This is a genomic window from Rhodococcus sp. P4_E4 (genome assembly GCF_056401575.1).
Genome location: NZ_JBFUJB010000019.1, coordinates 230,686 through 288,356 on the forward strand (window position 1 = coordinate 230,686; position 57,671 = coordinate 288,356).

At 63.6% G+C, this 57,671-nt stretch carries 40 protein-coding genes and 1 pseudogene (2 of these 41 only partly in view); 20 read left to right on the top strand and 21 right to left on the bottom strand.

Annotation, left to right across the window (positions count from 1 at the left end):
* Window positions 1-139, bottom strand: partial view of a hypothetical protein gene (locus AC1DVN_RS21310; RefSeq protein ID WP_020907745.1) — the 5' end (the start) only. It extends 353 nt beyond the left edge of the window; the window shows 139 of its 492 coding nt (coding positions 1-139); the start codon lies at window positions 137-139; the stop codon falls past the left edge of the window.
* Window positions 140-216: 77 nt separating this feature from the next.
* Between AC1DVN_RS21310 and AC1DVN_RS21315 the strand changes: the two genes are divergently transcribed.
* Together AC1DVN_RS21315 and AC1DVN_RS21320 are read left to right on the top strand one after the other, a co-directional pair.
* Window positions 217-558 carry a metallopeptidase family protein gene (locus AC1DVN_RS21315; protein ID WP_003944783.1) on the top strand — a complete coding sequence of 114 codons (342 nt, stop codon included), beginning with the start codon at window positions 217-219 and terminating at the stop codon, window positions 556-558.
* A 106-nt stretch (window positions 559-664) separates the two neighbouring features.
* The gene (locus tag AC1DVN_RS21320; RefSeq protein ID WP_020907744.1) at window positions 665-1,273 is read left to right on the top strand and encodes a hypothetical protein; all 609 of its coding nucleotides are present in this window, start codon (window positions 665-667) and stop codon (window positions 1,271-1,273) included.
* A 17-nt stretch (window positions 1,274-1,290) separates the two neighbouring features.
* On the opposite strand, the gene AC1DVN_RS21325 is transcribed toward AC1DVN_RS21320, so the two are convergent.
* The 8 genes from AC1DVN_RS21325 to AC1DVN_RS21360 all read right to left on the bottom strand — a co-directional run bounded on the left by AC1DVN_RS21325 (window position 1,291) and on the right by AC1DVN_RS21360 (window position 10,002).
* The gene (locus AC1DVN_RS21325) at window positions 1,291-2,343 is read right to left on the bottom strand and encodes a ferrochelatase (protein ID WP_060938556.1); all 1,053 of its coding nucleotides are present in this window, start codon (window positions 2,341-2,343) and stop codon (window positions 1,291-1,293) included.
* Between the two features lie 84 nt (window positions 2,344-2,427).
* Window positions 2,428-3,225 (bottom strand): NADH-dependent enoyl-ACP reductase InhA, encoded by a 798-nt coding sequence (gene inhA, locus AC1DVN_RS21330; RefSeq protein WP_003944803.1) that lies wholly within the window; start codon window positions 3,223-3,225, stop codon window positions 2,428-2,430.
* A gap of 54 nt (window positions 3,226-3,279) precedes the next feature.
* Window positions 3,280-4,029 (bottom strand): 3-oxoacyl-ACP reductase FabG1, encoded by a 750-nt coding sequence (gene fabG1, locus AC1DVN_RS21335; protein ID WP_007727875.1) that lies wholly within the window; start codon window positions 4,027-4,029, stop codon window positions 3,280-3,282.
* A gap of 70 nt (window positions 4,030-4,099) precedes the next feature.
* The gene (locus AC1DVN_RS21340; protein ID WP_019748426.1) at window positions 4,100-5,080 is read right to left on the bottom strand and encodes a VWA domain-containing protein; all 981 of its coding nucleotides are present in this window, start codon (window positions 5,078-5,080) and stop codon (window positions 4,100-4,102) included.
* Window positions 5,077-6,069 carry a DUF58 domain-containing protein gene (locus AC1DVN_RS21345; RefSeq protein WP_003944991.1) on the bottom strand — a complete coding sequence of 331 codons (993 nt, stop codon included), beginning with the start codon at window positions 6,067-6,069 and terminating at the stop codon, window positions 5,077-5,079. Before AC1DVN_RS21345 ends, AC1DVN_RS21340 begins: the two co-directional genes overlap by 4 nt.
* Window positions 6,066-7,262: an AAA family ATPase gene (locus AC1DVN_RS21350; RefSeq protein WP_019748425.1), complete on the bottom strand. Its 1,197-nt coding sequence runs from the start codon at window positions 7,260-7,262 to the stop codon at window positions 6,066-6,068. The genes AC1DVN_RS21345 and AC1DVN_RS21350 overlap by 4 nt, the downstream gene beginning before the upstream one ends.
* Before the next feature lie 150 nt (window positions 7,263-7,412).
* Complete coding sequence (locus AC1DVN_RS21355; protein WP_029255350.1) at window positions 7,413-8,960, bottom strand: NlpC/P60 family protein; 1,548 nt, start codon at window positions 8,958-8,960, stop codon at window positions 7,413-7,415.
* A 451-nt stretch (window positions 8,961-9,411) separates the two neighbouring features.
* Window positions 9,412-10,002 carry an Rv1476 family membrane protein gene (locus AC1DVN_RS21360; RefSeq protein ID WP_308370582.1) on the bottom strand — a complete coding sequence of 197 codons (591 nt, stop codon included), beginning with the start codon at window positions 10,000-10,002 and terminating at the stop codon, window positions 9,412-9,414.
* A 456-nt stretch (window positions 10,003-10,458) separates the two neighbouring features.
* Here AC1DVN_RS21360 and acnA point away from each other — a divergent pair, with 456 nt between their 5' ends.
* Together acnA and AC1DVN_RS21370 are read left to right on the top strand one after the other, a co-directional pair.
* Window positions 10,459-13,260 (top strand): aconitate hydratase AcnA, encoded by a 2,802-nt coding sequence (acnA, locus tag AC1DVN_RS21365; protein WP_019748421.1) that lies wholly within the window; start codon window positions 10,459-10,461, stop codon window positions 13,258-13,260.
* A gap of 49 nt (window positions 13,261-13,309) precedes the next feature.
* Window positions 13,310-13,777: pseudogene (locus AC1DVN_RS21370) on the top strand (TetR/AcrR family transcriptional regulator); the annotation flags it as partial.
* A gap of 60 nt (window positions 13,778-13,837) precedes the next feature.
* Here the strand turns inward: AC1DVN_RS21370 and AC1DVN_RS21375 are convergent.
* Entirely contained in the window at window positions 13,838-15,469 is a 1,632-nt protein-coding gene (locus AC1DVN_RS21375) for an ABC-F family ATP-binding cassette domain-containing protein (RefSeq protein ID WP_020907739.1), read from the bottom strand.
* Window positions 15,470-15,598: 129 nt separating this feature from the next.
* Here AC1DVN_RS21375 and AC1DVN_RS21380 point away from each other — a divergent pair, with 129 nt between their 5' ends.
* Both AC1DVN_RS21380 and AC1DVN_RS21385 read left to right on the top strand, forming a co-directional pair.
* On the top strand, window positions 15,599-16,384 hold the full coding sequence (locus AC1DVN_RS21380; RefSeq protein ID WP_477994200.1) for an SDR family oxidoreductase: 786 nt from the start codon (window positions 15,599-15,601) through the stop codon (window positions 16,382-16,384).
* Window positions 16,385-16,394: 10 nt separating this feature from the next.
* Window positions 16,395-17,525, top strand: a complete 1,131-nt coding sequence (locus AC1DVN_RS21385; protein WP_477994201.1) for a lycopene cyclase family protein — start codon at window positions 16,395-16,397, stop codon at window positions 17,523-17,525.
* Between the two features lie 32 nt (window positions 17,526-17,557).
* Here AC1DVN_RS21385 and AC1DVN_RS21390 read toward each other — a convergent pair whose 3' ends face one another.
* The gene (locus AC1DVN_RS21390) at window positions 17,558-18,529 is read right to left on the bottom strand and encodes an alpha/beta hydrolase (RefSeq protein ID WP_019748416.1); all 972 of its coding nucleotides are present in this window, start codon (window positions 18,527-18,529) and stop codon (window positions 17,558-17,560) included.
* Between the two features lie 149 nt (window positions 18,530-18,678).
* Here AC1DVN_RS21390 and ku point away from each other — a divergent pair, with 149 nt between their 5' ends.
* Window positions 18,679-19,518, top strand: a complete 840-nt coding sequence (gene ku, locus AC1DVN_RS21395; protein WP_172932851.1) for a non-homologous end joining protein Ku — start codon at window positions 18,679-18,681, stop codon at window positions 19,516-19,518.
* 2 nt (window positions 19,519-19,520) lie between these two features.
* Here the strand turns inward: ku and AC1DVN_RS21400 are convergent, their stop codons facing one another.
* The 8 genes from AC1DVN_RS21400 to AC1DVN_RS21435 form a co-directional block, all read right to left on the bottom strand.
* The gene (locus tag AC1DVN_RS21400; RefSeq protein ID WP_477994202.1) at window positions 19,521-33,836 is read right to left on the bottom strand and encodes an amino acid adenylation domain-containing protein; all 14,316 of its coding nucleotides are present in this window, start codon (window positions 33,834-33,836) and stop codon (window positions 19,521-19,523) included.
* 340 nt (window positions 33,837-34,176) lie between these two features.
* Complete coding sequence (locus tag AC1DVN_RS21405; protein WP_003944963.1) at window positions 34,177-34,599, bottom strand: metal-sulfur cluster assembly factor; 423 nt, start codon at window positions 34,597-34,599, stop codon at window positions 34,177-34,179.
* The gene (gene sufU / locus AC1DVN_RS21410; protein ID WP_003944894.1) at window positions 34,596-35,099 is read right to left on the bottom strand and encodes a Fe-S cluster assembly sulfur transfer protein SufU; all 504 of its coding nucleotides are present in this window, start codon (window positions 35,097-35,099) and stop codon (window positions 34,596-34,598) included. Before sufU ends, AC1DVN_RS21405 begins: the two co-directional genes overlap by 4 nt.
* Window positions 35,100-35,102: 3 nt before the next feature.
* Window positions 35,103-36,368 carry a cysteine desulfurase gene (locus AC1DVN_RS21415; protein WP_477994203.1) on the bottom strand — a complete coding sequence of 422 codons (1,266 nt, stop codon included), beginning with the start codon at window positions 36,366-36,368 and terminating at the stop codon, window positions 35,103-35,105.
* A gap of 5 nt (window positions 36,369-36,373) precedes the next feature.
* Entirely contained in the window at window positions 36,374-37,180 is an 807-nt protein-coding gene (gene sufC, locus AC1DVN_RS21420; RefSeq protein ID WP_003944795.1) for a Fe-S cluster assembly ATPase SufC, read from the bottom strand.
* Between the two features lie 61 nt (window positions 37,181-37,241).
* Window positions 37,242-38,462, bottom strand: a complete 1,221-nt coding sequence (gene sufD, locus AC1DVN_RS21425; protein ID WP_020907733.1) for a Fe-S cluster assembly protein SufD — start codon at window positions 38,460-38,462, stop codon at window positions 37,242-37,244.
* Entirely contained in the window at window positions 38,462-39,922 is a 1,461-nt protein-coding gene (gene sufB, locus AC1DVN_RS21430) for a Fe-S cluster assembly protein SufB (RefSeq protein WP_003944799.1), read from the bottom strand. Before sufB ends, sufD begins: the two co-directional genes overlap by 1 nt.
* Before the next feature lie 155 nt (window positions 39,923-40,077).
* Entirely contained in the window at window positions 40,078-40,824 is a 747-nt protein-coding gene (locus AC1DVN_RS21435; RefSeq protein WP_269455348.1) for a helix-turn-helix transcriptional regulator, read from the bottom strand.
* A gap of 130 nt (window positions 40,825-40,954) precedes the next feature.
* Between AC1DVN_RS21435 and mptB the strand changes: the two genes are divergently transcribed.
* The 5 genes from mptB (at window position 40,955) to AC1DVN_RS21460 (ending at window position 47,051) form a co-directional block, all read left to right on the top strand.
* On the top strand, window positions 40,955-42,709 hold the full coding sequence (mptB, locus tag AC1DVN_RS21440; RefSeq protein ID WP_082148452.1) for a polyprenol phosphomannose-dependent alpha 1,6 mannosyltransferase MptB: 1,755 nt from the start codon (window positions 40,955-40,957) through the stop codon (window positions 42,707-42,709).
* On the top strand, window positions 42,706-43,647 hold the full coding sequence (locus AC1DVN_RS21445; RefSeq protein WP_205907919.1) for an ABC transporter ATP-binding protein: 942 nt from the start codon (window positions 42,706-42,708) through the stop codon (window positions 43,645-43,647). Before mptB ends, AC1DVN_RS21445 begins: the two co-directional genes overlap by 4 nt.
* Before the next feature lie 14 nt (window positions 43,648-43,661).
* Complete coding sequence (locus tag AC1DVN_RS21450) at window positions 43,662-44,498, top strand: ABC transporter permease (protein ID WP_370333988.1); 837 nt, start codon at window positions 43,662-43,664, stop codon at window positions 44,496-44,498.
* Between the two features lie 47 nt (window positions 44,499-44,545).
* Entirely contained in the window at window positions 44,546-45,940 is a 1,395-nt protein-coding gene (locus AC1DVN_RS21455) for a hypothetical protein (RefSeq protein ID WP_223257842.1), read from the top strand.
* 136 nt (window positions 45,941-46,076) lie between these two features.
* On the top strand, window positions 46,077-47,051 hold the full coding sequence (locus AC1DVN_RS21460) for a COX15/CtaA family protein (protein WP_269577220.1): 975 nt from the start codon (window positions 46,077-46,079) through the stop codon (window positions 47,049-47,051).
* A 63-nt stretch (window positions 47,052-47,114) separates the two neighbouring features.
* Here AC1DVN_RS21460 and AC1DVN_RS21465 read toward each other — a convergent pair whose 3' ends face one another.
* On the bottom strand, window positions 47,115-47,477 hold the full coding sequence (locus tag AC1DVN_RS21465) for a hypothetical protein (RefSeq protein ID WP_477846628.1): 363 nt from the start codon (window positions 47,475-47,477) through the stop codon (window positions 47,115-47,117).
* Between the two features lie 83 nt (window positions 47,478-47,560).
* On the opposite strand from AC1DVN_RS21465, the gene AC1DVN_RS21470 reads away from it, so the two are divergent.
* Window positions 47,561-48,526 (top strand): quinone oxidoreductase family protein, encoded by a 966-nt coding sequence (locus AC1DVN_RS21470; protein WP_141487292.1) that lies wholly within the window; start codon window positions 47,561-47,563, stop codon window positions 48,524-48,526.
* 34 nt (window positions 48,527-48,560) lie between these two features.
* Here AC1DVN_RS21470 and AC1DVN_RS21475 read toward each other — a convergent pair whose 3' ends face one another.
* Window positions 48,561-49,496, bottom strand: coding sequence for a heme o synthase (locus tag AC1DVN_RS21475; protein ID WP_477994204.1), 936 nt, complete (start codon window positions 49,494-49,496; stop codon window positions 48,561-48,563).
* 201 nt (window positions 49,497-49,697) lie between these two features.
* Here AC1DVN_RS21475 and tkt point away from each other — a divergent pair, with 201 nt between their 5' ends.
* The 7 genes from tkt to AC1DVN_RS21510 form a co-directional block, all read left to right on the top strand.
* Window positions 49,698-51,800 carry a transketolase gene (gene tkt, locus AC1DVN_RS21480; RefSeq protein ID WP_047888340.1) on the top strand — a complete coding sequence of 701 codons (2,103 nt, stop codon included), beginning with the start codon at window positions 49,698-49,700 and terminating at the stop codon, window positions 51,798-51,800.
* Between the two features lie 5 nt (window positions 51,801-51,805).
* A complete protein-coding gene (gene tal / locus AC1DVN_RS21485) occupies window positions 51,806-52,930 on the top strand; it encodes a transaldolase (protein WP_477846629.1) in 1,125 nt (374 codons plus the stop codon).
* 4 nt (window positions 52,931-52,934) lie between these two features.
* Window positions 52,935-54,479, top strand: coding sequence for a glucose-6-phosphate dehydrogenase (gene zwf / locus AC1DVN_RS21490; RefSeq protein ID WP_020907722.1), 1,545 nt, complete (start codon window positions 52,935-52,937; stop codon window positions 54,477-54,479).
* Window positions 54,479-55,387: a glucose-6-phosphate dehydrogenase assembly protein OpcA gene (gene opcA / locus AC1DVN_RS21495; protein ID WP_019748400.1), complete on the top strand. Its 909-nt coding sequence runs from the start codon at window positions 54,479-54,481 to the stop codon at window positions 55,385-55,387. Before zwf ends, opcA begins: the two co-directional genes overlap by 1 nt.
* Window positions 55,380-56,117 carry a 6-phosphogluconolactonase gene (pgl, locus tag AC1DVN_RS21500; RefSeq protein WP_477994205.1) on the top strand — a complete coding sequence of 246 codons (738 nt, stop codon included), beginning with the start codon at window positions 55,380-55,382 and terminating at the stop codon, window positions 56,115-56,117. Before opcA ends, pgl begins: the two co-directional genes overlap by 8 nt.
* A 326-nt stretch (window positions 56,118-56,443) precedes the next feature.
* Entirely contained in the window at window positions 56,444-57,364 is a 921-nt protein-coding gene (locus tag AC1DVN_RS21505) for an SDR family oxidoreductase (RefSeq protein WP_019748398.1), read from the top strand.
* A gap of 26 nt (window positions 57,365-57,390) precedes the next feature.
* Window positions 57,391-57,671 carry the 5' portion of an iron chaperone gene (locus AC1DVN_RS21510; RefSeq protein ID WP_477994206.1) on the top strand. Its footprint extends 64 nt past the window's final position, so 281 of the gene's 345 nt are visible here — the first part of the coding sequence; it begins with the start codon at window positions 57,391-57,393; the stop codon falls past the right edge of the window.

Below are 57,671 nucleotides of genomic sequence, written 5' to 3' on the forward strand. Positions count from 1 at the left end.
AGGTGAGCGTCAGCAACTGCAGTCCACGCCGGTCCTCGACCCTTCCGCCCAAGCTCTCTTCGATCGCCTGCTCTTGCGAGACTGTCAGCATCTGAACGATGAATGTGAATTCGTAACGGTGATAGAGGTCTTCGGCCACGCAATGAACATAGCCGTAAGCTGCACTGTTTCCACATGGACACACCCGGATCCCGCCCTCGCACGCACAATGGGCAGATGATCGACGTGGACGACAGTCAGTTCGAGGACATGGTCAAGCGGGCGCTCGACAGTCTGCCCCCGAAGTTGGGAGCGGAGATGGCCAACGTCGCGGTGACCGTACAACTCGAAGGTGGACGACCGGGGCTGCTCGGGTTGTATCAGGGCATCCCACTGACCAAGAGAACCACCACGTACGCCGGCGTCCTCCCCGACCGCATCACGATCTACCGCAGGGCCATCTGTGCGATCTGCAGCACCGAAGACGAGGTGATCGAGCAAGTTCGCCGAACCGTGATCCACGAAATCGGCCACCACTTCGGGATCGGAGATCCCCGGTTGCGTGAACTCGGATGGTGACAACCAACTCATCTACAAGTCGGAAATCAGCTAGAGGTTGATAATCGGCGAATTGTCATGTCAGCTGTACCAAGCCCGCAACAATTGAACACTTACAGGAGTTCGCATGGTCAATTTGATCCAGATCGCCCCGAAGAATGCCCCGACGTTTGCGATGAGCCGACAGAAGGCCGCCGAACTGCTGGGCATCTCGGTCGACAGCGTTGCGTTTCTCCTCAAGTCTCGCTATCTCCCGGATCTGGACGCCGGCCGGTTGATCTCGATGGCCAACCAACCCTGGTTGTACTCGGACGGCGACTTCCCCGTGCTACAGCAAGGTGCATCCGAACTAGCACCGAAGAAGATGCTCCCCGCCCGTAAGTACATCGGCGAGAGCGCAATTCACTCCGACGCCGAATGCGTGGAAGCCAACCAGGGACAGTGGGCGGGATTCAACGTCGACCATGTGCTCGGCGCCCGCTTCCTGCCTGTGACACTGCGCAAGTTTCCGGTGTCAGTGCTGCAGATCCACGACGTCAACGACGACGACGAAGAACGAGTGTCATTTGTAGCGACCCTCGCCGGGCGAGTCCGTGAACTGGGGGCGCCCAAGCTCAACTACATCGACCCGTCACTGAGCCCCGAGGATCGACAGATCGTCGAGACGCTCCTCACCTCACGCAGCACGTCCACCGTTCCGGGACCCTGCGGAAAGCTGAAGCAGCCGAACTCCTGAGCGTCGGAAAGCTTCCGTCAGCGGGGGCGCTGAACGGCGGCGCAGCAGTTCACCGCACACGAGAGACCGTTGGTGGTCGAGCCGAGCAGCGGCTCGACCCCCAATCGCAGTGGCTGCTCGGCGTCGGCCAGTTCCCGAACGAGCGTGGGCACCAGCTGCGCAAAACGCTGATCGCGGCCGGGTGTCGCGGCGCGCACGAAATCCATACCGAGTTCGGCCGCCTTGTCCTTGGCCTCGGTGTCCAGGTCCCACACCACTTCGAGGTGATCGGAGACGAAACCGACAGGACACACGATCACGGCGCGAACGTCCTTGGCGGACAGCGTATCCAGGTGATCACAGATGTCGGGGTCGAGCCACGGAACCTGCGGCGGGCCTGATCGCGACTGCCACACCAGATCAAAATCTTCGACGCCGACGGCCTCGGCAACCAACTTCGCAGCCTCGGCAACCTGTCGGCTGTAGAGGTTTCCGCCCTCTGCCGGCGGCCCTGCATTGCGGTCTGCGGCACTCGGGACCGAATGCGCCGTGAACACCAGGCGCGCGGTATCGCGAGTCGCTTCGGGCAACTCTGCGCGGGCCGCGCGCACACCGTCGGCGAACGCGCCGACGACGAGCGGATGGTCGTAGTACTGACGAAGTTTTGTCAGCGTCGGTGCGCCGTCACCGACGGCTTCACGGGCACGGACGATGTCCTCGTGGTACTGCCGACATCCCGAGTAACCGCCCCACGCCGACGTGGCGAACACGGCGGCATTGCGGACACCGTCCTCGCGCATCTTGGCGACGGTGTCTTCGACCATCGGGTGCCAGTTGCGGTTGCCGAAGTACACGGGCAGGTCCACGCCGGCTGCTGCCAACTCACCTTCGACCCGTTCGATCAGGTCTCGGTTGAGCGCGTTGATGGGCGAAACTCCACCGAAATGCATGTAGTGCTCGACAACGGCGTCGAGCCGCTCCGGTGGCACTCCCCTACCGCGCGTGACGTTTTCGAGGAACGGCCGTACGTCTGCGGGTTTTTCGGGACCGCCGAACGACAAAACGAGAAGAGCATCGAACTGCATGTCCATACTTGCGGTCATGAGTTCAATCTTGCGTGATGCCGTTCGGCGGGGGTCACCCGGGTACTCACCTGTGTAGTAGAAGGGGTGCTACTAGCCGACCATCGCGTGGAAGCCGCCGTCGACGTAGATGATCGACGCGGTCGTGCCGGGCAACCAATCCGAGAGAACGGTGCAGACCGTTTTGGCGACCGGCTCGCGATCGTCGACGTCCCAGCCGATGGGCGCAGCACCGTCCCATGCGGTGTTCAGCTTGTCCAACTCCGCGCCCGGACCGGTGCTGTCGCCGGCAATGGCCTTGGCGGCCAGGGTCTTGATCGGGCCGGAGGACACCAGGTTCGAGCGGATGCCGCGGACGCCGACCTCTTTGGCCACGTACCGATTGACGGCCTCGAGGGTTGCCTTGGAGACACCCATCCAGTTGTAGAAGGGCATTGCGCGTGCCGGATCGAAGTCCATTCCGACGATGGACGCGTTGTCGTTGAGCACCGGCAGCAAGGCCTTGGCCAGTGCGCTGTACGAGTATGCGGACACCTCGAGTGCGACCGCCACGTCTTCCCACGGCGCGTCCATGAACGGGCTTCCCAGGCAGGAGCGGGGAGCGAAGCCGATCGAGTGGACCACGCCGTCGATACCCTCGGGAGCCAGCTCGCGCACACGCTCGGCGAGAGATGCGAGATCCTCCGAGCTCTGGACGTTGAGCGAGATTGCCGGCGGCACGGGCTGCGGCAGTCGCTGGGCGATGCGATCGATGAGGCGCAGACGATCGAATCCGGTGATCAGCACCTTCGCACCCTGCTCCTGCGCGACCTTGGCCACGTGGAACGCGATCGACGAATCGGTGATGATGCCGGTGACAAGAATGGTCTTACCCTCGAGCAAACCGCCCATGAGATGTCCTCCTGATTTCAGACGTACGAGAAAGGTGTGTGTGCGAAAAGCGGGTCAGTGCCCCATGCCGAGTCCGCCGTCGACGGGGATGACTGCACCCGAGACGTATGCCGAATCGTCGGAGGCGAGGAAACTGACAACTGCTGCAACATCTTCCGGCTTTCCGGTCCGCTGCAACGGGATGAACTCGGTGGCCTTGTCCTTCACGTCGTCGCCCAGTGCTGCCGTCATGTCGGTCTCGATGAAACCCGGTGCGACAACGTTGGCGGTGATCGAACGCGAGCCGAGTTCCCTTGTCAGGGAACGAGCGATACCGACGATGCCTGCCTTGGACGCGGCGTAGTTGACCTGGCCGGCTTGTCCTGCCAGACCCACCACCGAACCGAGGAAGATGAAGCGTCCGAAACGCGCGCGCAGCATCGACCGGGTCGCACGCTTCGAGAGGCGGAACGTACCGGTGAGGTTCGCGTCGACGACGCTCGTGAACTGCTCTTCGCTCATTCGCATGATCAGTGTGTCGTCGGTGACGCCGGCATTGGCGACGATGACCTCGACCGGCCCCTGGTGTGCTTCGACCTCTTTGAATGCACGGTCGATCGACTCGGTGTCGGTGACGTCGCAAACGACGCCGAACAACCCTTCGGGGACACCGGAACCGCGGTGCGTGACGGCTACCTTGTGGCCGTCTGCGGCGAGCCGCTGAGCGACGGCCAAGCCGATTCCGCGGTTACCGCCGGTGACGAGCACCGAGCGCGGTGTGGTGACGGTCCGTTCGGAAACCACTGTCGTGGGAGGGGTAGACATGGCGATCAACCTATCAATTCTCTGCGGGCCGCGTACCAGCGGTATTTGGACAATTCGGAACTGCTCTCGATCAGGGCAGACGCTGCCTGCGTACCAGGGCAATCGTCAGACCAGCGGTCGCGAACACGACGCCGAGGACCAACCACGGTCGACTCGCATCGCCTCGTGTCGTCTCGAAACCGATCTGCTCTTCGAGCGTGTCGTACACCTGGCGCAGTTCTTCGAGGCTCGATGCCGTGAAGAAACTTCCGCCGGACAGGTTGGCGATCTCCTTCAGTGACGCATCGTCGACCGGGACGGGGATTCGGTCTCCTTCGATCTCGACTCGCCCGTATGTCGTTCCGAAGGAAATGGTCGAGATCGGAACACCCTTGTCCTTGGCCTGACGGGCAGCGGTGAATCCGCCCCGCGGATCGTCCGAGTTCTCGGGAACGGTCTGCTTACCGTCTGACAGCAACACGATGCGCGCCGGTGGCGCCTGATCGCTGCCGCCGAGAACAGCCGACAGCGTGTCGATCGACTGCAACGAGGTGAAGATCGCTTCGCCCGTCGCCGTCCGCTCACTGAGCTTGAGGTTGTCGATGGCGACCTTCGTCGCGTCACGATTCGTGGTGGGCGACACCAGAACCGAAGCCGTTCCGGCAAATGCGACCAACCCGAGGTTGATGCCGGGAGTCAGACCGTCGGCGAACGACTTCGCAGCTTCCTGTGCTGCTGCCAATCGCGTCGGCTCGACGTCGGTGGCCTGCATCGACAGCGACACGTCGATCACGAGGATCACCGTGGCACGGTTTCGCGGGACCTTCTTGTCTGCCGTCGGACCGGCAAGGGCGACGGTGAAGAACACCAATGCGACGACCATCAGAATCGCCGGAATATGACGCCACCGCCCGGGCCGCGAAGGCGCCACCTTCTCCAACAGTGCGAAGTTCGTGAACCGAAGTGTGTGCTTGGCTCGCTGCTTCTGTACGAGTACATAACCGACCACCAACGCGGCAATGACAGCGAGGAACAGCAGCCACCACGGTGCGGTGAATTGAGAAAGACTCACGAACGAACGCCCCCAGTTCCGGCGCCGGCACCATAACTGTGGCGGCGTGCCGAGATGAATCTCACGACGTCGGCGATCCAGTCCCGATCGGTGTGCAGGGACATGAGCGGTGCGCCGCAACGACGTAGAGCTTGCCTGACCTCGACGCGGTGCTCGGCGGCGACTCTGGCGAAGTCGGCGCGCAGTTGCGGCGTCGTGGTGAATTCTCTCGTTCGACCGGACTCGGGATCGTGAAGCACCACGTCGCCGACGTCTGGCAGTTCGAGGTCACGCGGATCTACCACCTCGACGCCGAGCACGTCGTGCCGTCCCGAAATGGCGCGCAGCGAGCGTTCCCAGTCGATCGGCCCGAGGAAGTCGCTGATGACGACCGCGAGTCCGCGCCGACGCTGTGGGCGTCTGAGCGCTTCGATCGCGCCGACCAGATCACCGCGTACCCCGTCCGGAGCGTGCGGAGTCGTCGCGATCTTGCGGAGCATCGCCTGTGCGTGAATGCGTCCACCACGGGCCGGAATTCGGGTTGTCTGGGCGCCCGTCGAGATGATGGCGCCGACGCGGTTACCGCCCGAACTGGTCAGGTGAGTGATCGCCGCAGCTGCGGCGACAACCAGGTCGCGCTTCTCGCATCCAGCGGTCCCGAAGTCGAGACTTGCAGACAGGTCGATGACAAGCCACGTCTCGAGCTCACGATCCGCGACCGACTGGCGCACGTGTGGGTGCGTCGTCCGTGCAGTCACGGACCAATCCATCTGCCGCACGTCGTCGCCCGGCTGATACTCGCGGGCGTCACCCGGTTCGGAACCCGGGCCGGGAATCAGGCCGAGGTGATCGCCGTGCAGCACACCGTCGAGGCGACGACGAACCGTCAGCTCGAGGGTGCGCAGCGCAGCGGTGAGTTTGGGATCGCTGAGCTCGCCGGATCGGAACGACGGCGGAGAACCGGTGGATCCGGCGGGTGTCGCCTGGCCACCGTCGCGGCCTTCGGTCACTGCGGGCGACTCATCGTCTCAGCGGTCGCGATCGGCGCGCCGTTTCCCTGTGGATTGACTGTGCCCTGTGGATTCGCGGTGCCCTGTGCGTTGAACTGAGGTGCCTGCGGTGCGCCCTGCTGAGGCGGACCGGGAACGGTAGGAACAGGCCGCGCGGCGATCTGCGGCAGTCCGACGGTCTGCAGCACCCGGGCGATGACGGCGTCGGGAGTCACCTCGTCGGCCATGGCGTCGTAGGAGAGAACGAGGCGGTGGCGCAACACGTCCGGGATCACCTCGATGACGTCCTGCGGCACGACGTAGTCGCGGCCGCGGACGAGAGCGAGAGCCCGCGACGCGGCGATGATGCCGAGCGTCGCGCGGGGTGAGGCGCCGTACGCGATCCAGCCCGCGACGTCCTCGAGTCCGACCTCACGCGGCGTACGCGTAGCGGCGATGACCCGGACAACGTAGTCGACGAGCGCGTGGTGGACGAAGACGTTGCTGGCGACGCGTTGGAGCCTGACCAACTCCTCCGGACCGAGGATCTGGTGCGGCTCCGGGGCTGCCACACCCATCCGGTAGACGATTTCGCGTTCTTCCTCGACAGTCGGGTAGTCGACGAGGATCTTGAACAGGAAGCGGTCGCGCTGCGCCTCGGGGAGCGGATAGACACCCTCGTTCTCGATGGGGTTCTGCGTCGCCATCACCAGGAACGGATCGGGCATGTGGTACCGCTTGCCACCGATCGAGACGTGGCGTTCTGCCATCACCTCGAGGAGCGCGGACTGCACCTTGGCCGGGGCACGGTTGATCTCGTCGGCCAACACGAAGTTGGCGACGACCGGTCCGAGTTCGGTGTCGAACTCCTCGCGGCCCTGACGGTAGATGCGCGTGCCGATGAGGTCGGTTGGCACCAGGTCGGGGGTGAACTGGACGCGGGAGAACGAACCGCCGACGACCTTCGCGAAAGTCTCGACGGCCAGCGTCTTGGCGACACCGGGTACGCCTTCGAGGAGGACGTGACCCTTGGCGAGAAGTCCGACGAGAATGCGCTCGACAAGCCGGTCCTGCCCGACGATGACTCGCTTGACCTCGTAGATCGCTCGTTCCAAGGTCTGAACGTCGGCTGCCAGGGAAGGTGCTGCTCCGTCCGCACTTCCGCTCGCCTTGCTTACGTCGACCGTTCCGACCGAATCTTCACGTGAGGTCACCAAGAATCCATCGCTTTCACCTAGAAAAGTACCGACAGTAACGTGTTCCCCGTCAACTATTCCAGGTAGTTGCGCTCGATGCCGTAACACCACGTCGGGAACTTGATAGTTCCCTGACAATGCGGGTGTCAGCGGCATTTCCTCTGACGGTCAGGACACCAGTCGGACGGCGTACGGCGTCATTCCGCCCCAGCGAACCGGGGAGACCATGACACTCGAACCGGATTGTGGTGCCTCGAGCATCTGCCCGTTACCGAGGTAGAGCGCCACGTGCTGGCTGGCGTTGGGGCCGTAGAAGATCATGTCGCCGCGTTTCATCTCCGAAGACGGAACCTGCGTGCCCGCGGTGTACTGATAGCCGGTGTAGTGCGGCAGCGAGATTCCGATGCCGGCGAAGGCGTAGATCATCAAGCCCGAGCAGTCGAACCCGACTTTGTTGAAGTCGCCGTAACTGTCGGCGACGCCGCCGTCACGGATGCCTCGCGTCGGACCGTTTTCGTCGCCTCCGCCCCAGGCGTACTGCACGCCGAGCTGAGACATTCCGCGGTCGATGACGGATTCGATTGCAGCGCTTCCGGTAACGGAAGGCTTCGGCGTGCTGGGCTTCGGCGTCGTCGGCTTGGGGGTGGTGGGCTTGGGCGTCGTGACCGTTTCCTCTTCGGTACCGGTCTCTTCGTCCGTGCCTGTTTCCTCGTCGGTCCCGGTTTCCTCGTCAGTCCAGGTGTCGTCGTCGTCCGGGATGACGGTCGGAGTCGGGTCTTCCACAGCGGTGTGCGGACGCTGAGCCGCTGCCAGTGCTGCAGCTCGATCCTTGGCGGCCTGGTCGGCAGCTGCGCGGGCAGCAGCCTGTGCGGCAGCTTCCTTGGCGGCAGCTTCGAGAGCCTTCTGATGAGCTTCCTCGGCGCGACGCTGCTCGTCCCACGTCGCATACGCCTGGCGTTGGCCCTGCAAACCTGCGACTGCATTGCGGGCGGCGTCGAGCTGAGCCTGAGCGGAGTTCCGCTCGGCTTCGATCGCGGCCTTCTTGGCAACCTGCTGATCGAGAGCGTTGCGCGCGATCTGAATCGCCTGCTCGGCCAGATCCTTCAGTTGTGCCGCGACCTCGGCGGCGGCGTCGGCCTGCTGCTTTGCCTGGCGGGTCGCGGAGTCCTTGTTCGCCTGCTCGGTACGTGCTCGTTGGAGACCGTCAAGCACTGCGCTCTGCGTATTGGCGAGCAGTTTGAGGACCTGCGCGCGGTCGAGGACATCGCCCGGGCCCTTGGCGTCGAGGAACGACGAGATGGACGCGGTGTTGGTGCCCTTGACGTAGCTCGAGCGTGCGTACTTGTCGAAGTCCGTCTGAGCGACCTCGATCTGCGCCGACGCGTCCTTAAGAGCTTGTTTGGTGACGCCGACGGCCTGCGCTGCGGTGTCTGCGGCGCCGCGAGCGTTCTGCAGATCCACGAGCGTCTTGTTGACGTCTTCACGCTTGATCGCAACTTCGTTGTCGAGTGCCGACAACTGTTCGTTGGCCGATGCGACTTGATTGATGAGCGCGCTGACGGTGCCGACGCTCGACGAGACCTGCGAATCGGCCGCAGCGATGTCCGAGTCACTCGGATTCGGCGGCGGCGGTGGTACGGCCGAGGACATGGCGGGCGTACCGACGATCAGGGACCCGACAACGCCGAATCCGATGACCAGTTGCGCCAGGCGCATCGACTTACGGGAAGGACCACGACGGGACTCGCCGCCACGTGTTACTTGCCTCACAAATAACTCTCCCTCGCGTGTAACGCCACGGCCCGCTGGGTCGCCGATCCGTGCGGGGAGGGAATGCGCAGACCAAGCACCGGTCGCCCACAGCCCGAGAGCTGCTCGTCGACCTGGACGTGCCGTACGAACGCCACCGTCGACACCTCGAGAACAAGGCAACCGACAAGTACGCGTCGAACAACATCAGCCTGTCTGCGACACTTCTTCCCCAAAAAGTGCCAGTTGTACCGTACGACACTCAAGCGTTCTTTGGAAACTTTAGCCACAAATAACACAAACGGTATTTGAGCTGGTCTAATGGCATGCAGGTACCAAAAAGGGCAGGTACTCACCGCAAACAGCGGTGAGTACCTGTTTTCGACGAGTTACTGAAAATCTCGCAAAAGGACCAAGGTCAGACGGAATCGGCCCGGTGGTCGGAAGATGTCGCCGTTTCTGAAGTCGAAGCGATATGTCCGGTTTGCGCGTTTTCCGGCTCTCGCCGCCACTTGACGGCAAAGGTAATTCCGGCAATAACCGCAACCAGTGCGATGACAAGGACCGTGTAAAGCGTCCACGGCGGACCCGGCGCCACGATCTCGTGCGAGAAGCGGTCCGCGGTCACGCTCGCGCTTTCTCCGAAAGATCGGTCCTGCGCGGTTTCGAGCTGCACGCGACTGATCGAGTCGCTGTAGCTACCCATCCAGTCTGGGCTCAGAACGAGAACCGTGCCGCCTTCGGTTTTGCCGACCGTCGTGGCCAGGTCGCGAAGATCGGACGGCCGGCCCGGATTTGCGTCGACCACTACGACGCTCAAGTCGACACCACGTTCTCGAGCGTCGGTCACCACCGCAGTCAGCCCCACAACATCGGACTCCGGGGCGGAGACGCCGTCCGTCGAAAGGTCCGCGAGCACGTCGTCGAGATCGACATCCGACGGAACAGCGACGTGCAACGGGGACTTCACGTGCACAGGCGCAAAAGCGTGATTGGTAGGAGCAGACATCTCTCATCCGGGTGCTGTTCGGATTCCGTCCACCGCTGAGATGCGGGGAGTTCTTCCGAGGTCGTTTTTCGGCGGCCGACCCGCGACGGGCCTGCATGCAGCCTACTTCAGGTCGACTGCCACCAGGCGTCACACGCAGCCGCCGCGCGCGCCGCCCGAGCGGTAACTGTGGGTGTGGTCACCCAGCCAAGCCTGCGTTGCGCAGGCCCGCAGTCTGCATGAAGATTGTTTCGGTCAACTTGCCCTGAATTCTCACAGGACAAGCGTACTGTTAGACTTGGACCAAGAGGTACCACCGGTCAGGACAGGTTCTACTGCAGCTCCGATGTTCGGACAGTTCTCACGCGAACTGTGCGATTGGCGTGAGCTACGGAGGGTCTTCCCGGCCGAAGTACCTCGCTTCAGCTGCCGACACAGCCCCGTCGGTAGCGACCCTCATAGACGAGTGGAGCAGACGTGAGCACCAGTATCGATTCATTCGGAGCCAAGGGAACCCTCGAGGTCGGTGAGAACTCTTACGAGATCTTCCGCCTCTCGGCCGTCCCCGGCACCGAGAAATTGCCCTATTCCTTGAAGGTTCTCGCCGAGAACCTTCTCCGCACCGAAGACGGTGCCAACATCACCGCGGATCACATCCGCGCAATCGCGAGCTGGGATCCCTCAGCCGAGCCGAGCATCGAAATCCAGTTCACGCCTGCCCGCGTGATCATGCAGGACTTCACCGGCGTTCCTTGCATCGTCGACCTCGCCACCATGCGTGAGGCCGTCACCACCCTCGGCGGCGACCCGAACAAGGTCAACCCGCTCTCCCCCGCCGACATGGTCATCGACCACTCGGTCATCCTCGACGTCTTCGGCCAGGCCGACGCACTCGAGCGCAACGTCGACCTCGAATACGAGCGCAACGGCGAGCGTTACCAGTTCCTCCGTTGGGGCCAGGGCGCATTCGACGACTTCAAGGTCGTCCCCCCGGGAATGGGCATCGTTCACCAGGTCAACATCGAGTACCTGGCACCCACCGTCATGTCCCGTAACGGACAGGCATACCCCGACACCTGTGTCGGCACCGACTCGCACACCACGATGGTCAACGGCCTCGGCGTGCTCGGCTGGGGCGTCGGCGGCATCGAGGCCGAGGCAGCAATGCTCGGCCAGCCCGTCTCCATGCTGATCCCCCGCGTTGTCGGCTTCAAGCTCTCCGGTGAGATCAAGCCCGGCGTCACCGCAACCGACGTCGTGCTCACCGCCACCGAGATGCTCCGTAAGCACGGCGTCGTCGGCAAGTTCGTCGAGTTCTACGGCAACGGTGTTGCCGAGGTTCCGCTCGCGAACCGCGCAACGCTGGGCAACATGAGCCCCGAATTCGGTTCCACCGCAGCGATCTTCCCGATCGACGCCGAGACCATCGAGTACCTGCGCCTCACCGGCCGCAGCGACGAGCAGCTCGCTCTCGTCGAGGCGTACGCCAAGGAACAGGGCCTGTGGCACAACCCTGACAAGGAACCCGTCTTCTCGGAGTACATCGAGCTGGATCTGGGAACCGTTGTTCCCTCGATCGCCGGCCCGAAGCGCCCGCAGGACCGAATCCTGTTGTCGGAGTCCAAGACTGCGTTCCGCAAGGACATCCACAACTACGTGGAAGAGAACTACCCGACCGAGCACACCCAGCTCGACGAGGCCGTCGAAGAGTCCTTCCCGGCTTCCGATCCCGCGGTTCTGTCGTTTGCCGACGACGGAGCGGTCGACGTTCTCTCTGCTGCCAACGGCGCAGAAGGCCGTCCGAGCAAGCCGGTCGTCGTCAAGTCCGACGCCGGTGAGTTCGTTCTCGACCACGGCGCCGTCGTTGTTGCAGGTATCACCTCCTGCACCAACACGTCCAACCCGTCGGTCATGCTCGGTGCTGCACTGCTCGCACGCAACGCCGTCGAAAAGGGCCTCGCCACCAAGCCGTGGGTCAAGACCAACATGGCTCCCGGTTCGCAGGTCGTCACCGATTACTACGAGAAGGCCGGCCTGTGGCCGTACCTCGAGAAGCTCGGTTACTACCTCGGCGGTTACGGCTGCACCACGTGCATCGGTAACACCGGACCCCTGCCCGAGGCAGTCTCGAAGGCCATCAACGACAACGACCTCTCGGTCACCGCGGTGCTCTCGGGTAACCGTAACTTCGAGGGACGTATCTCCCCCGACGTCAAGATGAACTACCTGGCTTCCCCGCCGCTCGTGATTGCATATGGCCTCGCCGGAACCATGGACTTCGACTTCGAGACCGATTCGCTCGGTAACGACACCGACGGAAACCCCGTCTACCTCAAGGACATCTGGCCGTCCACGCAGGAAATCGAAGAGACGATCAAGTCCTCGATCGACCAGGACATGTTCCGCAAGTCGTACGCAACCATCTTTGCGGGCGACAGCCGCTGGCAGAACCTCGAAACCCCGAAGGGTGACACCTTCGAGTGGGACGTGAACTCCACCTACGTGCGGAAGCCACCTTACTTCGACGGCATGACGATGGATCCGGCTCCGGTCAAGGACATCAAGGGCGCTCGCGTCCTCGCACTGCTCGGCGACTCGGTCACCACCGACCACATCAGCCCGGCAGGTCCGATCAAGGTCGGTACCCCCGCTGCGCAGTACCTCGACTCCCACGGCGTCGAGCGTGCGGATTACAACTCGCTCGGCTCGCGTCGCGGTAACCACGAGGTCATGATTCGCGGAACGTTCGCGAACATCCGTCTGCGTAACCAGCTCCTCGACGACGTCTCCGGTGGTTACACCCGCGACTTCACGCAGGAAGGCGCACCGCAGGCATTCATCTACGACGCGTCGCAGAACTACCAGGCAGCCGGCATCCCGCTGGTCGTCCTGGGCGGCAAGGAGTACGGCTCCGGATCCTCGCGTGACTGGGCAGCCAAGGGCACCAGCCTGCTCGGCGTCAAGGCCGTCATCACCGAGTCGTTCGAGCGCATCCACCGCTCCAACCTCATCGGCATGGGCGTTGTCCCGCTGCAGTTCCCGGTCGGCGAGTCCGCAGGTTCGCTCAAGCTCGACGGCACCGAGACCTTCGACATCGAAGGCGTCGAGAAGCTCAACGAGGGCGTCACCCCGAAGACCATGAAGGTCACGGCGACGCGCGAGAACGGCGAGAAGGTCGTGTTCGACGCAGTCGTACGCATCGATACCCCCGGCGAAGCGGATTACTACCGCAACGGTGGCATCCTGCAGTACGTGCTTCGCAACATGATCCGGGGCTAGTCAACCGAGCCCTGCTCTAACCCACGTGGCGGACTCAGCGAGGTGCTGAGTTCGCCGTCTCGAAGAAGTCACCGGTTTGTCCCGAGGAGCGATCTTTCATCACTTCAAGGACAAGGACGGCCTGTTCCTCGCTCTCGCAAGCGAGGATGCGAGCCGGATGGCAGATGTCGTCGCCGAAGAGGGCCTTGTCCAGGTCATGCGGGACATGCTCGCGCAGCCCGATCAATTCGATTGGCTGGGAACGCGACTGGAGATAGCGCGTCGACTGCGCAACGACGCCGATTTCCGCGAGAAGTGGTCGCAGCGCTCCGTAGAACTGACGGAAGCGACCAGTGCACGTCTCGCCAGACAGAAATCGGCAGGCAGACTCCGTGACGACGTTCCCACTGAGATTCTGATCGGGTATCTGGATCTGGTGATGGACGGCCTGGTCGCGAGAATCGCCTCCGGCCACGGCGTCGACAACCTGTCAGCGGTTCTCGATCTGGTCGAGGAATCGGTGCGGCGGCGAGATTGAGGGGCTTCGCCCCTGTGCGCCTTTTTGGTAGTTCCCACTACCAAAAAGGCGCACAGGGGGTTAGGCGAGCTGGATCAGCTCGAGGTATTCCTGCGACCAGTGGTCCTCGTTGCCGTCGGGCAGGAGGATGACCCGCTCGGGGTTGAGTGCCTCGGCAGCGCCCGGATCGTGGGTGACCAGGACGACGGCACCGGTGTAGCTGCGGAGCGCGTCGAGCACCTGCTCGCGTGAGATCGGGTCCAGGTTGTTGGTGGGCTCGTCGAGAAGCAGAACGTTGGCAGCGGACGACACCAGACCGGCCAGAGCCAGACGCGTCTTTTCACCACCCGAGAGCGTTCCGGCCGGCTGTTCGAGCTGTGGGCCGGTGAACATGAAGGCACCGAGCAGAGAACGCAGTTCCTGCTCCCCTGTATCCGGCGCGGCGTGGCGGATGTTCTCCCACACGGACGCGTCGTCGTCGAGGGTGTCGTGCTCCTGAGCGAAGTAGCCGACCTTGAGTCCGTGACCGGCGATCAGCTCACCCGCGTCCGCCTTCTCCGCGCCCGCAAGGATGCGGAGCAGTGTGGTCTTACCTGCACCGTTGAGTCCGAGGATAACCACACGAGACCCACGATCGATCGCGAGATCGACACCGGTGAAGATCTCGAGCGAGCCGTACACCTTGGTGAGGTTCTTGCCCATCAGCGGAGTCTTGCCACAAGCGGCGGGCTCGGGGAAACGAATCCGCGCAACCTTGTCCGAGACACGTTCGGCATCGAGGTTCGCCATCAACTTGTCGGCTCGCTTGGCCATGTTCTGAGCCGCGACGGCCTTGGTTGCCTTTGCACCCATCTTCGCTGCCTGAATCCGCAGCGCACCGGCCTTCTTCTCGGCGTTCGCGCGCTCGCGGCGACGACGCTGCTCGTCAGTGGCACGAGCGTCGAGGTACTTCTTCCAGTTCATGTTGTAGACGTCGGCCTCACCGCGGACGGCATCGAGGAACCACACACGGTTGACGACGTCGTTGAGCAGGTCGACGTCGTGACTGATGACCACCAGTCCGCCCTCGTGGTTCTGGAGGAATCCACGCAGCCAGGTGATTGAGTCGGCGTCGAGGTGGTTGGTGGGCTCGTCGAGCAGCAGAGTCGTGTCCGAGCGGGCACCGCTGCCGTCGGAGGCGGCAAAGAGGATTCGCGCCAATTCGACACGACGACGCTGACCGCCGGACAGCGTGCTGAGCGGCTGCCCGAGAATACGGTCCTCGAGGCCGAGGCTGCTGGTGATACGGGCGGCTTCGCTCTCGGCTTCGTAGCCGCCGAGGGCCGAGAATCGATCCTCGAGCTGGCCGTACTTCTTGACCGCGCGGTCCTGAGATTCCTGATCGAGCACCTCGCCCATCAGGATCTGCTGCTTCTCCATCTCGCGGAGCATCGTGTCGAGGCCGCGGGCAGAGAGAACCCGGTCCTTGGCGAGGATGCTCAGGTCGCCCTCTTTGGGGTCCTGCGGGAGGTATCCGAGTTCACCGGTGCGTACGACGCTTCCCGCATATGCCTCACCTTCACCGGCGAGGATGCGCAGAGTGGTCGTCTTTCCGGCACCGTTACGTCCGACGAGTCCGATCCGGTCGCCCGGCTGGATGCGCAGCGAAGGTCCGGGAGCTGTGAGAAGGGTGCGGACACCGGCACGAACTTCGAGGTCAGTGGCGGTAATCAAGCAAACTCCTCAGGAAAAACGACGAATACGGGTAAACAATGCCTGACTACAGACACAAGAACTATCGATTTTACCGTGACCTGACGGTCGTTCCGACCAGGAGCGTGTGAGTCCGCTAACGTTCGGGACATGACTAGCGAAAACAGCACTCGTCCTCGCGACCTCGAAGGCCGCGCCGCCATCGTCACCGGCGCAAGTCGCGGAATCGGCAAAGCTGTCGCCGCCGAGCTCCTCGCTCGCGGCGCCGACGTCTTGATCACAGCCCGCAAGCCGGAGCCCCTCGAGGCCGCTGCATCCGAACTGTCCGATCTGGGGCACGGCGGCAAGGTCGTCGCATTCGCGGGCAACGCAGCCGATGCCGAGGCCCGCTCCGGTGCCGTCGACCGCGCCGTCGCCGAGTTCGGTTCGCTCGACATTCTGGTCAACAACACCGGAATCAATCCCGTCTTCGGGTCGCTCATGGAGGCGGACCTCGACGCCGTGCGCAAGATCTTCGACGTGAACGTGGTTGCCGCCCTCGGTTACGTCCAACAAGCACATCGGGCGTGGATGGGCGAACACGGTGGAGCCGTCGTGAACCTGGCAAGTGTGGCCGGGATCCGATCGACGGGCGTCATCGCGGCGTACGGCGCGTCGAAGGCTGCGCTCATCCGGTTGACGGAAGAACTGGCCTGGCAACTGGGACCGAAGATTCGTGTCAATGCCGTAGCTCCCGGGATCGTCAAGACGCAGTTCGCGGCAGCACTGGTCGCTGCCGGCGAGGACAAGGCGTCGGCGGGCTACCCGATGAAGCGGCTCGGCACCCCCGAGGACGTTGCCGGCTTGGTCGGCTTCCTCGTCTCCGACGCGGCGGCATGGATCACCGGCGAAACGCTCCGGGTCGACGGCGGTCTGCTCGCAACGGGATCGATGTAGTGCGCCGATCATGAGCACACTCGACTCCTCCGCCGACGTGGTGATCGTGGGCGGAGGGCCGGCGGGGCGGGCACTCGCGACGCGCTGTATCGCCCGGCAACTCACCGTTGTCGTTGTCGATCCGCATCCTCATCGGGTGTGGACGCCGACGTACTCGGCGTGGGCAGACGAGCTGCCGTCGTGGCTGCCGGACGAGGTGATCGCGAGCCGGATCGAACGCCCGAGCGTGTGGACCAGCGGGCAGAAAACGCTTGATCGCATCTATTGCGTATTGAATACATCTTTACTGCAATCATTTCTCTCCGACACATCCATACAGTTCAGAGGCTTACGCGCTCAAACACTGTCCACCACCACCGTCGTGTGCGTGGACGGATCGCAGCTGACGGGATCCGTCGTCGTCGACGCCCGAGGCACCGATCTGACAGTGACAACCGCGCAGCAGACGGCCTTCGGAATGATCGTGGACCACGCTTTGGCCGATCCGATTCTGGGCGGCAGCGAGGCCTGGTTCATGGACTGGCGAACAGACAACGGCACCTCCGACGCCGACACTCCGTCGTTTCTCTACGCGGTCCCGCTCGACGACGAGCGAGTCCTCCTCGAGGAGACCTGCCTCGTCGGCCGGCCGGCGTTGGGGTTGCGCGAACTCGAAACACGTCTGCGCACCCGACTTCACAATCGGGGCTGCGAAGTCCCCGACGACGCGCCGGTCGAGCGAGTCCGTTTTGCGGTCGAAGGCCCGAAGGACTCGTCCCCGGACGCTGTCCTCCGGTTCGGCGGGCGAGGCGGTCTGATGCATCCGGGAACCGGATACAGCGTTGCCTCCTCACTCGCCGAGGCCGACACTGTCGCGAAAGCAATCGCCGACGGTGAGGATCCGAACGCGGCACTCTGGCCTCGCTCGGCCAAGGCGGTATCCGCTCTCCGCCGCGTTGGTCTGAACGCACTTCTCACCCTCGACTCGGGCGAAGTCACCACATTCTTCGACAAGTTCTTCGATCTACCGGTCGAGGCTCAGCGGTCATACCTTTCCGATCGGCGGGACGCGGCCGCGACGGCGAAGGTGATGGCAACACTGTTCCGATCGTCACCGTGGCACGTGAGAAAGACGTTGATGCGCGCGCCGTTTTTCCGGTGACCAGATCCGCATCGACTACTGATCCGCACCGACTACTGCGCTGCCATCGAGCTGGCGATCATCGGCCAGGAGTTGTGGAGGTCGTCCTGCCAGTAACCCCACGAGTGGGTTCCGGTCGGCTTGAAGTCGAAGGTCGCGGGGATGCCCAGTGCGTTCAGTCGGTCCGCCAATCCGTGCGTGCACCCGTTGACCGCGGATTCGATGATGCCGCCGACGATGATCTGATTCAGGAGTGCTCCGGGGTTTCCGTTCACATCGGGCGCCTGAAGGTTGTCGTGCGGACCTGGCAGCCCGGATCCGGTGGAGACGTACAGTTCGGTCCCCCGCAACTTCTCCGCGTTCACGACGGGATCGTTCTCGCGCCATCCCGGACCGTCGAACGGTCCCCACATGTTTGTCGGATCAGCGCCACCCCGCGCACCGACCACCAGTCGCACGTAGTCCTGACCCGGCTGGGTGGAAGTCTCCGCGCACCCGCTGTAGGCCCCGACACTCCGATACAGCCCTGGGGCTGAGATCGCGAGATTGAGTACCGAGGTCGCGGTCATCGAGATCGCCGCGATGGAGTTGACCCCGTTGGTACCGAACTGCGCATCGATGACTGGCGGCAGTTCACGCGTGAGGAACGTCTGCCACTTGTTGCGTCCGAGTACGGGATCGTCCTTCTGCCAGTCGGTGTAGTAGCTGAACGCTCCTTCCAGCGGCGTCACGACGTTGACGTTCTTGTCGGCAAAGAAGTCCAGGACATCGGTCCGTCCTTCCCACGTTGCACTGTCCTCGCCACCACCGGCGCCGTTGAGCAGATACAACGTGGGCCGTGGGGCGCTCGTGTCGGCGGGGAGGATCACCTCGAGTGGAATGTCGCGGCCCATCGCATCGGAGTGGACGCTGATGGTTACGGTGCGTGCCGGATCTGCGTTCGCGGGCCAAGGCGCAAACAGCAGTGGAACCAGTGAAATTGCCAGCGCTGCTGCTACGCGTCGACGGTAGGTTCGGATACTCATCGGAGTATGCCCCCAGGTGTGCGAGTCGGATTCTCGGAGCGGATACCCGCTCGCCGCGCCTCGAACCGGCCCACCCGGACGCAACGGTTCGGGATCAACCGTGAGCGTTTGCCTCGCGCAATCGGCTGGGGGCGACCATCATGGGAGGCATGCGCTCGATTTGGAAAGGCTCGATAGCCTTCGGTCTGGTCAATGTTCCGGTCAAGGTGTACTCGGCGACCGAGGACCACGACATCCGATTTCACCAGGTCCATGCAAAAGACGGTGGCCGCATCAAGTACAACCGTGTGTGTTCCGAGTGCGGAAACACGGTTCAGTTCGCGGACATCGACAAGGCGTACGACTCGGAAGACGGATCGCGCGTCATCTTGAGCGACGAGGACTTCAACAAACTCCCGGCCGCGGAGAAGCACGAGATTCCGGTGCTGGAATTCGTGCCGAACGATCAGATCGATCCGATCTTGTTCGAGAAGAGTTACTTCCTCGAACCCGATTCGGCGTCGCCGAAGGCGTACGTCCTGCTTTCGACTGTGCTCACCGAGAGTGATCGAACGGCACTGGTGCATTTCACTCTGCGACAGAAGACGCGCCTGGCCGCGATGCGCGCTCGCGACGGCGTCCTCGTGATCCAGACGTTGCTGTGGCCCGACGAAGTTCGCGCAGCAGAGTTCCCTTCACTCGACGACGTGGAGAAGCCGAAGGCCAAGGAACTGAAGATGGCGCAGACGCTCGTCGAGAGCATGGCGGGCGATTTCGATCCGACCGAGTTCACCGACGACTACCAGCTCCAACTGCGGCAGTTGCTCGACGAGATGATCGAGAACGGCGGCAAGAAGGTCATCCCCGCCGCCGAGGTCGACCAGGAGGGCACCGATGCAGAGGTGGTCGACCTCGTTGCCGCACTGCAGCGCAGTGTGGACGAAGCGAAGTCGAACGCCTCCAAGGCCGGCTCGTCGAAGTCGACGACGCCGAGGAAGAAACGAGCCTGAGGTCAGCCGCGCACGTCTTGGATCTCGATCAGAGCGTCCAACTCGGCGTCGACGTCCGGGGCCGCGTGACGACCCGTTCCGACCGCCAGGTTGATCACGGGCCCGATCGCCTCCAGACCTGCCTCGGCGAACATTTCGGCGTGTGACGTGGGCACCGGACGGTCGATGATCACCCCGGACACGAACGGTCGCCACGCCGACGCCGTGCGCAGCGGGTCGAAGGTGTCGGTCTGTGCCGAGAAGAACAGCAGATCGCCCACGAACTTGCCCGGGCGGTACCGGTGGGCAAGCTCCGCGCCTGCGGAGTATTCCTCGAACAGTCGCTCGATCCGATCGCTCGAGACCAAAGGGTGATCGCCGATGGACTCATGCAAGAGCGCTTCGGCGTCCTCCGGTGTCAGATCACGCTCGTCGGCGTCCGGGACCGAGATCCCCAACCCGCCGATCAGTTCGGCGAGAGAAGGCTGCGCGCCCGCCATCGTCGGGTCTTCGAGAACGAAGCTGTCGAGCAGAATCAGGTCGGCGACGCTCTCACCCGCTGCTTGCAACTGCACCGCCGCCGCGTGAGCGATCAATCCCCCGATCGACCACCCCAGCAGGTGATACGGACCGTGCGGCTGAACTCCGCGAATTTCCTCGACGTACCGCGCCGCGAAATCCTCGATCAGCTCCGCCCGGAATTCGGGGTCCGTCAGAATCGGCGACTGCAGGCCGTAGAGCGGCCGGCTGGAATCGACGTACCGATCGAGTGCCCCGTAGCACCAGGCCAATCCGATGGCCGGATGGATGCAGAACAGTGGCTCGGCGCGGCCTTCCGGGCGTAGTGGCAGGACTACTGCAAGTGCGGAGGTATCCGCGTCACTTGTCACAACTGTTGCCTCGAGTTCGAAGAGTCTGCGCGCCAATGCCTCCGGCGTCGGGTCGGAGAATATCCACGCGACGGGGACGGTCATGCTGGTGCGTTCCTTGATGGCAGCGACCAAACGCGTTGCCATGAGCGAGTTTCCGCCGAGTTCGAAGAAGCTCGAATCGGCGTACGTGTCTGCGTCGGCGAGATCGAGTACCTCCGCGAAAGCAGCGCAGATCGCAATCTCGTCGCTGCCTTCCGGACTGCGTCCACTCGGCGACTCCCAGAGGGGCGCAGGCAGAGCTGCGCGATCCAGCTTGCCCGCCGGTGTGGTCGGGACTGCACCGATCGTGACAAAAGCGGACGGGATCATGTGCGCAGGCAGGGATGTGCCTGCGTGGCGTCGTAGTGCGGTGACGTCGACGTCCCCGTGTGCCGGGACGACGTACGCGACGATCCGAGCGTCGACGCCGTCGCCGACGACCACGCTCACAGCCGAATGCACGGACGCCTCCGACGCCAGCACCGCGTCGATTTCACCGAGTTCGATCCGGAACCCTCGGACCTTGACCTGGTGGTCCGCGCGTCCGAGATAGACAAGCGACCGTGCGCGATCTTCACGCACAAGATCTCCGGTGCGGTACATCCGAGAGCCTTCGGGTCCGTGCGGGTCGGCGACGAACCGCGCTGCCGTGAGCGCGGGGTTGCCGAGGTACCCGCGGGCGAGACCGTCGCCGCTGACGTAGAGCTCACCGACGACCTGTCCGGGGACCGAGTGCAGTCGGGAATCGAGAACCATCGCATCCACACCGCGGATCGGACCGCCGATCGTCACAGACTCCCCCGCGACGAGTGAATCGCTGATGGTGACTGCGACGGTGGCCTCGGTCGGGCCGTACGCGTTGAACATTCGGCGCCTCGGCGCCCACCGAGATACGAGGTCGGCGGTGCAGGCGTCGCCACCGACAACGACGGCCTCGAGATGGTCGAGACCGGCGGGATCGACAGTCGCCAGGGCGGCCGGAGTCACGAATGCATGGGTGATCGTCTGCTCGTCGAGCAGTTCGTGCAATTCGACACCGCCGAGAACCGTCGGAGGCGCAATCACCATCGTTGCGCCGGCGCCGAATGCCAGAAGGAGCTCGAGAACCGACGCGTCGAAGCTCGTCGAGGCGAAGCTCAGAGCGCGAGAGTGCGCGGTGACGCCGAAATGTTCCCGCTGTTCGTCGGCAAACGCGGCCAATCCCGCGTGAGTGACCAATACGCCCTTGGGTTTTCCGGTCGAGCCCGAGGTGTAGATCAGGTAGGCCGGGTTGTCGAACTCGAGTGGCGCGTCCGGCAGTGTCTCGGAATGGGCTGCCTCGATTTCGGTGGTGAATTCGACCGCGTCGAGCTCGATCCACGACGTGGCGCCCGGAAGGCCGGCCACATACTCACCCCTGGTGATACCGAGTACCGCCCCACTGTCGGTGAGCATGTGCTCGATCCGCTCGGCGGGGTACGCCGGGTCCACGGGAAGAAACACTCCGCCGGCTTTCGCTACGGCCCAGAGCGCGATCACATAGTCGGCCGACCTCGGAAGCGCGAGTGCCACAATCATTTCCGGCGCAATCCCGCGAGCGATCAACGCAAACGCCATTGCGTCGGAGCGTCGGTCGAGTTCGCCGTACGTGAGCGTGGCGGAAGCCGCGACGTCGACGATTGCCGGAGCATGCGGATCGGCCGCGCCGCGAAGCAGCAACTCCGGCAAGGTCAAGGCATCGCCGGCCGGACGTCCGGGCAACGCACGCAGGCCACGTCCCGCAAGATCCACGTCACCGACGACGGCGGAGGGCTGGGCAGTCAGTGTCTCGATGACCGTTTCCAGCATCACCGCAAACGACTCCGCCGTATCGGTGTCGAAGAGGTCCTTCGCGTAGGTGAGGGAGGCCTCGTAGCCGCCGCCTTCCTCCACGGTCTGTTCGACAACGGTGAACTGCAGGTCGTACTTGGCGATGTCCGGTGTGATCTCGTGGGCACGAACGGCAAGTCCAGGCAGGTCCCACGTCGTCGGGTGGGCGCCGTGGAACGAGATCATCGTCTGGAACACCGGATGACGGTCGGTGGTCCGGGTCGGCGCCACCACGTCCACGACCTGCTCGAACGGAATGTCCGCGTGGGCGAAGGCGTCGAGATCGACGGAGCGGACAGTACGCAGAACGTCGACGAACGTCGACCCGGGATCGACCGTCGTGCGCAGTCCGACCGTGCCCACGAACATTCCCACGAGGTCGTCGAGAACTCGGTGTCCTCGCCCGGCGACCGGAGATCCGATCACGATGTCCGTGCTTCGACTCAGCCTGGACAGCAGCACGGCATAGGCAGCGTGCAACACCATGAACGGCGTCGCCGCATTCGAGCCGGCGACCGCCTCGACCGCGATCCGGGTGTGCGCCGGAAGCGAGACCGCGGTGTGGCCGCCGCTCAACGACTGGGTGAGCGGGCGCGCTCGATCGCTCGGAAGGTCGATCAGCTCAGGTGCTCCCCGCAACGTCTCCCGCCAGTACGACGCCTGTGCCCCGAGCACGCTCTCGGATTCGTTCACAGAGCCCAGCGCTTCCCGCTGCCAGATGGCGAAGTCCGCGTAGTGCACCTCGAGCGGGGTGAACTCGGGAGCGCGTCCCGAACTTCTCGCGACGTAGGCGGTGAGCACGTCCTTCATCAACGGCGCGATCGACCATCCGTCCGCCGCGATGTGGTGGATCACGATGACAAGTGTGTGGTGCTGCGGCGTCGACTCGAGCAGGAGCGCGCGAACGGGAGCTTGGGTCGTGATGTCGAATCCACGCGACGCGAATTCTCTGGCGAGCTCTGCCGGTTCACGGGTGTCCGCATTTGCGTACTCCAGCGAGGTGAATGCATCCTGGATCACCTGGTGTGGGCCGGTGTCGGAGTCGGGGAACACCGTGCGCAGGATTTCGTGCCTTTCGATCACGTCGAGGACCGCAGCTTCGAGGGCTGGGACGTCGAGTGCACCGTCGAGGGAGATCGCGGCAGGGACGTTGTACGCGGGTGAGCCGGGATCCATCTGGTTGAGGAACCAGATGCGGGCCTGCGCGTAGGACAGCGGAACTTGCTCGGGGCGGTCGACGGCGGTGATCGGTGGTAGCGCCTTCGCCCCGGCGGATGTGTCGAGCACGGCGGCAAGTTCCCGAATTTCGGGGTGCTCGAACAGCATTCGGACAGGTACCTGCCTGCCCAACGATTCGCCCAGTCGCTGGGCAAGTCTGGTGGCGAGCAGTGAGTTGCCGCCGAGTTCGAAGAAACTGTCCGACGCACTGATCTGTTCGATACCCAGCAGTTCCGCCACGACGCCGGCAACCTGGAGTTCGGTCGCGGTGGTCAGCGGCTCGACACTCCGCTCGGACGAACGCAGTGTCGGCGCCGGCAGCGCCGATCGGTCGAGTTTCCCGACGGGGGTCAGCGGAACGTGCTCGATCGGGGTGATCGCCGACGGCACCATGAAGGCGGGCAGTGAGCGGCGCGCATGGTTCAGCAGTTCGTCCATCTCGACCGCATCGGCGCCGAGTACTACGTACGACGCCAACATCGTCTCACCGGAAGCTGCGTCGATGCCCACGGTGACCGCGAACTCGACGCCGGGGTAATCGCTGAGGACGGAGTCGATCTCGCCCAGTTCGATGCGGAATCCGCGTACTTTCACCTGGTGATCAGAGCGTCCGACGTATTCGATCGTCTCGAGCGGCGTCCACCGAACCAGGTCACCGGTCCGGTACATGCGGGCGCCGGCCGGGCCGAACGGCGCTGCCACGAATCGCGTCGCCGTCAACGCGGGTTGGTCGAGGTAGCCGCGGGCAAGTCCGAGGCCGGCGATGTAGAGCTCACCGGTGACCCCGACGGGTACCGGCTGAGCCGAGCCGTCGAGAATTACCGCGGACACGCCCCGGACGGGTCCACCGATGGTCACGGTCTCCCCCACCGTCAGGGCATCGCTGATGCACACCATGACCGTGGTTTCCGTCGGCCCGTAACCGTTGAACAACCGGCGACCCGGTGCCCACTTGCGGACCAGTTCGGGTGAACAGGCCTCGCCGCCGACAACGATCGACTGCAAGACGTCCAGCCCGGTGGGATCGACCGAGGCCAGCGCTGCCGGCGTGATGAACGCGTGGCTCACCTGGTGATCGGTGATCAGTTTTGCGAGGTCCTCGCCGCCGTACACATCGGGAGATGCGATCACCATCGTCGCGCCCTCACCGACGGCGAGCAGCAGTTCGAGGATGGATGCGTCGAAGCTCGGTGAGGAGAAGTGCAGCGTCCTCGACTGCGCCGAGATGCCGTAGCGCGCCGTCTGCTCGGCGGCCAATGCGCTCAGGCCACGGTGAGTGACGCTGACACCCTTGGGCTTTCCCGTCGATCCGGAGGTGTAGATGATGTAGGCGAGGTTGTCGATTCGGATCGGCGCGGCAGGAACCGGCTGCCAGACACCGTCGCCGTGGATGTCGTCCATCGTCATCCACGGAACCGGACGGGGCAGTGATTCGATCACCGCTTCCGTTGTCACTCCGCGAGTGGCTCCGGAGTCGGTGAGCATGTGCAAAATGCGATCGGCTGGGTATCGCGGATCGACCGGAACGAACGCGGCGCCGGTCAAGGAAACGCCCCACAACGCGACGATCGAGTCGATCGAACGCGGAATCGCTATCGCCACAATGTCTTCGGCGCCGATACCTTCCATGGTCAAACGGCGGGCAAGCGCCGATGCACGGGAGAAGAGATCTCGGTAGAGCACGGTGGTGTCACCAGATCGAAGGGCCACCGAATCGCCTGAACGGGTGGCGGTCCGCGTCAATATTTCGGCCAAGGTGCGCGAACTGGTCCACGCCGGACCTCGTACCGGCATCAGCGACGCACGCTCGAGGGTGCTGAGGAATTCCATGTCGTCGATCGCGGTGTCCGGGTCTGCGGCGACGGCGCGGGCCACCGACTGCACACGTGCGGCGATCGTTTCCGCGGTGGAAATGTCGAAGAGCGCTTCGGCAAACCTGAGCGACCCGGTGATCTCCGCGTTCTCGGAATCGCCTGCCAGCAGGGTGAACTCGAGGTCGAACTTAGCGACGGACGGTTCGAGCGCTTGCGCCTCGAGATGGGCGTCGTGGACGGTTACCTGCGGCGAGACCACATTCTGGTGGTACGACAGCATGACCTGAAACAGCGGGTGTCGCGTAGTTGACCGGTCGAGATCGAGGGCGTCGACCAGCACCTCGAATGGCAACTCGGAGTGCGCGAAGGCGGCAAGGTCGCGTTCACGGACGACCTCGAGCAGGGAGGTGAACGACGCTCGGTGATCGACCGGTGTGCGAAGCGGTAGCGAATTGACGAACATCCCGATCAGGGAATCCAGTTCGGGTCGGCCGCGGCCTGCCACCGGAGTACCGGCCACCACGTCGTCGGTAGCACCGAGACGCGCCAGAACAACCGTCAAGATCGCGTGTACGACCATGAATTGCGTCGTGCCACTGCGCCTTGCCAAGGCGGCGAGCCGCTCCCCGGTCGCCGCGTCGATGACGATCGGCACCGATCCGACGGCGGTCGTGGTGACAGATCCGCGTGGGCGATCCACCGGTAGCAGTACCTCGTCCGGGGCACCGGCCATGGCAGCGGTCCAGAAGGTCAGCTCGCGGGCAACCAGAGACTCCTGGTCGTCGATCTGCCCGAGCGAGTCTTGCTGCCACACCGCGTAGTCGGCGTACTGCACGTCGAGCGGTGTGAAAACCGGGGCGTCTCCGACGACGCGTGCGGAGTACGCCGCGACGAAATCTGTCGCGAAGGGAGTCAGGGACCAGCCGTCGAAGGCGATGTGATGGATGACGACGACCAGTACGTGAGCGAAAGTGTCCTCGCGCACCAGCATGGCCCGAATCGGCAGATCCGAACCGAGATCGAACCCACGCGCCGCGAACTCCGTCGTCGCGGATTCGATACCTTCGGATCCGCGGTAGCGCTCGACGGAGAACTGCACGTCGGAAATTGCTCGGATGACCTGACTCGGGCCGTCGGCGCTGTCGACGTAGATCGTTCGAAGCACCTCATGGCGTGCAATGACGTCCGCAAGCGCCTCCTCGAGTGCATCGCCGTGGATGTCTCCGGTGATCCGGATCGCGAACGGAATGTTGTAGACCGCGGACTGCGGGTCGAAGCGATTGACGAACCACAGCCGCTGTTGCGCAGCGGAGAGCGGTAGTCGGTCCGGGCGAGCACCGGCGCTCAGGGCAGGTCGATCGTCTGATTCTTCGGCGCTCGCCGCCAGACGTGCAGCGAGCGCTTCGACGGTCGGCGCTTCGAAGATCGAGCGCACGTCCACGGCGAGTCCCGTCGCTGCGCTCAACCGCGCGGACACCTGCGTCGCGACGAGGGAGTTGCCCCCGAGATCGAAGAAACTGTCTCCGGCCCGGACCTCGGGTACGTCGAGCAGTGAAGCGAACACGTCGGCGACGGTGCGTTCGAGCCCGGCCTCGGGTTCACGACCCGTACCGAGGACTTCGCGCGGTATCGGCGTCGGCAATGCTCTCCGATCGAGTTTGCCGACCGGAGTCAACGGAATCGCGTCGATCGGGGTGATCGACGACGGAATCATGTACCGCGGCAGCGTGTCGGCGAGTGCAGCAAAGAGCGACTCGATATCAGCGTCGCCGCTGAGCAACACGTACGACGCCAGATTGGTGCCTGCGGCGGATTCGACGGGAATCGTCGTGGCGAAGTGAACGAGAGGGGAATCCATCAGAGCAGCGTCGATCTCGCCGAGTTCGATGCGGAACCCGCGGATCTTGAGCTGATGATCGCTGCGGCCCACGTAGCGAAGGGTCAGGTCCTTGGTCCAACGGACCAGGTCACCGGTTCGGTACATCCGGGCACCGGGCGTCGAGTACGGATGCGCGACAAAACGATCCGACGTCAGCGCGGGACGAAGGTGGTAACCACGTGCAAGCCCCGGCCCACCGATGTACAGCTCGCCGACGCCGCCGATCGGGACCGGTTGCAGCCGAGCGTCGAGCACCACGGCGTCGATTCCGCGGATGGGACCGCCGATGGTGATCGGATCGCCCGGTGAGAGTGGGTCACTGATGGCAACCATGACAGTGGTTTCGGTCGGACCGTATCCGTTGTGCAGTCTGCGCCCGTTGCCCCAGCTCGAGACCAATTCCGGGGTGCACACGTCGCCGCCGACGACTACGCATTCCAGTGCCGTCACGCCCGCCGGATCGACGGTCGCCAGAGCAGCCGGAGTGATGAAGGCATGAGTGACCTCGCGGCTTCGGAGGAACTCGCTCAACGCCTCCCCTCCGTAGATGTCGGGAGGGGCGATCACCATCGTCGCGCCGGTCGAACCGGCGAGCAGTAGCTCGAGCACGGCGCCGTCGAAGCTCGGTGACGCAAAATGCAGAGTCCGCGACCCGGCGGTGATCCGGTACCGATCCTGTTGTTCGCGAGCGAGATTGGCCAAACCTGCGTGAGTGACGACGGTGCCCTTCGGCACTCCGGTCGAGCCGGAGGTGTAGATGACGTACGCAGCCGACGCCGCAGTGATCGACGCTGTTCTGTCCGCGTCTTCGATGGCAGCGTCGTCGATGGCAGCGTCGGAGTAGGCGGCACATTCTGCAACCGTGTCCGCGTCGCCGAGGTCGATCCAGACTGCGACGTTCCCGCCGGTTGCCGGACCGGCCGCAACCTCGGCGGACCGAATTCCGATCCGCACACCCGAATCCTCGAGCATGTGCGCAACTCGATCTGCGGGATAACGGGGATCGACCGGGACGAAAACGCCGCCGGCTTTGGTGACCGACCAGACTGCGAGCACGGAGTCGACCGATCGGGCGACGGCCAATGCGACCGGTGTCTCGGGGCCGACGCCCAGGTCCATGAGGTACCGAGCGATCCGATTCGATCGACGCTCCAGCTCCCCGTACGAGAGTGAGCGCTCGGAGTCTTCGAGGGCGATCGCGTCGGGATACGTCCTCGCGGTATCCCCGAGGATCTGCGCCAGCGTCGATTCGCCCACCGAAGCCACGCCGCGCCGCGGCAATATCGCGGCACTCTCCCGCGATCCGAGTACACGAAGGTCACCAACCGGTGCAGTCGGTTCCGACACTGCCGATTCCACGAGGGTCACGAAGTTTCGCGCCAACGCTTCGACGGTCGCGTTGTCGAACAGGTCGGTGGAATAGGTGAACGTGGCATCGATTCCAGCTGCGGCCCCGGACTCGTGACGTTCGGTGACGGTGAGCTCGAGGTCGAACTTGGTCAGCCCCGTCTCGACTGCCCGCGCCGTCATCGACACCCCGGCCAGTTCGGCTGTGTGAGCCGTGGTTATCCGAGAGGTGATGGCAGCTTGAAAGACCGGATGGTGCGCAGGCGAGCGGTCCAGTTCGAGCGCGTCCACGACGACGTCGAAAGGCACGTCCGCATTGTCGAAGGCATCCACGTCGACGGCCCTGACCTGCGACAGGTGTGCGGCGAACGTCGCGTCCCGATCGACGACGGTCCGCAAGGCCAGAGTGTTGACGAACATGCCGACGAGCAGATCGAGAGATCTGTCCCCTCGTCCTGCCACCGGTGTTCCGATGACGATGTCGTCCGTGCCGCTGTACCTGGCCAGAAGCAGGGCGAAGCACGCGTGCAGGGCGATGAACGGCGTGGCGTCGTGATCGCCGGCAAGTACAACGAGCTTCTGATGAGTGGAAGCGCCAATTCTGATGTCGACTCCGGCCCCGCGCATGGTCGGGTCGAGTGGGCGCGGACGGTCCGTCGGCAGGTGGAGTTGCTCGGGCGCTCCCGCCAGCTGCTGCTTCCAGAACGCGATCTGTGAGTGGGCAAGCGAATCGGTGGATGCCGCGTCGCCGAGGTGTTCTCGGTGCCAGAGCGTGTAGTCGGCGTACTGCACCGGAAGGGGCGCCCACTGCGGGCTGTTGCCGCCGACGCGGGCGGCGTAAGCGCCGGTGAGATCAGCAGCCAACGGCGCGAGCGACCAGCCGTCGGCCACCATGTGGTGCAGAACTACGACGAGGACTGCCTGCTCGTCATCGCCGTCCTTGCCATCGCCTTCCTCATCGTCGGCGACAGTGATCAGCAGGTAGCGGACCGGGCGTTCGCGGACCAGATCGAAACCCGCCGAGGAGAATTCGAAGATCACACTTTCGAGATTCTCGCGTTCCACTTCGATCGACTCGAGCCCCGCGATACCCTCGCCCAGGCCCAGAACCTTCTGCGTTGCGTTGTCCCCGATTTGAGGAAACACGGTGCGTAGTGACTCGTGACGTGTCACGACGTCCACGATCGCGGCACTCAGTGCGTCGGGATCGACGGCGCCGCGCAACGACACCGCCAACGGAATGTTGTATGCACCTGATTCCGGTGCGACGCGGTTCAGGAACCACAGTCGCTGCTGCGCGGGAGCGAGAGGCAGTACCGTCGGCCGGGCCACGACCTGGATACCGTCGGCGTCCGGGGTCTGGGCGGCACGCTCGATCGTCGCCGCGATCCCGGACACCGTGGGATGGTCGAAGAGCGCACGCAGTGGCATACGAACTCCGGTGGCTTCGGTCAAGCGCGCCACAGCCGTCGTCGCTACCAGCGAGTTTCCGCCCAAATGAAAGAAATTGTCGTCGAGCCCGAGCGGTCCACTACCCAGGATGTCAGCCAGAACCGCAGCTACCTTGCCCTCGGTCGGGGTCGTCGGGGGCCGGAAGACCTTGGTGGAGGCGAGGATCGGCGACGGCAGCGCACGCCGGTCGAGTTTTCCGTTGGTGGTCAACGGAATCGAATCGATGACCATGAAGGCATCGGGAACCATGTAGGTCGGGAGGGCTTCGGCGGCGTGCGCGCGAAGGGCTTCGGCGTCCACGGCGTCCGAAGCGGTCACATAGGTCACGAGAGCGCCGCCGGCCGGCGTCGGAGCCACGACGGTCACGGCGTCGTCGATTCCCGGCGCGCCGAGGATCACGGAGTCGATTTCGCCGAGTTCGATCCGGAATCCGCGGATCTTGACCTGCGCGTCGCCGCGTCCGAGGTATTCGAGTTGTCCAGGCGCAATCCATCGTGCGCGGTCACCGGACCGGTACAACCGTCGTCCGCCGGCATTGAACGGATCGGCAACGAACCGGCCCGCGGTGAGGTCTGGTCGGCCCAGATAGCCACGGGCGAGTTGACCGCCGGCGACATAGATCTCCCCCGCAATCCCCACCGGGACCGGGGAGAGATGCTCGTCGAGCAGGTACACACGAAGTCCGTCGATCGCGTCACCGATCCGGCTGCCGGTAACCGCACTCGCGCTCGCCCGGTCGAGTTCGAGATGGGTGACATGCACCGTCGTCTCGGTTATGCCGTACATGTTGACGAGTGCGGGCCCGGATTCCGTGTGATCGTCGTAGCCCGCGTGATTGTCGTACCAGCGCCCGAGGCGACGAAGATCCAAGGCTTCGCCACCGAAGATCACGTACCGGAGCCGGGTCGCCGAATCGGCCCGAAGGTCGGCTTCGATGTACTGGTAGAAGGCCGAGGGCGTCTGATTGAGCACGGTGACGCCTTCTGCGGCGACGAGCGCGCGGAAGGCATCGGGGTCGCGTGAGACTTCGTGATCGACCAGAACCAGCGTTCCACCGTGGAGCAGCGCGCCCCACAGTTCCCACACCGAGAAGTCGAAGGCGAACGAGTGGAACATCGTCCACACGTCGTTGCCGTCGAATCCGAATTCGACCTGCGTGTTCTCGAACAATCGCACCACGGTGGCGTGAGTAACCGAGACGCCCTTGGGTCGGCCCGTCGACCCCGAGGTGTAGATCACGTATGCCAGATTGTCGGCTCCGTGCCCGCGCGGGCACTCATCGGTTTCCAGACCCTCACCGGAGTACTCGTCGGAGTCGACCCCGACGACCACCACGTCAGAGTTCGGGAAGGCGGAGTTCGGGAAAGTGGAATCGGAGATGACGCACACCGGTTGCGCATCCTCGACCACGTATGCCAAACGCTCGGCGGGGTGCGCACGATCGAGTGGGAGGTATCCGCCGCCGGCCTTCACTACCGCGACAGCGGCAACGATCATGTCCACGGATTTCGGCAGCATGATTCCGACCAACGACTCGGATTGCACGCCATGCTCGACGAGCTTGCGCGCCAACTGATTCGATCGTCGATCGAGTTCGCGGTACGACACGCGCTCGCTACCTGCGACAACGGCGATCGCTTCCGGGGTCGCCCGAATGCGGTCGGAAAGGATGTCGGAGAGCGTTCGGACCGGGGTAATCGGCAGAACGGGCGGCACCAGCGCCTGGCGCGCGTCCGGGCGGAGTAGATCCACTGAGCCGAGCGCCGAGTGCGGAGCACCGACCATCGCGGTCAAGATTCGTAGATAACGGTCGGCGAGGTCCTCGGCTTGCTCCTTCGTGCCGAGCCAATCCAGAACACCGGAGATCGGCTGATCGAAATCGGCATGCTCACCAGTCGGAATCGCCAGGGAGACAAACAGTTCCGGCACGGTGGCCAGATCCGATCCGATAGGCGCACCGACCATGAGCCCCGGAAACCTCGGGTGAGCATCCAGCGGCTCCTCGAAGCAGACCATCGCCCGGAACAACGGGCCCGTCTCCACCCAGCGGCCGTCACCGAGTGCGGCGGTTACTGAAGACAGAAGAATATCTGCGTGTTCGAAAGCTTCGATTGCGACGGTGTCCACCGCACCGACCAGGTCGTTGAGCGTCATGGTGTTCGACACCGTCGAGCGAAGCACCAACTGGTTGGCGAACATCGAGACGAAATCGTCCGGGTTCGAGGCGCCGTACCCGCGGACCGAGACGCCGATCGACACCTCGTCAGCCGAACCGACGCGGCGCAGCAGTCCGGCCATCGCAGACTGGAACAGCACGAACAGACTCGTGTTCATCGTCGTCGCCATCGTCTCGAGGCGGCGGCAGAGGTCTGCCTCGATCTCGAGGGGCGTGGACGTCCGACCGGATCCGGCGACGACCGGCAAACCCAGATCCTCGGCGGGGTTCGACAATGTCGAAGACCAGTACTCGACGTTGCGGGCGTGTTGAACTTCGGCGATCCACTTCCCCGCGGCGTCCGGGTCGATGTCCATCAATCGAGTTCCCGATTCCGCAGCGCAGAACAATTCGAGGAATTCGAGGAAACGTCGGTGGTGACGCGTGATGTCCTCGTTGGTGTAGAGGTCTGGATTCGCGGCGAAGTCGATCTGGATCTCTTCGGCTGCGGAAGTCTGATAGACGTTGACCGAGAGGTCTTCGATCGGCCCGGTCGAGATCACGTTCAGTTCGCCGTGCGCGTCCCCGAGAGTGATTCCCGAGTGGAACAGCATGAGGTTGATCAACGGCCCGTGGAAGCCGCGTCCGTCGGCGATGCTGTGATCACCGGCGTTGAGGTCGCGTCGTAGGTCCTCGTGGCGGTACTTCTGATGACGCAGTGCGCCAGTGAGTTCGATCTTCACCTCGTGCAGCAAGTCTCCCACCGCGAAGTGCGGATCGACACTCGCACGTATCGGGACGACGTTCGACATCATTCCGCCGGACCGGCGAGCAGCTTTTGTCGTCCGCCCCGAGACCGGCAAGCTGAGGACCACGTCGCGGGTCCCGGTGGCCCGGGCGAGGTAAGCCGCCAGTGCACCGATCACCACTGACGACGTAGTCACGTCGTGAGCGACGGCAAGCCTTTCGAGGGAGCTTCGCAGTTCCGTAGGTACCGTCGCCGACCGAAGGCGTGACCACGCCTGCGACGGAGCAGTCGAGGACGCGAGCGAGGTTCCGCCCGGCTTGTCGGCCATCTTGGTGTTCCAGTAGTCGCGATCGCGTTCCCACCGGGAAGAGCCCAGATAGTCGGCCTCTGCCTTCACCAACGATTGGAGGGGGGCAGTTACCGCTGGGGGAACTGGCAGATCCCGCACCGCGGCGGTGTAGATCTCGGCTGTGCGGTTCATCATCGACATCGCGCCGAAACCGTCGAGCGCCACATGATGAATACGGCTGTACCAGTAGTAATGGTCGTCGCGAAGCACCAGGACTGCCAGCCTGACCAGGCGATCGGTGAACGGATCGATGGCAGCAGTGTGCTCTTTGCGCATCCATTCTCGCGCCGCCGATTCCGGATCGGATTCGGCGCGCAGGTCGACCACGTCGAGGGAGTCGTCCATGTCGAGATCGAGCCACTGACGCGCAACCCCGTCCACCTCGACCAGGCGCAGGTATCCGGAGCCGATCTCACGGCCGGTCTGTTTACTGGCAGCGGTCAGCAGCTCGATGTCGAGCGGGCCGTCCACGTCGACGTACTGAGCGATGCTGACGGGAATCTCGGGTCGAAGCTGTTGTGCGACAAGCAGGGAAAGTTGCGCGGCAGAAAGAGGGAAGGTGAGTTCGTCGTCCGGACGAGCTGCGGAAACGATTCCTCGGTCGGGACTGCCATCCACACGAATCTCCCTCTTACAACTTGATCATGATGCAAACAGGTATATGCGTCCGCTGGACGCTTCGAACTGATCGGGGCACTTCGAAATGAGACGAATACATTGGAAAGCTCGGGTGGAAACTGGCAAATCGCCCGCCGGAGATCACATCGTGACAATCAGCTGCGATGTTACCGATCAGTCAGCTTCCAGCAAATATTCATCAAACAACCATTTGGGACTATTGTCCTGAATATCATGGCTAAAACGGCCCTATATAACAAACCGAAGCGCCGGTACCCGACGAACGGGCACCGACGCTCCGGTGAAATGTATTCAGTTGATCGTGCAGCGAGGCTGCTTGTCAGACCGTGAAGCCGAGTGCGCGCAGTTGCTCGCGTCCGTCTTCGGTGATCTTGTCCGGTCCCCACGGCGGCAACCACACCCAGTTGATCTTCATGTCGGTACACAGATCGCTACGCACAAGTGCGCCGCGCGCCTGGTCCTCGATCACGTCGGTCAACGGGCACGCCGCCGACGTCAAAGTCATGTCGATCGTGACGACACCGTCGTCTTCGAAGAGTCCGTAGACCAAGCCGAGATCGACGACGTTGATTCCCAGTTCGGGGTCGACGACGTCGCGCATCGCTTCTTCGAGTTCGTCGAGTCGCTCAGGCGACGGGACAGTGCCACTGCCCTGTGCGCCACCGAATTCCGCAGTGGAATCGGGATTCGGATTCACCGGAGCGCCGACCTCGGCGTCCTGCACTGGTTGTGTCTCGGTCATGATCCCTGTCCTTCAGTAGTGTCGACCAATTCACTGCTGCTGTCCGCCGTCGTCACAGCACTGCCGTCGACAATCTGGACTACAGCATCCTTGAATGCCATCCATCCGAGCAAGGCGCACTTCACGCGTGCCGGGTACTTCGAGACACCGACGAACGCGATGCCGTCGCCGAGAACGTCCTCGTCCCCCTCGACGGTGCCCCGACTGCTCACCATCTCGTTGAACGCCGTCACCGTCTTCAATGCGTCGGTGACCTGCATCCCGATGACGAGGTCGTTCAGCACCGACGTCGACGCCTGGCTGATCGAACAACCCTGCCCGTCGTACGAGACGTCGGAGACCGTTCCGTCCTCGGATATCTGGACGCGCAACGTCACCTCGTCGCCACACGTCGGGTTGACGTGGTGCACCTCGGCGCCGAACGGCTCACGGAGTCCGCGGCCGTGCGGATGTTTGTAGTGATCGAGGATCACTTCCTGATACATCTGCTCCATGCGCATGATTCAGTTCAACTCCCCTGCGACACCGAAAAATTCCTGCGCACGCTTGATCGCTGCAACGAGAACATCGATTTCCGCGGTGGTGTTGTAGAGCGCAAACGACGCACGGGCCGTCGCAGCGACACCGAACTTACGATGCAGCGGCCACGCGCAATGGTGTCCGACGCGGATCGCGACGCCCTCGTCGTCGAGGATCTGTCCGAGGTCGTGGGCGTGAATACCGTCCACGACAAAGGAAATCGCTCCGCCGCGGTTCTCGGACGTCTGTGGTCCGATGATGCGCAGACCTTCGATCGCCGACAACTTTTCGAGAGCAGCCTCCACCAACACGTGCTCGTGCGCAGCGACGGCGTCCATCCCGAAGGTGTTCAGGTAATCCACGGCAGCGCCCAGTCCGACCACCTGTGAGGTCATCGGTACGCCGGCTTCGAAACGCTGAGGCGGCGGCGCGTAGGTGCTGACCTCCATGGTGACCGTCTCGATCATCGACCCGCCGGTGATGAACGGAGGCATCGCTGCCAGCAGTTCACGACGGCCGTAGAGAACTCCGACCCCCGAAGGGCCGAGCATCTTGTGGCCCGAGAACGCCGCGTAGTCCACTCCCAGTTCGTGGAAGTCGACGGCCATGTGAGGCACCGACTGGCACGCGTCGAGCACGACGAGTGCACCGACGGCGCGTGCTCGTCGCACCAATTCCTCGACGGGCGCGATCGCGCCGGTCACGTTGGACTGGTGGGTGAACGAAACGACCTTCACCGCGTCTGTCAGCTCCAGCGAATCGAGATCGATCCGGCCGTCGTCGGTGACGCCGTACCACTTGAGCGTCGCACCGGTTCGGCGCGCAAGTTCCTGCCAGGGAACGAGGTTGGCGTGGTGTTCGAGTTCGGTGATGACGATTTCGTCGCCAGGACCGACATGGAGGTCGAAGCGATCGTCACCGAGAACGTAGGTCACCAGATTGAGAGCCTCGGTGGCGTTCTTGGTGAACACCAACTCGTCCGAATCCGCGCCCACGAAAGAAGCGATGGTGGCGCGAGCATTCTCGTACGCGTCCGTCGCCTCTTCTGCGAGCTGATGAGCACCCCGGTGTACTGCCGCGTTACACGTGGTCAGGAAGTCCCGTTCGGCATCGAGAACCTGGACCGGACGCTGCGAGGTAGCGCCGGAATCCAAGTACACCAAAGGTTTTCCGTCGCGCACGGTTCGCGCCAGGATCGGGAAGTCGGCCCGAACCGCTGTGACGTCGAGCTCGCGCACCGAGGTGGTCATCGTGATTACGCTCCCTGGGTAGCTGCGGTGTCCGCGGTGAAACGAACGTAGCCGTTGGTCTCGAGCTCGTCGGCCAGCTCCGGTCCACCGGACTCGACGATGCGGCCACCGACGAACACGTGAACGAAGTCGGGGTTGATGTAGCGCAGAATGCGCGTGTAGTGCGTGATCAGCAGAACGCCGCCGTTCTCGCGCTCCTTGTAGCGGTTGACGCCTTCGGAGACGGTGCGCAGAGCGTCGACGTCGAGGCCGGAGTCGGTCTCGTCGAGGATCGCGATCTTCGGCTTGAGCATGCCCAACTGCAGGATCTCGTGGCGCTTCTTCTCGCCACCGGAGAAGCCTTCGTTGACCGAGCGCTCGATGAACGAGGGATCGATCTCGAGCTCGCTGAGGGCTTCCTTGACTTCCTTGACCCAGTGGCGCAGCTTGGGAGCCTCGCCTCGCACGGCCGTAGCGGCGGTGCGCAGGAAGTTGGACATGGAAACGCCGGGAACCTCGACGGGGTACTGCATCGCCAGGAAGAGCCCGGCACGTGCACGCTCGTCGACGCTCATTGCTAGGACGTCTTCACCGTTGAGGGTGATGGAGCCGGACGTGACCTGGTACTTGGGGTGACCGGCGATGGCGTACGACAGAGTCGACTTGCCGGAGCCGTTGGGGCCCATGATCGCGTGGGTCTCGCCGGAGCGGACCGTCAGGTCGACGCCCTTGAGGATCTGGATGGGCTCGGCGTTGGCATCGGAGTTGGCGACCTCGACGTGCAGGTCACGAACCTCGAGGACCGAGGTGGTGGTGTTGTCACTGGTAGACATGAAATTCCTTCAAGATGAGGCGGGCGAGCGTAGCGACGGGGTGGTGTCGCAGGCGGGGCGGTCAGGAGCCGACGGCTGCGAGTTCGGCTTCGACTGCGGCTTCGAGGCGATCGCGCACCTCGGGAACAGCGATCTTGTTGATGATTTCGTGGAAGAACCCACGTACGACCAGACGACGAGCCTGATCCTCCGGGATACCACGAGCACGCAGGTAGAACAGCTGCTCGTCGTCGAAACGTCCCGTTGCACTTGCGTGGCCGGCACCGACGATCTCACCGGTCTCGATTTCGAGGTTCGGAACCGAGTCGGCGCGGGCGCCGTCGGTCAGCACCAGGTTGCGGTTGAGCTCGAACGTGTCGGTGCCCTCCGCTGCGGCGCGGATGAGAACGTCGCCGATCCACACGGTGTGCGCGTCGGGCTTGCCGGATCCGGGATCGCCCTGAAGCGCACCCTTGTAGACCACGTTGGACTTGCAGTTGGGCTGCGAATGATCCACCAGCAGACGCTGTTCCAGATGCTGGCCGGCGTCGGCGAAGTACAGGCCGAGCAGTTCGGCGTCGCCGCCCGGTCCGTCGTACTTGACGGTGGCGGACAGGCGAACCAGGTCGCCGCCCAGGCTGATCGAGGTGTATCGAAGCACTGCGTCGCGGTTCAGGCGAGCGTGGTGTGACGTCACGTGAACTGCGTCGTCCGCCCAGTCCTGGATGGCCACCACGGTCAGCTGCGAGCTGTCACCGAGAACGAATTCGATGTTCTCCGCGAAGGTTCCGCTGCCGCGCTGGTCGATCACGAACGTCGCCTTGGCGAACTGTGCCAGGTGGATCTGGGTGTGTCCGTAGGCGACGTTGTCGACTCCGGGGCCGGTCATGGTGACCACGACTGGCTTCTCGACCTCGACCTCGGCGCCCACCGAGATGACCGTTGCAGTCTCGAAGCTCGAATACGCCTGCGCTGCAATGCGATCAGCGGGAACGCCGGCTTTGCCCAGACGCGCGTCGTCACGGCCGACGGTCTCGACGGTGATGTCGCTTCCCCCGTCGACCTCGACGGTGACCTGTCCGTTGGCGACGGCGCTGCCGTCATGCAGTCCCCGGAGACGACGCAGCGGGGTGAACCGCCAGATCTCGTCACGTCCGCCGGGAACCTCGAATGCATTGACGTCGAACGAGGAGAACTGCTCGCCCTTGTTCGTGATAGGTGAGCCTGTGGCTGCACCCTTTACAGGAGCGGTCGGGTTCTCCCCGGCAACAGCTCCGATGACTCCGGTCTCTGGCGTGGTCACTAACCCACAGCCCCTTCCATCTGAAGTTCGATAAGGCGGTTGAGCTCGAGCGCGTACTCCATCGGGAGTTCCTTCGCGATGGGCTCGACGAATCCACGCACGATGGTGGCCATCGCCTCGTCCTCGGTCAGTCCGCGGCTCATCAGGTAGAAGAGCTGATCGTCACTGACCTTGGAGACGGTGGCCTCGTGACCCATGGTGACGTCGTCCTCGCGGATGTCGACGTACGGGTAGGTGTCGCTTCGGCTGATCTGGTCGACCAGCAGAGCGTCACACTTGACGGTCGACTTGGAGCCGTGGGCACCCTTGTTGACCTGCACCAGACCGCGGTACGACGCACGTCCACCACCACGGGCGACAGACTTGCTGATGATGGTCGAGGACGTGTGCGGCGCGAGGTGGAGCATCTTGGCGCCGGTGTCCTGGTGCTGGCCCTCGCCGGAGAACGCAACGGAGAGAACCTCACCGCGGGCGTACTCGCCCATCAGCCACACGGCCGGGTACTTCATGGTGACCTTGGAGCCGATGTTGCCGTCGACCCACTCCATGGATCCGCCTGCCTCGACCTTGGTGCGCTTGGTCACCAGGTTGTAGACGTTGTTGGACCAGTTCTGGATGGTCGTGTAGCGGCAGTGGCCGCCCTTCTTCACGATGATCTCGACGACGGCCGAGTGCAGTGAATCGGACTTGTAGATCGGCGCGGTGCAACCCTCGACGTAGTGCACGGAGGCATCTTCGTCGACGATGATCAGGGTGCGCTCGAACTGACCCATGTTCTCGGTGTTGATGCGGAAGTACGCCTGCAACGGGATGTCCACGTGGACTCCCGGCGGAACGTAGATGAACGAGCCACCGGACCACACGGCGGTGTTCAGCGCGGAGAACTTGTTGTCGCCGGCCGGGATGACCGATCCGAAGTACTCCTTGAACAGCTCCGGGTGCTGCTTGAGACCGGTGTCCGTGTCGAGGAAGATGACGCCCTGCTCCTCGAGGTCCTCACGGATCGAGTGGTAGACGACCTCGGACTCGTACTGAGCTGCGACGCCGGCAACGAGGCGCTGCTTCTCCGCCTCGGGGATGCCGAGCTTGTCGTACGTGTTCTTGATGTCCTCGGGCAGATCTTCCCACGACTCGGCCTGCTTCTCGCTGGACCGGACGAAGTACTTGATGTTGTCGAAGTGAATACCTTCGAGGTCGCTGCCCCAGTTCGGCATCGGCTTCTTGTCGAAGGTGCGCAGCGCCTTGAGGCGGATGTCGAGCATCCACTCGGGCTCGCTCTTCTTGGCGGAGATGTCCCGCACGACAGCCTCGGACAACCCGCGCTGCGCGCTGGCTCCGGCTTCGTCGGAATCGGACCAGCCGTAGCCGTAATGACCGAGGGACGCGATGGTCTCTTCCTGCGTGAGCGGCTCGGTGCCTGCTGCCGCAGTGGTAGTCGCCTGGTCTGATGTGACGGTCATGCGAGCTCCTTCCGGAGTCTTGTTTCTTGACGGCTGCTCGGGTTCAGCGAGGGCTGGTCGCTGTGGTCGAGCAGTTCTGACTTTGAAGAACTAGCTGAAAAATCTCTATTCGAACGCTGCACGGTGGCAACGCTCGGTAGAACACTGTGGTCCGGTCATCTACTCCCGGTGGACACGAGGGGCACGTGCGTCGTGCAGGCGCAGTCACCGTTGGCGATGGTCGCCAGACGCTGGACATGAGTCCCGAGCAATTGCCGGAATGCTTGCTGCTCTGCCTCGCACAGTTCCGGAAACTCTTCTGCCACATGGGAAACCGGGCAATGGTGTTGGCAGATCTGCACGCCGTTGCCGACCGGCCGGGTCGACGCTGCGAACCCCACCGCGTTGAAGGCTTCGGCGATTGCGTCCGCTGTCGCCTCGACGTTGTCGACATCTGTCGGATCAGCCGGTTCGACGTCTCCGACGATCGCCTGGACCCGACGCTTGGCGAACTCCTCGATTGCCGCGTCTCCGCCGATTTCACGGAGTTGCCGCATCGCGGCTCCCGCCAGATCGTCGTAGGTGTGGCCGAGGCGGCCGCGACCGGTCGCGGTGATCTGGAACTGCTTGGCGGGACGACCTCGTCCGCGCTGACGCAGCGACGACGCCGAAGCGGTACGGGCTTCGCCCGACTCGATCAACGCATCCAAGTGACGTCGGACACCTGCGGCACTCAAACCGAGGCGTGTGCCGATTTCGGAGGCGGTAATGGGGCCTTCTTCGAGTAGCAGCTTGACCACTGCCGCCCGCGTCTGACCTTCGACGCTCACCGTAACCGGATTTGCGGCAGCACTCGGCGAGGCCGCTACAGTGGGCTGACCTGCAACTTCCTTGCTTCGTGGGTCTGACGCATTTCTTTTCACAACACAAGTGTGACGGAATTCTTTTCGCAGGTCTACTAAGGGCAACCTGCATTACATTCGGGAATATCCGGACAACGTACGTTGTTTGTGCTTGTCTGTCCGGCTGGATGGAGCCGCTACGCTGCCTGGTGTGCCGCAGACCCCCGAGAAGACGACGACCGCGCGATCGGCGCGCGCGATCCTGCTGGAAAAACCCAAGGCACTCGCGCTTTCCACAATCGGCGTTCGACCTTTCGGATCCGCTCCCCGGCAGAGTATGGCCGCAGTGCTGCACGGCGACGAGGACGAGCGCCCGGGCCTGAACGCGAAGGAAACCGCACAACTGCGAGGGATCCGCCGATTCGGCGCGACCGGCGCGGTCTTGATGGCAGTCGGAGCGCTCGGCGCCGGCGCACAACCCGTCCTGCAGAATCCGACCGCAGGACTTCGAGTCCTCAGCCTTCCCGGACGTATGCCGACGGTCTCACTCACCATGACGATGACCGGAACCGTGCTCGTCGTTCTCGCCTGGCTGATGATGGGCCGATTTGCAGTCGGGGACATACGCAGCCGTTCCGGCGCACCGCGGCGCATGACCCGTTCCCAGTTGGACCGCACACTCCTGCTGTGGATCCTGCCGCTCTCGGTCGCACCGCCGATGTTCAGCCGCGACGTCTACTCGTATCTGGCACAAAGCGAAATCGCGGCCCGTGGACTCGATCCGTACGCCATCGGTCCCAAGGCGGCACTGGGTGTCGACCACGTTCTCACCCGCACGGTTCCGACGATCTGGCGCGACACCCCGGCTCCGTACGGTCCGTTCTTCCTGTGGCTGGGACGCGGGATCAGCTCACTGACCGGCGACAACATCGTGGCCGGAATCTTCTTGCACCGCTTGCTCGCATTGGCCGGCGTCGCGCTCATCGTGTGGGCGATACCTCGACTGGCCAAGCGATGCGGTGTCTCTGCTGTCAGTTCGCTCTGGCTCGGTGCCGCGAACCCTCTGCTGCTCTTCCACTTGGTGGCCGGCATCCACAACGAAGCGCTCATGCTCGGGTTGATGCTCGCCGGAATCGAGATCGCCCTCCGCGCAGTCGAAGGGTCCGGGCCCATCCGTGGGCAAGCGCTGTTCTATCTCGTTGCGGGATCAGGTTTGATCGCGTTGTCGTCGACCGTCAAGATTCCGTCCTTGCTTGCGCTGGGATTTGTCGGCATGGCCTTGGCTCGGCGTTGGGGTGGAACCTGGAAAGCCCTGGCGGGAGCCGCGATTCTCCTGGGCGTCGTTGCCGCTGTCGTCACGTTTGTCATCAGCGTGGCCAGTGGGCTCGGTATGGGTTGGATCAACACCCTCGACACCGCCACCGCAGTCCGGAGTTGGATGTCCATCCCGACGCTCCTGGGCGTCGGCACGGGATTGGCCGGTGTACTGCTCGGACTCGGCGATCACACGACGGCGATCCTCACGATCACGCGGCCCATCGCAACTCTCGTCGCCATGCTCGTCACCGCACGGATGATGATCTCGGTGTACATGGGCCGCATACACCCGGTCGGTGGACTCGGCATCGCGCTCGGAGCGATCGTTCTCCTGTTCCCCGTCGTTCAGCCGTGGTATCTGCTGTGGGCGATCCTTCCGCTGGCCGCGTGGGCAACCGCACCGATTTTCCGCATCCCTGCCGTCGTCTTCACCTCGATCGTCAGCGTCATGTTGATGTCCAACGGCGCCGAATACCTTCCGTTCATGATCGTGCAGGCCGTCATTGCGACCATCCTCACCGCCGGAACGCTCATCGTCTTCACCCGCAATTCACTCCCCTGGCGTAGCGACAAGCCAGTAGCGGAGATCACGAAAGGCGGACCGGTAGACGAAGACAACTCGGCGGGGGCTTACGCTGATTCCCCGTGACCTCGAGAGCCTCCAGATCGTCGACGCCGACGGTACAGATCCAGGGTGTCGTCAAGTCCTTCGACGGTGTTCGAGCCGTCGACGGTATCGATCTCACTGTCGAGACGGCCCAGGTCGTTGCCCTGCTCGGCCCCAACGGAGCCGGTAAGACAACCACCGTCGAGATGTGCGAAGGGTTTGTCACCCCCGATGCCGGCACGGTTCGAGTGCTCGGTCTCGACCCCATCGCCGACTCCGGTGAAGTCCGCTCACGAATCGGCGTCATGTTGCAGGGCGGCGGCGCGTACCCCGGGTCCAAGGCCGGGGAAATGCTCGACCTCGTGGCCGCATACTCGGCCGACCCGCTCGATCCCGCCTGGCTCCTTTCCAAACTCGGCCTCACCGATGCGCGCAAGACCCCGTACCGCCGTCTCTCCGGAGGCCAGCAGCAACGACTGTCCCTGGCGTGCGCGCTGGTCGGCCGTCCCGAATTGGTATTTCTGGACGAACCCACCGCTGGGCTCGACGCTCAGGCGCGCCTGCTGGTGTGGGAACTCATCGACGCTCTGCGACGCGACGGCGTGAGCGTCCTGCTCACCACACACCTCATGGACGAGGCCGAAGCACTCGCCGACGAACTGGTCATCATCGACCACGGCAAGATCGTCGCGTCGGGAACGCCGGCCGAGGTCACCAGCAAGGGCGCCGAAGGACAACTCCGTCTGACGACGGTTCCCGGTTTGAGCCTCGATTCGCTGGCCGGTTCACTCGCCGGGTTCCGCATCGAGGAATCCAACCCAGGCACCTACGTCGTCGAAGGTGCAATCGATCCGGCAACCGTGGCAACAGTTGCGACGTGGTGTGCCGATCAGGACGTGCTGATCAACGACATTCGCGTCGATCAACGGAGTCTGGAAGACGTCTTCCTCGAATTGACGGGCCGGGAACTGAGGGGATGACGGAGATCAAGGTCATGAACGAAACAGCGTCGAACGGCCAGAGCAGTCCCATCAGCGTTGCCAGAGACCGACGGCTCGCCGAGAACCGCTTCGAGCCAGGCACCTTCTCGCCGGATCCCCGCCCCAATTCGGCGGCCAAGATGCTGGCGGCGCAGACCAAACTGGAGCTGACTCTTCTGCTCCGCAACGGTGAGCAATTGCTGCTCACCATGTTCATCCCGATCACCCTGCTCATCGGACTGTGTCTACTTCCGATCGGCGATTTGGGCGATTCTCGGGTCGATACCGTGCTCCCTGGTGTCATGATGGTTGCCGTGATGTCGACGGCGTTCACCGGACAGGCCATCGCCGTCGGATTCGATCGCCGATACGGCGCGCTCAAACGACTCGGTGCAACGCCTCTACCGCGGTGGGGAATCATCGCAGGCAAGAGCGCTGCCGTCATCATCGTCGTGGCACTGCAGTCGCTGTTGCTCGGCGCTATCGGTTTGGCGTTGGGGTGGCGTCCGTCGTTCGTCGAACTTGTACTCGGCGCAGTGGTCATTGCCATCGGTACTGTCACATTTGCCGCGCTCGGACTGCTGCTCGGCGGCACGTTGCGCGCAGAGATCGTTCTCGCTCTCGCCAACGTCCTGTGGTTCATCATGGTGGGCATCGGCAGTGTCGTCTTCGCCAGCGGCGAACTTCCGACCGCTGTTCACACGCTGGTGCGCATTGTTCCCTCCGGCGCTCTCGCACATGCACTCGAAGCGGCCCTCGACACCTCGATGGACTGGTTCTCGATTCTCGTACTTCTCGTCTGGGCCGCAGTGGCCGGAGTCTGCGCAGCAAGGTGGTTCAAGTTCACGTGAGTACACGACGGACAGCTCAGATCGTCGGCTGTGTGGCCGCAACAGTGATGTTGTGTGCCGGACCCGCAACGGCGACCCCTTCGGTGTCCGGTCCACTCGCACCTGCAAATCCGCACCTCGGTCCCGTCGGTACTTCCACCATGCACGGTGACGCGGGCTCGTCCGATGTCACGCCGCTGCCTGGTCCAGGAACCGGCCCACACGAGGTGACAGCTTTCCCGATGATGGCCGCCTGCCCGACGGTCCTCCAGGGGTCCGACGGCATGATCGTCTCGCTCTGCACGACGATGATCGGCCAGATCCCGACCATCCATTTGATCGATCCGAAGGCCGACGCCACACCCTTGGGACGGTCGGTCGCGCAACTGCCGCTCGCGAAGGGCAGCCTGCTCGGCGGCGTCTACGCCTACCTCGACAACGAGAACCGTCTCGTAGCCGTCGACGGAAACCGTCAACTGGTCCGTATTTCCCATGCGCAGAATCCGGACGGCAGTTGGCGGCTGGAACTCGCGGATGTCATCGATCTCAGTGGTGCGGTTGCCGCCGACGACAACGTCACCGGTCTCGCCCCGGATTGGGACGGCAATGTCTGGTTCGCCACCGGGCACGGCACCGTCGGGTACGTCGGCACGGATCGAATCGCGCACAGCATTGCGCTCCCCGAGGGTGAGCAGGTGCAGAACAGCATCTCCACCTCCCCGACGGGCACTGCCGTCGCAACGACCCACGCGCTCTACCAACTGAAGCGAAGTGGCGACGAGGTCGTCATCGACTGGCGTCAGCCGTACGACCGCGGGCCGGCCCGCAATCCGGGTCAGCTCAGCTGGGGAACCGGATCGACTCCGACATACTTCGGCCCGTCGACGGGCAGCGATTTCTTGACCATCGTCGACAACGCCCACCCGACGGTGAGCTTGCATGTCTATCGCGCTGACACGGGCGCCGAGGTGTGCACGCAGCCGGTGTTGTCCGCGGCCAGCAAGGACGGCTCACCGAGTGGCAGCGAGAACTCCCCCGTCGGCATCGGTCATTCGGTCTACGTGGCCGGCACTTACGGATACCCGTACCCCACGACTCCTGAAGGTGCCGGTCCAGCGGTCCCCGCCACGGCACCCTTCAACGGCGGAATGACCCGGGTCGACATAGATCCGGTCGGCTGCCATGTCGTGTGGGACAACACAATTCGTAGCTCCGCGGTACCGCACCTCTCGACGGCGGACGGCTCGATCTACACCGTCACGCGGGACGGTAATCCGAGCACCTCTCCGCTCGACGGGTACTCGTTCGCGGTGATCGACTCGAAGGACGGGTCACAGATCGGTTCGACTCCGCTGCCGTCGACGATCCTCAACGACACCCTGCAGATGTCGGCACTCATCACCGAGTCGGGCGAGTACTTTCAGGGAACGATCTCGGGAATCGTGCGCGTTCGCGCGAACTGACGCGAGCTGGTCCCGACGACGCGGGGCAGCTCGCTTCGCGCCTGCTTCAACGCCTGCCCTTAACGACGCGGGGCAGGCGCGGAGCGAGCTGGCCCCAACGACACTGTGTAGTTGATGGGGAACTACGATCGTTGGCGTGGTGAATCGTGTGTATGCCGGATTTTTACGCTTGGTGGATCGACTACCTCTCCCCTCGCTGAAAACACAGAAAATCATCGCGTTCATCGTGATCCTGACGCAGGGCGGCATCGCTGTCACCGGCGCGGTGGTTCGCGTGACCGCGTCTGGGCTCGGTTGCCCGACGTGGCCGCAGTGCTTCCCCGGCAGCTTCGTCCCGGTCGGCCATGGCGAGGTCGCAGTACTTCACCAAGCCGTCGAGTTCGGCAACCGCCTGCTGACCTTCCTGGTCGTCATCGTCGCCGCCGCGATCGTGCTCGCGGTGACTCGTGCTCGTCGACGGAATGAAGTCCTGATCTATGCCTGGATGATGCCGCTCGGCACTGTCGTTCAGGCAGTGATCGGCGGTATCACGGTCCGAACCGGTCTGCTGTGGTGGACCGTCGCCATTCACCTGGTGGCGTCGATGCTAATGGTCTGGGTTGCCACGGTGATGTACGCGAAGATCGCGGAACCCGACGAGGCAACAACGCTGATCGTGATGCCGAAGCCGCTTCGCTGGCTGACCGCGCTGTCCGGAGTCGCGCTGGCCGGCGTGCTGGTCGCCGGCACCCTCGTAACGGGTGCGGGCCCCCACGCGGGTGACAAGAATATGGATCGGATTGTGCCTCGCCTTGAGGTCGAGATCGTGACCCTGGTTCATCTGCACTCGCAACTGTTGGTCGGCTATCTGGCCTTGGTGGTGGGCCTGACCTTCGGCCTGTATGCAGTCGGGACATCCCCGGCTGTGAAGATCCGCCTGAAGGTCTTGCTGGCTCTCATCGTCGCTCAGGCACTCATCGGTGTCGTTCAGTACTTCACCGACGTACCGGCAGTGCTGGTCGTCTTTCACGTCGCCGGTGCGGGACTGTGCACGGCTGCGACCGCGGCAGTTTGGGCTGCGGGTAAGACCCGCCAGTACACGCCGACCGATTCGCCGATACCGGCTCTCTGACGCTTCAAGACACGTGTGGGGCCTAGGAACACCAAGAAATGTTCCTACGCCCCACACGTCATTTCAGGCTTCGTTGCGTGCTTTCGGGAACCGAGTCTGGTTGGCGACCCAACCGGCCATCTTCTTGAAGTGGCCTTCCTGGGGGGTGACGATGCTCGTCAGCGCACGCTCCCACTCGGCAACGGTGACGGTGTCGAAGGACGCAACGACGGCATTGGCCGTGGCGAGGTCCTCGACGACCTGATCACCGAGGATGCCGTCGGCACCCACGAGAGTGATGCGAACGCCGGCCAGGCCGACCGGCTGAATGACGGCGCTGGCGGAGCCGCCGTGCTCGGCGACGAACTTGGTGATGGCGTTCACCGTGGACTTCGGCAGTTCCGGCGCGGACGGGGTGGCGTCCGACTTCTCGGTATCGGTGCTCATGACTCGACAATACTGGTCGGTAGCCCGGAAGCGACACCAGGCATGGACTGAGCGTCGGCCGTCTCGGGTGTAGAACAGAAACCATGCGAGCCATCTACGTGACCGAGACCGGCGGACCAGAGGTTCTGACTCTGACCGAACAACCCGAACCGACACCCGGCCCAGGCGATCTACTCGTCAGGACCGAAGCGATCGGCATCAATTTCATCGACACGTATTTCCGAATGGGCCAGTACAAGCGTCCGCTCCCCTACATTCCCGGCGACGAGGGCAGCGGCGTCGTCGAAGCTGTCGGTTCCGACGTCACCGAATTCGCCGTTGGTGACCGTGTCGCGTGGGCGGCCGCCACGGGCAGCTACGCCGAGAAGGTGGCTGTTCCCGCCGCAGTCGCCGTGAAAGTGCCTGACGGTGTCCCGGCATCGGCCGCAGCGTCGGCGCTCCTGCAGGGGATGACGGCGCACTACCTCGCGAAGTCGACGTATCCGATCCAGAGCGGCGACACCGTGCTCGTGCACGCAGGCGCGGGCGGCGTCGGGTTGATCCTGACGCAGATGGCCGTCAGCCTCGGGGCGAAGGTCATCACGACTGTGTCGTCGGATGCGAAGGAAGAACTCTCGCGCGGCGCCGGTGCCTCGGAGGTCCTGCGGTACGACGAGGACATCGCAGCGCGAGTCCGGGAGTTGACCGGCGGCGAAGGAGTAGCGGCGGCATACGACGGCGTCGGCGCGACAACTTTTGATTCGAGCCTGGCTTCCGTCCGTATTCGCGGCACTGTCGCATTGTTCGGTGCGGCCAGTGGCCCGGTTCCGCCCGTCGATCCGCAGCGGCTCAATTCATCGGGTTCGCTGTTCCTGACGCGTCCGACGCTCGCACATCACATTCGCACTCGTGAGGAACTGACCTGGCGTGCCGGCGATGTCTTCGACGCCATTGCGGCCGGGAATCTCGATATTCGCGTCGGCGCCGAGTATCCGCTCGCCGACGCGGCAACAGCGCATCGGGATCTGGAGGGTCGAGCAACGACCGGGTCGATCGTTCTGATTCCCTAGCGAAGTGCTGTGCGCCTTTATTAACCGCCCGCGGTTAATAAAGGACGAAAACGATCGCAAGATAGTTGTTCGACTGCAGGAACAGGCGCAGCGGCTTGACCTGAGCACCGCCGCGAACGCTGCGGTACAGCTGATGAGCCATGAGCAGGAACCACGCACCGGCGACGATGGTGATGGCGGCGTAGATGACGCCCGACGCGGGGACGAGGACAAGCGTCGTGACGACCATCGCCCAGCTGTAGAACAGGATCTGCTTGGTGACGTGCTCCTCGGTGGCGATCACCGGAAGCATGGGAACGCCTGCCGCCTTGTAGTCCTCTTTGTATCGCATCGCGAGCGCCCAGGTGTGCGGCGGCGTCCAGAAGAAGATGATCAGAAACAGCACGACGGGCTGCCAGCTCAGCGACCCGGTGACAGCGGCCCAGCCTACGAGGACGGGCATACATCCGGCTGCGCCACCCCAGATGACGTTCTGCCAGGTACGACGCTTGAGAACCATCGTGTAGATGAGGACGTAGAACGCGATCGTGATCACGACGAGGATGCCGGCCAGGAGGTTGGCTCGCCACCACAGCCACAGGAACGACGCGAGTCCGAGAAGAAGTCCGAAGACGAGTGCGTTACGGGTCGGCACCGCCTCGCGGGCCAACGGACGCTTCGCGGTGCGCTTCATGACCTTGTCGATGTCGGCGTCGACGACGCAGTTGAGCGAGTTCGCACTCGCCGCGCCCATCCAGCCACCGAAGAGGGTGCTGAGGATCAGAACGATGTCGACCGTTCCGCGATCTGCCAGCAGCATTGCCGGAATGGTTGCCACCAACAGCAATTCGATAACTCGCGGCTTCGTGAGCGCGATATAAGCCAGAACCTTGCCCGTTGCGCGTCCCCACACCGTATCGGTATTGGTCGCCCGCGGGGCGGCACCTGGGCTGCCGAAGCCATGTCCGCTCGGCTGTTGCCCTGTCCGCACGTTCTCTCCTTGCACCACGCGTTACCGCACTAACTGTTCACGACACACTGCTGACACTGTCCTCTACTACGAACGATGGTAGACCGCAGCCATTGAGGAACCGAATCGACCCGGACAGCCAGGACCATTAGGCTGGGTTACGCAGTGGAGGGACACCCCACCCTCGCAATCCACGTACACCATGTCAGGAGACATCTGCCAGTGTCGATCACAGACGAGATCCACGTCCTCACGCAACCCGTCCACCCCTCGGACTGGACCGACCTGGACACCAAGGCTGTCGATACCGCCCGCGTGCTCGCCGCCGACGCGGTTCAGAAGGTCGGCAACGGCCATCCCGGAACTGCAATGAGCTTGGCGCCGTTGGCATACACCCTCTTTCAGCGCATCATGCGCCACGATCCTTCGGATGCAGAATGGGTCGGCCGTGACCGCTTCGTTCTTTCCTGTGGCCATTCGTCCTTGACGCTGTACACCCAGCTCTACCTCTCGGGCTACGGTCTCGAGCTTGCTGACCTCGAAGCTCTCCGCACATGGGGCGCACTGACCCCCGGTCACCCCGAGGTCGGCCACACCGTCGGCGTCGAGATGACCACCGGTCCGCTCGGCCAGGGCCTTGCGTCCGCAGTCGGCATGGCCATGGCTGCGCGTCGTGAGCGCGGGCTGTTCGATCCGGAGACCCCGGTCGGCTCCTCCCCCTTCGACCATCACATCTACGTGATCGCGTCCGACGGTGACATCGAGGAAGGCGTCACCTCCGAGGCGTCGTCACTCGCGGGTGTCCAGGAACTGGGCAACCTGATCGTCTTCTACGACGACAACAAGATCTCCATCGAGCACGACACCGCCATCGCTCTCGGCGAAGACGTCGGAAAGCGCTACGAGGCATACGGCTGGCACGTTCAGCACGTCGAGGGCGGCGAGAACGTCTCCGGCATCCTCGACGCGGTTGCCGCAGCCAAGGCCGTCGTCGATCGTCCGTCCATCATCTTGCTCCGCACCATCATCGGTTTCCCGGCGCCGAAGAAGATGAACACCGGCGACGTTCACGGCTCCGCACTCGGTGCCGACGAGGTCGCCGCGGTCAAGGAAGCCCTCGGGTTCGATCCGAGCAAGTCCTTCGACGTAGACGCCGACGCTCTGGCTCACGCCCGTGAGGTCGTCTCGCGCGGAGCCGACGCACACAAGGCATGGCAGGTCGAGTTCGACGCGTGGGCCGCACGTGAGTCCGAGCGCAAGGAACTCTTCGACCGCCTGTTCGCCGGTGAGTTCCCTGCCGGCTGGGCCGACGCTCTCCCGACCTACGAGGCCGACGCCAAGGGCGTTGCGACTCGCAAGGCCTCCGGTTCGGCTCTCAACGCGCTCGGACCGATCCTGCCCGAGCTGTGGGGCGGTTCCGCCGACCTCGCCGGCAGCAACAACACCACCATCAAGGGCGCGGATTCGTTCGGCCCCTTCTCCATCTCCACGAGCGACTGGACTGCGCAGCCTTACGGCCGCACGCTTCACTTCGGTATCCGTGAGCACGCGATGGGCTCGATCCTCAATGGCATCGCGCTGCACGGCCCGACCCGCCCGTACGGCGGAACCTTCATGGTCTTCTCCGACTACATGCGTCCGGCGGTTCGCCTGGCTGCACTGATGAAGACTGCCGTCACCTACGTCTGGACCCACGACTCGATCGGTCTCGGCGAAGACGGCCCGACTCACCAGCCGGTCGAGCACCTCGCTGCTCTTCGTGCGATCCCGAACCTCGCCGTCGTCCGCCCGGGTGACGCCAACGAGACCTCGTTCGCATGGCAGGCAGCACTCGAGAACAAGACGGGCCCGACGGCTCTGGCGCTCACCCGCCAGGACATCCCGGTTCTCGAAGGCACCAAGGAGAAGGCTGCCGAAGGCGTCAAGCGCGGCGCTTACGTCCTCGTCGACGCTGCCAACGGTTCGCCCGAGGTCATCTTGCTTGCGACCGGTTCCGAACTGCATCTGGCCACCGAGGCTCGCGAGACCCTCGAAGCTCAGGGTGTCGCAACCCGCGTCGTTTCCGTGCCGTGCCTCGACTGGTTCCTCGAGCAGGATCAGGCGTACCGCGACGAGGTCATTCCGCCCGCCGTCCGCGCACGCGTGTCCGTCGAAGCCGGTATCGCAATGCCGTGGTGGCGCATCCTCGGCGACGCCGGCCAGGCCGTCTCGCTCGAGCATTACGGCGCTTCCGCCGATTACAAGACCTTGTACCGGGAGTTCGGCATCACTGCCGACGCGACTGTCGAAGCCGCGCAGCGCTCCCTCGCATCTGTGAAGGGATGATCTCGATGACACAGAACGTGAATACCGAAAAGCTCTCCGCTGCAGGCGTTTCCATCTGGCTCGACGACCTCTCGCGAGATCGCATCCAGTCCGGCAACCTGCAGAACCTCATCGACACGAAGTCGATCGTGGGTGTCACGACCAACCCGTCGATCTTCCAGGCGGCACTGTCCAAGGGCTCGGACTACGACGCTCAGGTTCGCGAGTTGGCCGAGCGCGGCGCTGATGTCGACGCCACCATCACGGCCGTCACCACCGACGACGTGCGCGCTGCGTGCGACATCCTGGCCCCGCAGTTCGAGGCCTCGAACGGCGTCGACGGCCGCGTGTCCATCGAGGTCGATCCTCGTCTGGCGCACGACACCGACGCGACTGTCGCGCAGGCGATCGAGCTGCACAAGATCGTCGACCGCCCGAATGTCCTCATCAAGATCCCCGCGACGCTGGCCGGTATCCCCGCCATCGCCAAGGTGATCGGTGAAGGCATCAGCGTCAACGTCACTTTGATCTTCTCGGTCGAGCGCTACGAAGCTGTCATGGGCGCGTACCTCGACGGTCTGGACACCGCCAAGGCTGCCGGCCGCGACATCTCGTCCATCGAGTCGGTCGCCTCGTTCTTCGTCTCCCGTGTGGATTCCGAGATCGACAACCGCCTCACGGCGATCGGCACGCCGGAAGCTCTCGAGCTTCGTGGCAAGGCTGCACTCGCAAACGCTCGTCTGGCGTACAACGCGTACCAGCAGATCTTCGAGGTGCAGCCGCGCTTCCAGGCTCTCCTGGCCGATGGCGCCAAGGCTCAGCGCCCGCTGTGGGCGTCGACCGGCGTGAAGAACCCGGATTACCCGGACACGCTCTACGTCACCGAGCTGGTTGCGCCCAACACGGTCAACACCATGCCGGAGAAGACGCTCGACGCTCTCGCCGACCATGGTGAGATCACGGGCGACACGATTTCGGGCACCGCTCAGGACTCGCAGGTCGTCTTCGATCAGCTCGCAGCTGTCGGCATCGATCTTGCGGACGTGTTCAAGGTCCTCGAGACCGAGGGCGTCGACAAGTTCGAGGTGTCCTGGAACGAGTTGCTCGACGCAACTGCCGAGCAGCTTCGCACAGCAACCCAGAAGAGCTGAGCCTGTGAGCGATTCCGCGGCGGCATCAGATTGGGTGAATCCCCTTCGGGACAGCACCGACAAACGGCTTCCGCACATTGCGGGGCCCTGCGCCCTGGTGATCTTCGGTGTTACCGGCGACCTCGCCAGGCGCAAGCTCATGCCAGCCATCTACGACCTCGCCAACCGTGGACTGTTGCCGCCCGGATTCGCTCTGGTCGGGTTCGCCCGGCGTGAATGGACGGACGAGGACTTCGCGAACGTCGTCCTCGAAGCAGTCAAGGACGGTGCTCGCACGAAGTTCCGTCAGGACGTCTGGGAGAGGCTCGCCGAAGGTATCCGGTTCGTGGAGGGCAGTTTCGACGAGGCCGAGGCCTTCCAGAACCTGTCCGAGACGTTGGCCACCCTCGACAACGAACGTGGTATCGGCGGCAATCACGGGTTCTACCTTGCGATTCCGCCCAACGCGTTTCCTCAGGTGCTCGAGCAACTGTCGGCGTCGGGCCTCGCGCAGGCCGAGGACGGTCAGTGGCGACGAGTTGTCATCGAGAAGCCGTTCGGTCACGACCTCGAGAGCGCTCGCGAACTGAACGCCGTCGTCAACAAGGTGTTCCCCGAGGACACGGTCTTCCGTATCGACCACTATCTCGGCAAGGAAACGGTCCAGAACATCCTGGCTCTGCGCTTCGCGAACCAGTTGTTCGATCCGATCTGGAACGCGCACTACGTCGACCACGTCCAGATCACGATGGCCGAGGACATCGGCCTCGGTGGCCGTGCCGGGTACTACGACGGCATCGGCGCGGCCCGTGACGTGATCCAGAACCACCTGCTCCAATTGCTCGCGTTCACGGCGATGGAAGAACCCATCAGCTTCGAACCGCTCAATCTGCAGGCGGAGAAGATCAAGGTTCTTTCGGCAACGCGTCTGGCCGAACCACTCGACGAGACCACTGCCCGCGGACAATACGAAGGTGGTTGGCAGGGCGGGTTGCCGGTAGTCGGACTCCTCGAAGAAGAGGGCTTCGCAGCGGACTCCACAACGGAGACCTTTGCCGCCATCACCCTCGAGGTCGACACCCGTCGCTGGGCGGGCGTGCCGTTCTACCTGCGCACGGGCAAGCGTCTCGGCCGCCGCGTCACCGAGATCGCAGTGGTCTTCAAGCGCGCACCACACCTGCCGTTCGACAAGACCATGACCGAAGATCTCGGCCAGAACGCACTCGTGATCCGCGTGCAGCCTGACGAGGGCGTCACCATGCGGTTCGGCTCGAAGGTTCCCGGATCGAGCATGGAAGTCCGTGACGTCAACATGGACTTCTCGTACGGTCAGGCTTTCACCGAGTCGTCACCGGAGGCGTACGAGCGACTCATCCTCGACGTGTTGCTCGGCGAGCCGTCTCTCTTCCCCGTCAATGCCGAAGTCGAATTGTCTTGGGAAATCCTCGATCCCGTCCTCGAACACTGGGCAGCCGGCGGCAAGCCGGAACCCTACGAGGCTGGAACGTGGGGACCACCGTCTGCGGACGAAATGATGCAACGCACCGGACGCGAATGGAGGCGACCCTAGTGATTCTCGATTTGCCCTCCACCACCACGGTCCAGGTCAGCAAGAAACTGGTCGAGGTACGTAAGACCGGCGGCGCTGTCACCTTGGGACGTGTGCTCACGCTTGTCGTCTGCACCAGGGACACCGGGAACGCCGAGGCCGCAATCGAGGCCGCCAACGAAGCAAGCCGCGAGCACCCCTGCCGCGTCATCGTGCTTCTGCGTGGCGACGAGCAGAGCGAGCCTCGGCTCGATGCTCAGATCCGCGTCGGTGGGGATGCCGGCGCCTCTGAGGTCGTGGTGCTGCGCCTCTACGGTCCCCTGGCGGACCACGAGAGCAGCGTCGTCATCCCGTTCCTGCTCCCCGACACACCGGTAGTCGCGTGGTGGCCCCTCGAGGCACCTGAGATTCCGGCGAAGGACCCCGTCGGAAAGCTTGCGATCCGTCGTATCACCGACGCCACCGGTGCCCCGGATCCGACTGCCACCATCAAGGGACGACTCGCGTCGTACACCGCCGGTGACACCGATCTCGCCTGGAGTCGCGTCACCTACTGGCGCGCACTGCTCGCGTCGGCTCTCGATCAGCCGCCGCACGAGAAGATCACCTCAGCGGTGGTCTCCGGTCTCAAAACCGAACCGGCACTGGATATTCTCGCCGGTTGGTTGGCTGCCAAGATCGACGGTCCGGTCATCCGACGTACGGGTGAGCTCACCGTCGAGCTGAAGCTGGAGACTCGCAGCATCTCCATCAGCCGCCCACAGGAGGGTACGACCGCAACCCTGATCCGCACCGGTCAGCCCGACTCGCTGGTCTCGCTCGGTCGTCGAGAGACGCGCGATTGCCTCGCCGAGGAATTGCGTCGGCTCGATCCGGACGAGATCTACGAAGAAGCGCTGGCTGGATTGGAGAAGGTGACCTATGAGTGATGCTGTCGTAGAGAAGTTTTCCGACGCCGGCCAACTGGTCGATGCCGCTGCCGCACGCCTGGTCACGACGATCGTTGATGCCCAGAGGGCTCGCGGGTTCGCATCCATCGTTCTGACGGGTGGCGGAACCGGGATCGCACTTCTCGAGAAGTTGCGTGACGCTCCCGGCGACATCGACTGGTCGCAGATCGATCTGTACTGGGGCGACGAGCGGTTCCTGCCGTCCGGCGATCCCGAGCGGAACGAAGTCCAGGCTCGTGAGGCGCTTCTCGATCACGTGCCGGTCGATCCCGACAGGGTGCATGCGATGGCCGCCTCCGACGGTATCTACGACGGTGATCCGCACGGGGCGGCGACGGCGTACGAACAACTGCTGGGCGCTCAGGCACACGGCAATCAGGTTCCGACGTTCGACGTGCACCTGCTCGGTATGGGTGGAGAAGGACACGTCAACTCGTTGTTCCCGCATACCGACGCCGTTCGCGAAGAAGCTCGTTTCGTTGTCGCGGTGACGGACTCCCCCAAGCCGCCACCGGTACGGATCACCCTGACGCTGCCTGCTGTTCGGCGTGCCAAAGAGGTCTGGCTGCTCGTCTCGGGTGCTGCAAAGGCCGAGGCCGTTGCCGAAGCCGTCGGAGGTGCTTCGTCCGAGGACTGGCCGTCCGCCGGCGCCACCGGTTTGGTGGCGACGCGTTGGTTCCTCGATACGGACGCTGCCTCGCAGCTCTGATCTGATTTCACGGATCTGATTTCACACCGGGCCGGGAATCGTCTTCAGGCGATTCCCGGCCCGGTGGTACATCGAGGACATTTTCACAGTGGCGAGTCATGACTACCCGCCGAGTCCGGATCCGATGCGAATTTCCTTTTGACGGAACGGAACTCAATCCCGAGATCCCTTGTCTCCAACGGGCACTCTGCCCTGCACAACGATTCATCTCTCCCCCTGTCTCGTTCTTTCGAGCGATTACTACCTTGGACGCCGCGAAGTAGGGTTCGGTTCCGTAGATCGCTTTCACTCTTGAACGAATCAATCCAGGCGAGAACAATCGAACAATGTCGTGGACACCGAATCCGGATGCACTTCGCGGGCGAGTGGCTGTTGTTGCCGGGGCGACGAGGGGCGCCGGACGCGGAATCGCCGCAGCCCTGGGTGAGGCCGGTGCAACCGTCATCTGCACTGGCCGGAGCACATCTGCCGGAATACTTCAGTCGGACTATCCGCGCGGCGAAACCATCGAGGAGACGGCAGAGCTTGTCACCGAACTGGGGGGCGTCGGCGTGCCGATTGCCGTCGATCATCTCAAGAGCAAACAAGTGGCTGATCTCGCCGAACGCTTGCGCGCCGACTATCAACATGTCGACATCTTGGTCAATGACATCTGGGGCGCGGAACTACTCAAGGGTGGGCCGGCGGAGTGGAACACGCCGGTATGGGAACACGATCTGGACAAGGGGTTTCACATTCTGCGCCTGGCGATCGACACCCACATCACCACGTCGCACCACCTCCTGCCGCTGATGATCGATCGGCCAGGCGGACTGGTCGCCGAAATAACCGACGGCACTACCGAATACAACGCATCGAACTATCGCATCTCGGTGTTCTACGACCTGGCGAAGGTGTCCGTGAACAGGCTTGCATTTTCGCAAGGCCACGAACTTGCCCCGTTCGGCTGTACTGCCGTCGCCATCACTCCGGGGTTCCTGCGATCGGAGATGATGCTCGACAATTTTGGTGTCGGCGAATCGAATTGGCGTGACGCTTTGTCGCCGGAGCGGGATGGGCCGACTGCACCTCCGGATTTTGCCCGCTCCGAGTCACCAAGATTCACAGGACGTGCGATCGCCGCCCTCGCCGCCGATTCGAATCGGAAGCGATGGAATCAGCGATCGGTCAGTTCAGGCGAACTCGGAACGGAATACGGGTTCACCGACACCGACGGCAGCCGCCCCGATTTTTGGCGAGCCAACTGAATCCGACAGTGATTAAGATCCGTTTCATGGCCGAATTCGCGACGATCGACGAATACATCGCGTCGTTTCCCACCGACGTGCAGCGATCCCTCGGTAGCACCCGCGAGACGATCCACAGCACTGTGCCCGGCCTCGATGAAACCATCAGCTATCAGATGCCGACCATGACGGCGAATGGGAAGAACCTGGTTCACTTCGCAGGCTGGAAACACCACATCTCGATGTACCCACTCCCGGCAGGTGACGCAGAGTTCGAGAAGTCCGTCGACCCGTACCGGGCTGCGAAATCAACCGTGAAGTTCCCGCT

Bases quoted from the DNA above. Each gene is read 5' to 3' on its own strand.
- AC1DVN_RS21315 (WP_003944783.1), top strand. From the start codon at position 217: ATGATCGACGTGGACGACAGTCAGTTCGAGGACATGGTCAAGCGGGCG.
- AC1DVN_RS21320 (WP_020907744.1), top strand. From the start codon at position 665: ATGGTCAATTTGATCCAGATCGCCCCGAAGAATGCCCCGACGTTTGCG.
- AC1DVN_RS21325 (WP_060938556.1), bottom strand. From the start codon at position 2,343: ATGGACATGCAGTTCGATGCTCTTCTCGTTTTGTCGTTCGGCGGTCCC.
- inhA (WP_003944803.1), bottom strand. From the start codon at position 3,225: ATGGGCGGTTTGCTCGAGGGTAAGACCATTCTTGTCACCGGCATCATC.
- fabG1 (WP_007727875.1), bottom strand. From the start codon at position 4,029: ATGTCTACCCCTCCCACGACAGTGGTTTCCGAACGGACCGTCACCACA.
- AC1DVN_RS21355 (WP_029255350.1), bottom strand. From the start codon at position 8,960: ATGCGCCTGGCGCAACTGGTCATCGGATTCGGCGTTGTCGGGTCCCTG.
- AC1DVN_RS21360 (WP_308370582.1), bottom strand. From the start codon at position 10,002: ATGTCTGCTCCTACCAATCACGCTTTTGCGCCTGTGCACGTGAAGTCC.
- AC1DVN_RS21380 (WP_477994200.1), top strand. From the start codon at position 15,599: ATGACTAGCGAAAACAGCACTCGTCCTCGCGACCTCGAAGGCCGCGCC.
- AC1DVN_RS21385 (WP_477994201.1), top strand. From the start codon at position 16,395: ATGAGCACACTCGACTCCTCCGCCGACGTGGTGATCGTGGGCGGAGGG.
- AC1DVN_RS21390 (WP_019748416.1), bottom strand. From the start codon at position 18,529: ATGAGTATCCGAACCTACCGTCGACGCGTAGCAGCAGCGCTGGCAATT.
- ku (WP_172932851.1), top strand. From the start codon at position 18,679: ATGCGCTCGATTTGGAAAGGCTCGATAGCCTTCGGTCTGGTCAATGTT.
- AC1DVN_RS21405 (WP_003944963.1), bottom strand. From the start codon at position 34,599: ATGACCGAGACACAACCAGTGCAGGACGCCGAGGTCGGCGCTCCGGTG.
- sufU (WP_003944894.1), bottom strand. From the start codon at position 35,099: ATGCGCATGGAGCAGATGTATCAGGAAGTGATCCTCGATCACTACAAA.
- AC1DVN_RS21415 (WP_477994203.1), bottom strand. From the start codon at position 36,368: ATGACCACCTCGGTGCGCGAGCTCGACGTCACAGCGGTTCGGGCCGAC.
- sufC (WP_003944795.1), bottom strand. From the start codon at position 37,180: ATGTCTACCAGTGACAACACCACCACCTCGGTCCTCGAGGTTCGTGAC.
- sufB (WP_003944799.1), bottom strand. From the start codon at position 39,922: ATGACCGTCACATCAGACCAGGCGACTACCACTGCGGCAGCAGGCACC.
- AC1DVN_RS21450 (WP_370333988.1), top strand. From the start codon at position 43,662: ATGAACGAAACAGCGTCGAACGGCCAGAGCAGTCCCATCAGCGTTGCC.
- AC1DVN_RS21455 (WP_223257842.1), top strand. From the start codon at position 44,546: ATGTTGTGTGCCGGACCCGCAACGGCGACCCCTTCGGTGTCCGGTCCA.
- AC1DVN_RS21465 (WP_477846628.1), bottom strand. From the start codon at position 47,477: ATGAGCACCGATACCGAGAAGTCGGACGCCACCCCGTCCGCGCCGGAA.
- AC1DVN_RS21470 (WP_141487292.1), top strand. From the start codon at position 47,561: ATGCGAGCCATCTACGTGACCGAGACCGGCGGACCAGAGGTTCTGACT.
- tal (WP_477846629.1), top strand. From the start codon at position 51,806: ATGACACAGAACGTGAATACCGAAAAGCTCTCCGCTGCAGGCGTTTCC.
- pgl (WP_477994205.1), top strand. From the start codon at position 55,380: ATGAGTGATGCTGTCGTAGAGAAGTTTTCCGACGCCGGCCAACTGGTC.
- AC1DVN_RS21505 (WP_019748398.1), top strand. From the start codon at position 56,444: ATGTCGTGGACACCGAATCCGGATGCACTTCGCGGGCGAGTGGCTGTT.